55 protein-coding genes (2 of these 55 cut by a window edge) are annotated in these 57,343 nt (G+C 44.8%); 27 read left to right on the forward strand and 28 right to left on the reverse strand.

What is annotated here, in order from left to right; all coding sequences use genetic code 11:
• Positions 1-709: the 3' portion of a GGDEF domain-containing protein gene (locus R7P67_RS00300; RefSeq protein ID WP_053308037.1), read on the forward strand. It extends 440 nt beyond the left edge of the window; 709 of the gene's 1,149 nt are visible here — the last part of the coding sequence; its start codon lies off the left edge, out of view; its stop codon occupies positions 707-709.
• A 3-nt stretch (positions 710-712) separates the two neighbouring features.
• Here R7P67_RS00300 and R7P67_RS00305 read toward each other — a convergent pair whose 3' ends face one another.
• A complete protein-coding gene (locus tag R7P67_RS00305; protein WP_213873643.1) occupies positions 713-994 on the reverse strand; it encodes a hypothetical protein in 282 nt (93 codons plus the stop codon).
• Positions 995-1,126: 132 nt separating this feature from the next.
• A complete protein-coding gene (locus tag R7P67_RS00310; RefSeq protein WP_005383244.1) occupies positions 1,127-1,411 on the reverse strand; it encodes a pyrimidine/purine nucleoside phosphorylase in 285 nt (94 codons plus the stop codon).
• 328 nt (positions 1,412-1,739) lie between these two features.
• Between R7P67_RS00310 and R7P67_RS00315 the strand changes: the two genes are divergently transcribed.
• A complete protein-coding gene (locus R7P67_RS00315) occupies positions 1,740-2,243 on the forward strand; it encodes a DUF2850 domain-containing protein (RefSeq protein WP_318085845.1) in 504 nt (167 codons plus the stop codon).
• Between the two features lie 369 nt (positions 2,244-2,612).
• Complete coding sequence (locus tag R7P67_RS00320; RefSeq protein WP_262653102.1) at positions 2,613-5,159, forward strand: glycosyl hydrolase family 18 protein; 2,547 nt, start codon at positions 2,613-2,615, stop codon at positions 5,157-5,159.
• A 168-nt stretch (positions 5,160-5,327) separates the two neighbouring features.
• On the opposite strand, the gene R7P67_RS00325 is transcribed toward R7P67_RS00320, so the two are convergent.
• Positions 5,328-6,185: an alpha/beta hydrolase gene (locus R7P67_RS00325; RefSeq protein ID WP_017633823.1), complete on the reverse strand. Its 858-nt coding sequence runs from the start codon at positions 6,183-6,185 to the stop codon at positions 5,328-5,330.
• 127 nt (positions 6,186-6,312) lie between these two features.
• Positions 6,313-6,903: a TetR/AcrR family transcriptional regulator gene (locus tag R7P67_RS00330; protein WP_262653105.1), complete on the reverse strand. Its 591-nt coding sequence runs from the start codon at positions 6,901-6,903 to the stop codon at positions 6,313-6,315.
• Between the two features lie 250 nt (positions 6,904-7,153).
• Between R7P67_RS00330 and R7P67_RS00335 the strand changes: the two genes are divergently transcribed.
• A complete protein-coding gene (locus R7P67_RS00335; RefSeq protein ID WP_154204113.1) occupies positions 7,154-8,179 on the forward strand; it encodes an acyltransferase in 1,026 nt (341 codons plus the stop codon).
• Positions 8,180-8,599: 420 nt separating this feature from the next.
• Positions 8,600-10,030, forward strand: coding sequence for a sodium:proton antiporter NhaD (gene nhaD / locus R7P67_RS00340; RefSeq protein ID WP_017633821.1), 1,431 nt, complete (start codon positions 8,600-8,602; stop codon positions 10,028-10,030).
• Positions 10,031-10,067: 37 nt separating this feature from the next.
• Here nhaD and R7P67_RS00345 read toward each other — a convergent pair whose 3' ends face one another.
• The gene (locus tag R7P67_RS00345; RefSeq protein WP_053308033.1) at positions 10,068-10,463 is read right to left on the reverse strand and encodes a GFA family protein; all 396 of its coding nucleotides are present in this window, start codon (positions 10,461-10,463) and stop codon (positions 10,068-10,070) included.
• Positions 10,464-10,664: 201 nt separating this feature from the next.
• Between R7P67_RS00345 and R7P67_RS00350 the strand changes: the two genes are divergently transcribed.
• Positions 10,665-11,273 carry a YitT family protein gene (locus R7P67_RS00350; protein ID WP_262653107.1) on the forward strand — a complete coding sequence of 203 codons (609 nt, stop codon included), beginning with the start codon at positions 10,665-10,667 and terminating at the stop codon, positions 11,271-11,273.
• 72 nt (positions 11,274-11,345) lie between these two features.
• Here the strand turns inward: R7P67_RS00350 and R7P67_RS00355 are convergent, their stop codons facing one another.
• The 3 genes from R7P67_RS00355 to R7P67_RS00365 all read right to left on the reverse strand — a co-directional run bounded on the left by R7P67_RS00355 (position 11,346) and on the right by R7P67_RS00365 (position 14,111).
• Positions 11,346-12,164 (reverse strand): hypothetical protein, encoded by an 819-nt coding sequence (locus tag R7P67_RS00355; RefSeq protein ID WP_033907221.1) that lies wholly within the window; start codon positions 12,162-12,164, stop codon positions 11,346-11,348.
• Between the two features lie 100 nt (positions 12,165-12,264).
• Positions 12,265-12,747: a methylated-DNA--[protein]-cysteine S-methyltransferase gene (locus tag R7P67_RS00360; RefSeq protein ID WP_005374431.1), complete on the reverse strand. Its 483-nt coding sequence runs from the start codon at positions 12,745-12,747 to the stop codon at positions 12,265-12,267.
• Positions 12,744-14,111 (reverse strand): AlkA N-terminal domain-containing protein, encoded by a 1,368-nt coding sequence (locus R7P67_RS00365; RefSeq protein ID WP_262653110.1) that lies wholly within the window; start codon positions 14,109-14,111, stop codon positions 12,744-12,746. The genes R7P67_RS00360 and R7P67_RS00365 overlap by 4 nt, the downstream gene beginning before the upstream one ends.
• A gap of 194 nt (positions 14,112-14,305) precedes the next feature.
• Between R7P67_RS00365 and R7P67_RS00370 the strand changes: the two genes are divergently transcribed.
• From R7P67_RS00370 to R7P67_RS00380, 3 genes are all read left to right on the forward strand, one after another.
• On the forward strand, positions 14,306-14,509 hold the full coding sequence (locus R7P67_RS00370) for a hypothetical protein (RefSeq protein ID WP_017633816.1): 204 nt from the start codon (positions 14,306-14,308) through the stop codon (positions 14,507-14,509).
• A gap of 325 nt (positions 14,510-14,834) precedes the next feature.
• Complete coding sequence (locus R7P67_RS00375; RefSeq protein WP_054865890.1) at positions 14,835-15,278, forward strand: DoxX family protein; 444 nt, start codon at positions 14,835-14,837, stop codon at positions 15,276-15,278.
• A 9-nt stretch (positions 15,279-15,287) separates the two neighbouring features.
• Positions 15,288-15,983 carry a pirin family protein gene (locus R7P67_RS00380; protein ID WP_226082680.1) on the forward strand — a complete coding sequence of 232 codons (696 nt, stop codon included), beginning with the start codon at positions 15,288-15,290 and terminating at the stop codon, positions 15,981-15,983.
• Between the two features lie 81 nt (positions 15,984-16,064).
• Here the strand turns inward: R7P67_RS00380 and R7P67_RS00385 are convergent, their stop codons facing one another.
• Positions 16,065-16,958: a LysR family transcriptional regulator gene (locus R7P67_RS00385; protein ID WP_005374436.1), complete on the reverse strand. Its 894-nt coding sequence runs from the start codon at positions 16,956-16,958 to the stop codon at positions 16,065-16,067.
• A 149-nt stretch (positions 16,959-17,107) separates the two neighbouring features.
• Between R7P67_RS00385 and R7P67_RS00390 the strand changes: the two genes are divergently transcribed.
• Positions 17,108-17,461 carry a DUF413 domain-containing protein gene (locus R7P67_RS00390; protein WP_005374439.1) on the forward strand — a complete coding sequence of 118 codons (354 nt, stop codon included), beginning with the start codon at positions 17,108-17,110 and terminating at the stop codon, positions 17,459-17,461.
• Between the two features lie 147 nt (positions 17,462-17,608).
• Here the strand turns inward: R7P67_RS00390 and R7P67_RS00395 are convergent, their stop codons facing one another.
• Positions 17,609-17,860, reverse strand: a complete 252-nt coding sequence (locus R7P67_RS00395; protein ID WP_005374440.1) for a DUF3081 domain-containing protein — start codon at positions 17,858-17,860, stop codon at positions 17,609-17,611.
• Positions 17,861-18,234: 374 nt separating this feature from the next.
• Between R7P67_RS00395 and nagB the strand changes: the two genes are divergently transcribed.
• Positions 18,235-19,035, forward strand: a complete 801-nt coding sequence (nagB, locus tag R7P67_RS00400; RefSeq protein WP_005374441.1) for a glucosamine-6-phosphate deaminase — start codon at positions 18,235-18,237, stop codon at positions 19,033-19,035.
• A 90-nt stretch (positions 19,036-19,125) separates the two neighbouring features.
• On the opposite strand, the gene R7P67_RS00405 is transcribed toward nagB, so the two are convergent.
• Both R7P67_RS00405 and gltS (R7P67_RS00410) read right to left on the reverse strand, forming a co-directional pair.
• On the reverse strand, positions 19,126-19,992 hold the full coding sequence (locus R7P67_RS00405) for a glycerol kinase (RefSeq protein WP_213901560.1): 867 nt from the start codon (positions 19,990-19,992) through the stop codon (positions 19,126-19,128).
• Between the two features lie 154 nt (positions 19,993-20,146).
• Positions 20,147-21,373, reverse strand: coding sequence for a sodium/glutamate symporter (gene gltS, locus R7P67_RS00410; RefSeq protein ID WP_025768732.1), 1,227 nt, complete (start codon positions 21,371-21,373; stop codon positions 20,147-20,149).
• Positions 21,374-21,786: 413 nt separating this feature from the next.
• Here gltS (R7P67_RS00410) and R7P67_RS00415 point away from each other — a divergent pair, with 413 nt between their 5' ends.
• The 3 genes from R7P67_RS00415 to R7P67_RS00425 are packed head-to-tail and all read left to right on the forward strand — an operon-like array spanning position 21,787 to position 23,842.
• Complete coding sequence (locus R7P67_RS00415; RefSeq protein ID WP_005374444.1) at positions 21,787-22,158, forward strand: GntR family transcriptional regulator; 372 nt, start codon at positions 21,787-21,789, stop codon at positions 22,156-22,158.
• Entirely contained in the window at positions 22,155-23,012 is an 858-nt protein-coding gene (locus R7P67_RS00420; protein WP_005374445.1) for an ABC transporter ATP-binding protein, read from the forward strand. The genes R7P67_RS00415 and R7P67_RS00420 overlap by 4 nt, the downstream gene beginning before the upstream one ends.
• Positions 23,012-23,842, forward strand: coding sequence for a hypothetical protein (locus tag R7P67_RS00425; RefSeq protein ID WP_213962270.1), 831 nt, complete (start codon positions 23,012-23,014; stop codon positions 23,840-23,842). Before R7P67_RS00420 ends, R7P67_RS00425 begins: the two co-directional genes overlap by 1 nt.
• Before the next feature lie 101 nt (positions 23,843-23,943).
• Here R7P67_RS00425 and gltS (R7P67_RS00430) read toward each other — a convergent pair whose 3' ends face one another.
• Positions 23,944-25,179 (reverse strand): sodium/glutamate symporter, encoded by a 1,236-nt coding sequence (gene gltS / locus R7P67_RS00430; RefSeq protein ID WP_005374448.1) that lies wholly within the window; start codon positions 25,177-25,179, stop codon positions 23,944-23,946.
• 862 nt (positions 25,180-26,041) lie between these two features.
• Here gltS (R7P67_RS00430) and R7P67_RS00435 point away from each other — a divergent pair.
• From R7P67_RS00435 to R7P67_RS00450, 4 genes are all read left to right on the forward strand, one after another.
• Positions 26,042-26,836: a DUF4344 domain-containing metallopeptidase gene (locus tag R7P67_RS00435; protein WP_258660439.1), complete on the forward strand. Its 795-nt coding sequence runs from the start codon at positions 26,042-26,044 to the stop codon at positions 26,834-26,836.
• A 24-nt stretch (positions 26,837-26,860) separates the two neighbouring features.
• The gene (locus R7P67_RS00440; RefSeq protein WP_262653117.1) at positions 26,861-27,247 is read left to right on the forward strand and encodes a thiol-disulfide oxidoreductase DCC family protein; all 387 of its coding nucleotides are present in this window, start codon (positions 26,861-26,863) and stop codon (positions 27,245-27,247) included.
• 175 nt (positions 27,248-27,422) lie between these two features.
• Entirely contained in the window at positions 27,423-29,084 is a 1,662-nt protein-coding gene (locus tag R7P67_RS00445) for a methyl-accepting chemotaxis protein (RefSeq protein ID WP_213969215.1), read from the forward strand.
• Positions 29,085-29,205: 121 nt separating this feature from the next.
• A complete protein-coding gene (locus R7P67_RS00450) occupies positions 29,206-29,700 on the forward strand; it encodes a peptidylprolyl isomerase (RefSeq protein WP_206225789.1) in 495 nt (164 codons plus the stop codon).
• A gap of 397 nt (positions 29,701-30,097) precedes the next feature.
• Here the strand turns inward: R7P67_RS00450 and R7P67_RS00455 are convergent, their stop codons facing one another.
• From R7P67_RS00455 to R7P67_RS00490, 8 genes are all read right to left on the reverse strand, one after another.
• The gene (locus tag R7P67_RS00455) at positions 30,098-30,733 is read right to left on the reverse strand and encodes a DUF2268 domain-containing putative Zn-dependent protease (RefSeq protein WP_104976355.1); all 636 of its coding nucleotides are present in this window, start codon (positions 30,731-30,733) and stop codon (positions 30,098-30,100) included.
• A 68-nt stretch (positions 30,734-30,801) separates the two neighbouring features.
• Positions 30,802-31,593 carry a LytR/AlgR family response regulator transcription factor gene (locus R7P67_RS00460; protein ID WP_213915615.1) on the reverse strand — a complete coding sequence of 264 codons (792 nt, stop codon included), beginning with the start codon at positions 31,591-31,593 and terminating at the stop codon, positions 30,802-30,804.
• A gap of 15 nt (positions 31,594-31,608) precedes the next feature.
• Positions 31,609-32,631: a sensor histidine kinase gene (locus R7P67_RS00465; RefSeq protein ID WP_170889910.1), complete on the reverse strand. Its 1,023-nt coding sequence runs from the start codon at positions 32,629-32,631 to the stop codon at positions 31,609-31,611.
• Positions 32,632-33,978 (reverse strand): hypothetical protein, encoded by a 1,347-nt coding sequence (locus R7P67_RS00470; protein WP_258495477.1) that lies wholly within the window; start codon positions 33,976-33,978, stop codon positions 32,632-32,634. It abuts the gene before it with no gap.
• Between the two features lie 45 nt (positions 33,979-34,023).
• The gene (locus tag R7P67_RS00475; protein ID WP_054575276.1) at positions 34,024-34,809 is read right to left on the reverse strand and encodes an outer membrane lipoprotein-sorting protein; all 786 of its coding nucleotides are present in this window, start codon (positions 34,807-34,809) and stop codon (positions 34,024-34,026) included.
• Positions 34,802-36,070 carry an ABC transporter permease gene (locus R7P67_RS00480; RefSeq protein WP_262653124.1) on the reverse strand — a complete coding sequence of 423 codons (1,269 nt, stop codon included), beginning with the start codon at positions 36,068-36,070 and terminating at the stop codon, positions 34,802-34,804. Before R7P67_RS00480 ends, R7P67_RS00475 begins: the two co-directional genes overlap by 8 nt.
• Entirely contained in the window at positions 36,058-36,756 is a 699-nt protein-coding gene (locus tag R7P67_RS00485) for an ABC transporter ATP-binding protein (RefSeq protein WP_005383201.1), read from the reverse strand. The genes R7P67_RS00480 and R7P67_RS00485 overlap by 13 nt, the downstream gene beginning before the upstream one ends.
• Before the next feature lie 9 nt (positions 36,757-36,765).
• Positions 36,766-37,434 carry a hypothetical protein gene (locus R7P67_RS00490; RefSeq protein ID WP_005383200.1) on the reverse strand — a complete coding sequence of 223 codons (669 nt, stop codon included), beginning with the start codon at positions 37,432-37,434 and terminating at the stop codon, positions 36,766-36,768.
• 393 nt (positions 37,435-37,827) lie between these two features.
• Between R7P67_RS00490 and rodA the strand changes: the two genes are divergently transcribed.
• The gene (gene rodA / locus R7P67_RS00495; RefSeq protein WP_262653126.1) at positions 37,828-38,910 is read left to right on the forward strand and encodes a rod shape-determining protein RodA; all 1,083 of its coding nucleotides are present in this window, start codon (positions 37,828-37,830) and stop codon (positions 38,908-38,910) included.
• 70 nt (positions 38,911-38,980) lie between these two features.
• Here rodA and R7P67_RS00500 read toward each other — a convergent pair whose 3' ends face one another.
• The 3 genes from R7P67_RS00500 to R7P67_RS00510 form a co-directional block, all read right to left on the reverse strand.
• Entirely contained in the window at positions 38,981-39,697 is a 717-nt protein-coding gene (locus R7P67_RS00500) for a YebC/PmpR family DNA-binding transcriptional regulator (RefSeq protein ID WP_005374482.1), read from the reverse strand.
• Positions 39,698-39,832: 135 nt separating this feature from the next.
• The gene (locus R7P67_RS00505) at positions 39,833-40,042 is read right to left on the reverse strand and encodes a DUF3283 family protein (protein ID WP_005374484.1); all 210 of its coding nucleotides are present in this window, start codon (positions 40,040-40,042) and stop codon (positions 39,833-39,835) included.
• Between the two features lie 100 nt (positions 40,043-40,142).
• Positions 40,143-42,041: an ATP-binding protein gene (locus R7P67_RS00510; protein WP_262653128.1), complete on the reverse strand. Its 1,899-nt coding sequence runs from the start codon at positions 42,039-42,041 to the stop codon at positions 40,143-40,145.
• Positions 42,042-42,109: 68 nt separating this feature from the next.
• On the opposite strand from R7P67_RS00510, the gene R7P67_RS00515 reads away from it, so the two are divergent.
• Positions 42,110-42,865, forward strand: coding sequence for a substrate-binding periplasmic protein (locus R7P67_RS00515; protein WP_005374490.1), 756 nt, complete (start codon positions 42,110-42,112; stop codon positions 42,863-42,865).
• A 68-nt stretch (positions 42,866-42,933) separates the two neighbouring features.
• Here R7P67_RS00515 and ribA read toward each other — a convergent pair whose 3' ends face one another.
• Positions 42,934-43,995 (reverse strand): GTP cyclohydrolase II, encoded by a 1,062-nt coding sequence (ribA, locus tag R7P67_RS00520; protein WP_017635221.1) that lies wholly within the window; start codon positions 43,993-43,995, stop codon positions 42,934-42,936.
• 233 nt (positions 43,996-44,228) lie between these two features.
• Positions 44,229-44,426, reverse strand: coding sequence for a PA3496 family putative envelope integrity protein (locus tag R7P67_RS00525; protein WP_005374493.1), 198 nt, complete (start codon positions 44,424-44,426; stop codon positions 44,229-44,231).
• A gap of 361 nt (positions 44,427-44,787) precedes the next feature.
• Here R7P67_RS00525 and R7P67_RS00530 point away from each other — a divergent pair, with 361 nt between their 5' ends.
• The 3 genes from R7P67_RS00530 to R7P67_RS00540 are packed head-to-tail and all read left to right on the forward strand — an operon-like array spanning position 44,788 to position 47,038.
• On the forward strand, positions 44,788-45,636 hold the full coding sequence (locus tag R7P67_RS00530) for an ABC transporter ATP-binding protein (RefSeq protein ID WP_005374497.1): 849 nt from the start codon (positions 44,788-44,790) through the stop codon (positions 45,634-45,636).
• Positions 45,637-45,638: 2 nt separating this feature from the next.
• Entirely contained in the window at positions 45,639-46,571 is a 933-nt protein-coding gene (locus R7P67_RS00535) for an ATP-binding cassette domain-containing protein (protein WP_017821873.1), read from the forward strand.
• Positions 46,571-47,038, forward strand: coding sequence for a transcriptional regulator (locus R7P67_RS00540; protein WP_065275567.1), 468 nt, complete (start codon positions 46,571-46,573; stop codon positions 47,036-47,038). The genes R7P67_RS00535 and R7P67_RS00540 overlap by 1 nt, the downstream gene beginning before the upstream one ends.
• Before the next feature lie 289 nt (positions 47,039-47,327).
• Here the strand turns inward: R7P67_RS00540 and R7P67_RS00545 are convergent, their stop codons facing one another.
• Positions 47,328-49,298, reverse strand: a complete 1,971-nt coding sequence (locus tag R7P67_RS00545; protein WP_005374502.1) for a replication initiator protein RctB domain-containing protein — start codon at positions 49,296-49,298, stop codon at positions 47,328-47,330.
• Positions 49,299-50,536: 1,238 nt separating this feature from the next.
• Between R7P67_RS00545 and R7P67_RS00550 the strand changes: the two genes are divergently transcribed.
• The 4 genes from R7P67_RS00550 (at position 50,537) to R7P67_RS00565 (ending at position 56,800) form a co-directional block, all read left to right on the forward strand.
• Positions 50,537-51,754 (forward strand): AAA family ATPase, encoded by a 1,218-nt coding sequence (locus tag R7P67_RS00550; RefSeq protein ID WP_005374503.1) that lies wholly within the window; start codon positions 50,537-50,539, stop codon positions 51,752-51,754.
• Between the two features lie 7 nt (positions 51,755-51,761).
• Positions 51,762-52,736 carry a ParB/RepB/Spo0J family partition protein gene (locus R7P67_RS00555; protein WP_226082689.1) on the forward strand — a complete coding sequence of 325 codons (975 nt, stop codon included), beginning with the start codon at positions 51,762-51,764 and terminating at the stop codon, positions 52,734-52,736.
• Between the two features lie 105 nt (positions 52,737-52,841).
• Positions 52,842-54,869 carry a tRNA(Met) cytidine acetyltransferase TmcA gene (locus R7P67_RS00560; RefSeq protein ID WP_262653130.1) on the forward strand — a complete coding sequence of 676 codons (2,028 nt, stop codon included), beginning with the start codon at positions 52,842-52,844 and terminating at the stop codon, positions 54,867-54,869.
• A gap of 251 nt (positions 54,870-55,120) precedes the next feature.
• Positions 55,121-56,800 (forward strand): DUF342 domain-containing protein, encoded by a 1,680-nt coding sequence (locus tag R7P67_RS00565; RefSeq protein ID WP_262653132.1) that lies wholly within the window; start codon positions 55,121-55,123, stop codon positions 56,798-56,800.
• Positions 56,801-56,855: 55 nt separating this feature from the next.
• Here the strand turns inward: R7P67_RS00565 and catC are convergent, their stop codons facing one another.
• Positions 56,856-57,343: the 3' portion of a CatB-related O-acetyltransferase gene (catC, locus tag R7P67_RS00570; protein WP_213905571.1), read on the reverse strand. 172 nt of this gene lie beyond the right edge of the window; only the last 488 of its 660 coding nucleotides appear in the window; its start codon lies off the right edge, out of view; it ends in the stop codon at positions 56,856-56,858.

Raw genomic sequence — 57,343 nt, forward strand, 5'->3', positions numbered from 1 at the left:
AGAAATCATAGAGCGGAGATTGATGCTGACCCTGATAGCGACCGCGTTTGTGTGTCACACGTTCTCGTATTACTACACGAAAGTCCTCAATTACATTCAAACACTGTATCGTGAGGGGATTGAGGAGTTAGCATATTTTGACCAGCTCACTGGGCTTGCCAATCGCTGGAGCTTTGAGACTTGGGCGCGCGCAAAGCTCGATGAAATCAAGCACTCATCTGATGACAGCATCACCGCATTGGTCTTTCTCGATATCGATAACTTCAAGCACATCAACGACACCTACGGGCACGATATTGGTGACCAAGTACTTCAAGCCTTTGCAACTCGATTAAAAAATAACATTCGCAACAAAGACAGAAAAACCGATAAACACGACTACTCCATCGCTCGATTTGCTGGCGATGAGTTTGTAATCATGCTTTACGATGTAAAAAGTAAAGATGACCTCGACAGCATCCTAAAACGGATCGTGAATCTGTTTCCGACAGGTTACCGAAGCTACGATATGATTAACGAGTTAACGATGAGTGTAGGTGCTGCTATCTATAAGCAAGATGCAAAGGATTTGTCTGAATTGACTCGATGTGCAGATAAAGCAATGTACGCAGCTAAACATACTGGTAAAAACCAGTACGCCTTTTATGAGCACTGCAATACTGAAGAACAGTCAACATCTGATGCACCAGCGGTACCAGAAGCTTGCTAATGACTAAGCGAACACATGCATCACCCAAAGCCCCATAACGAGGAATACGATTAACCACACTACTTGCAACGTTCTGTTCGGCTTGTCTTGCTGACGAGTGGGGTGATCTTTAAACGCACGGCCCTTCATTTTGCCCATTAAGCTCTTTCCTAGAGCACGTCGATAAAATTCACGTCTCTTATGAGCGGCATTGGCAACTTCGGTAAAGCGCTGTCTTTGCTCATTGGTGAGATCTTTATCCTCGTAACGAGGAGGGAGATCAGAATGCTTGCGTTGTACTGCCATCACTTCCTCCCTGGTCGATGGGTACATTTTTATTAAGTATATACCCAAATAACCAAAAAGATGCGTTATAAGTGAAGCACATAGACGAAAAAACCACCCGAAGGTGGTTTTATGACGAGCAACAAATGAACGCTAGAAGTACTCACATAAATACGCAGTCGCTTCTTTCACTTGAAGCTCAAATGAAGAATTACCTTCCACTTCAAAAAACTCACCACTTTGATAAGTCGTCCAATCGCTCTCGCCAACACGCTTGACCACAAGCGCACCTTTTACAACCGTCATACGCTCTGGTGCTTGAGTACCAAACGTGTACTCACCAGGAAGCATCACACCAACGCTAACATCCTGATCTTTCTGGTTAAAGCCTAGTGATTTTACACTACCAGCAAAATAGCTATTTTCCTTAATATTCATTATTGGTTTCCTTATCAAAAGTCCGCTCTTTTTTACCTTGTTTCTTTCCGTTACTCAAGCTTTGAAAGCCATTAAACTCAACGTAATAACGCACATCCTTTGCTACTGAGCGAGAACCTCTTTTCACGAGGATTAATCAGGCGACCTAAACCGAGCAAGAAAAACTGCGAAGTAATGAATGTGAGCAAACAACAAAACCATCAATAAGATGTGTATCTGAATGTAAAAGTGGACATTAGATCATAGTTTCGTCGTCTCAATGGCGGGATTGTTTGTTTTTAAAAAGGAAGGTTTCCACCATGTTAAAAAAGTGGAGAAAATTAGATCTATGACGTACTCAACCCGCCGAAGGCGAAAAGCACGACAAGAACCAAAACTTTCATTTTTGGCTCGCCACCAATCCAAAATCCTCAAGAGTACATTTGTCTGCTTCGGGATGGGTCTGTTGACGCTTTTTGGCTATCAAATCCACCTCTCCTATCAAGACCACATTGATCCGGAAAAGGTGTACGGCGAATGGATTGAGATTGGCGCGCCACCCTACCAAACAGAACGTCTCGTTTTCACTGAAGATGGGGTATACCGAAACCATCGACTTATTACTACGGAATTTGAATTCGATGGCAAGGTCATCACGTTGAATACCGGATTAGGAAAGACCGCGTATCAGATCTCGGGCTCTCATCTTTCACCTCAAATACGCCGTATTGAGCCTCTTATTCCAGATCAGCGATTCATTCGTAAAGGATTTGAGCATACCGTTCAGGGCTCAGAAATCGGCGCAGCCTCTAAACGTCGCGCGGCGTTGAGTGAACACTTCAGCCGTGACTAATATGTCTTCACGGCTATTTTTCCTTTCAATTCTCTTTCTATATCAATGAAACAAAACCTTAATAAACAACAAAATAAGGCCTTCATCGCATTTAACTAACTCGTTACTGAGTAAACAATAATTTTAGTTTCTGCTGAGATTTTATAAATTATTGACTCAGTCTGACACTTTCTGTGTAACAGAGTGCGAGTTTTAGTTAAGTTCTCTCAAGTGCCTCGAAAACCGTCTTAATTTTTTTTGACGAAAAAAAACTCTCTGAAATGCTGAGTGTGATGCTTTTGCACGTGGAGTAAATCCAATCATCTTATCTGGTGCAAGAGCAGCCTATGTTCTAGGTAGAACATGAATCCAAGGATTGAGAGAGAAGTTATGATTCGATTTAACCTATGTGCAGCTGGAGTTGCTTTAGCGCTATCAGGTGCTGCAGTTGCGGCTCCAACCGCACCAAGTATCGATATGTACGGTTCCAACAACCTTCAGTTTTCTAAAATTGAACTCGCGATGGAAACCACGTCAGGCTACTACGACATGGTGAAATACCATGAGCAAGCGAAGATTACTGTTAAATTTAACCAGTGGAGTGGCACACCTGGTGACACTTACAACGTCTATTTTGATGGTGTAAAAGTAGCAAGCGGCCCTATCACTGGTAGCCAAACGACAGCTTCGTTTGAATACGGCCAAGGTGGCTTATACCAAATGGAAATCGAAGCATGTGATGCGACAGGTTGTGCGAAAAGCGCACCAGCTGAAATCACAATTGCAGATACCGATGGTTCTCACCTGAAGCCACTAACGATGAATGTTGATCCAAACAACAAAACCTACAATACCGATCCAAGCGTCGTGATGGGTACGTATTTTGTTGAATGGGGCATCTATGGCCGTGACTACACAGTCGATAATATGCCGGTCGACAACTTGACTCACATCCTTTACGGTTTTATCCCAATTTGTGGCCCAAATGAGTCTGTGAAGTCTGTTGGCGGCAACAGTTTCAACGCGCTACAAACTGCTTGTACAGGTGTGCCTGATTATGAAGTCGTTATCCATGACCCTTGGGCTGCTTATCAGAAGAGCTTCCCACAAGCTGGTCATGAATACAGCACGCCTATCAAGGGTAACTACGCAATGCTAATGGCATTGAAACAACGTAACCCTGATCTAAAAATCATCCCATCGATCGGTGGTTGGACACTGTCTGACCCATTCTTCGATTTCGTGGACAAGAAAAACCGTGACACATTCGTCGCATCAGTTAAGAAGTTCCTGAAAACTTGGAAATTCTACGACGGTGTTGATATCGACTGGGAATTCCCTGGCGGCGGCGGTGCAGCAGCCGATAAGGGCGACCCTGTAAACGATGGCCCAGCATACATCGCACTGATGCGTGAACTGCGCGTAATGCTTGATGAATTAGAAGCTGAGACAGGCCGTACTTACGAGCTAACGTCCGCTATCGGTGTCGGTTACGACAAGATTGAAGACGTAGACTACGCAGATGCAGTTCAGTACATGGATTACATCTTCGCAATGACTTACGACTTCTACGGTGGTTGGAATAACGTTCCTGGTCACCAAACTGCGCTTTACTGTGGTTCATTCATGCGTCCTGGTCAGTGTGACGGTAGTGGCGTTGATGAGAACGGCGAACCGTACAAAGGTCCTGCTTACACAGCAGATAACGGCATTCAACTTCTTCTTGCTCAAGGCGTTCCTGCAAACAAGCTAGTACTTGGTACAGCAATGTACGGTCGTGGCTGGGAAGGCGTAACTCCAGATACGCTAACCGATCCAAACGACCCAATGACAGGTACTGCTACAGGTAAACTGAAGGGCAGCACAGCGCAAGGTGTTTGGGAAGATGGCGTAATTGACTACAAAGGCATTAAGTCATTCATGCTAGGTGCAAACAACACTGGCATTAACGGCTTCGAGTACGGCTACGATGCACAAGCTGAAGCACCATGGGTATGGAACCGTACAACGGGTGAGTTGATCACATTTGATGACCATCGCTCAGTGCTAGCAAAAGGTAGCTACGCGAAATCTCTGGGTCTTGCGGGTCTATTCTCTTGGGAAATCGACGCGGATAACGGCGACATTCTCAACGCAATGCACGAAGGTATGGCTGGCGGTGTGGTTCCTCAACCAAACCGTAAACCAACAGCCGCAGCTGGCGCAGATCAATCAATAACAGGTCCTGCAAATGTGGTTCTAGATGGCAGCCTGTCAAAAGACTCTGACGGCACCATCGCAAGCTACGCTTGGGAACAAGTATCTGGCACAGCAGTGGTACTAACAGGTGCAAACTCAGCGAAAGCAAGCTTTGATGCAGCAGAAGTTACTGTTGAAGAGCAATTAACTTTCAAGCTGACGGTGTCTGATAACGAAGGTGCAACGGCATCTGACCTCGTTGTAGTAACAGTGAAACCAGCAGGTGTTGTTGACCCAGTGAACAGCGCACCAGTAGCACAAGTTGTTGCTCCAGCAACAGCAAACGCTGGTGACGTTGTGGTTGTAGATGCATCTGCGTCTAGCGATGCAGACAACGATACCCTGACATTCAACTGGACTCTACCTCAAGGTCTGAATGCAACGGTTGAAGGCTCTAAAGTCACGTTCACTGCTGAGGAATACCCGCAAGACACAAGCTTAAGCTTCACTGTAAGTGTGAGCGACGGTAAAGCGTCTTCATCGGCAAACGCGACAGTGGTTGTTGCACAGCACACAACCGATCCGAACCCTGGTACTTGTGACAACGCATGGGATGCGAGCGCAGTGTACACAGGTGGTAACCAAGTGACTCACGCAGGTAAAACGTGGGAAGCGAAATGGTGGACTCAGGGTGACGATCCTAGCCAATCTGGCGAATGGGGCGTTTGGAAAGAAGTTGGCGTAGCTAACTGTAACTAATTTCAGCCTTGCAGACTTTCTGCTAAATAAACAAAGGACAGCTTCGGCTGTCCTTTTTGGATTTAACCTCTTAACGAGAAGAGCAACACCAGAGACGAAAAAATCTGAGGTGTTACTTTCAAATCGAATTAGCGCAAAACGGAGCGAGTCAATCAGTAAAAGTAAGGGTTACCAAGCACTATCGAGCAAACGGTCAAAACTACTGAAGACTTGCTCACACTTCATCACTCGACCATGCCCCTGACCTTGTGTTGTCACTAACTCAACGTTTTTAATCTCTTCAGCCGCTTTTGCCGAGACACTGTATTTGGTGAACTTGTCTTGCTCATCATGAATAATAATGGTGTGAGACGGACGCTCAGACAAACGCTTCATCGGATCAATGGACTGTAACGGATAACCAAATTGGTCTTCAACTTCTGAAACCACAGCATTAAAAAGCTTCATCGAGTAACCGGAACGTGCAATGCTACCGAATAAGTTCTCTACGTAATTTAATACCGGAGCAATAAGCAGCAAAGGCTTGTTTTCTAATTTACTGTGCCTACACTCAAGAGCAGAAGCGGTGCCCATGCTGTGCCCAACTAGACCAACAATATCCTCGACCGTATCCAACACATCTTCTAATCCTCTGACAAACCCCGGAATGTGCCCATACTGCCCCTCACTCTCACCATGTGCCGGATGATCGTACGCCAAAGCAGTAAACCCTTTCGACGCAATATGTTCCATCAGTGGATAAAACTGACTTGCCGTTCCAGACCAACCATGAGTTAGCACCCAAATAGGTCCAGAGCCCAAAGTATAGGTTTTGATGATGCCTGCATGCCCTTTAATTTCACCTTTGATAAGCCCTTGAGGTTCAATATTTTTAGGTTGCGTACGAGCAGGTGTCAGAAGAAGTTTACGTGCGGTCTTCTTTGCATGTGACGGGGCCAGTGTATGGTGTAACCGAGTACTAATGTTCACCAAACTGCGCTTAATACTGAAACGTTGCGATGTATTAAAGTAAATTTTTTCACTCATAATCATGTCCTTAACTATCAGCTTTGCACAAAATAGAACGGTCGTGCTTTTTATGCTGATAAGAAAGAGCGAACTCAGCCGCTCTTGTGATTTTATGTCTACGAATCTGGGAAGCGATTAACCGATATTAGTCTTTCCAGCGAGAAAATAAGTTGTCGATCCCTTGCCAAAACAGACGCAAGCTTTCTTGCTCACCTTTAATTGAGTAAAAAACATGCGCACTCAAATAGAGACCGTACAAATCAAACGTTGCTTGGCGTGTATCTAAGTCTGCTGCAAATTCTTGCTTCTCTTTGCCTTTCGCTATTTGGATCTCCAAATAACTCAGCCAAGTGTCTATGGATTTACGCAGTCCGGCCTGAAGCGGGCAATCTTTATCTGTCGTATCATTCCAAGCGTCAAGAAACATACAACTTCCTTGGAATGCGTGATTCCAAGTCATCCAAGAGTCGAGCAACCCTCGAATTTTACGCTCGATATTGCCATCCCCGAGTTCTCGAGCAGGCTCAATAACCCGATCAGCGAACACTTTATTGGCGTGATCAAGCACCGATAGCTGTAAATTCAACTTCGAATTAAAGTGGGCAAACAGACCACTTTTCGACATACCGCATTGCTTGGCTAACTCTCCAATCGTAAGACTTTCTAATCCGTCTTCGCTGGCGATCTCGAAAGCCCGCTGCAGAATAAACTCTTTTGTCACTTTTCCTTTTTGCATAATCTTATTTTTAGCACGATCGTTCTTTTTTGCAATCTCGAGTTAACTGGTCTAACCATTATTCAGTGCTATTTTCGACTCACGAATCAGGTATTGATTGCGTTAATAGGTTAATAATTAAGAAGTTTGAAGTAAGTCTTAATTTTCAAAACAGCTTCAATGTAAGCGCAAGTCTGTCGACTTTTTCACGTATTACTTCAGTAACAACCTGCTATTTTCACCTAAGTTTTTTATTTAGGTAAACAATGTAATGGCAAAGAAACAAAAAATAGCCAGCTTAGAGTTTGCACGTATCATTGCGATGCTTGCGATTGTGGGTTTGCATTGCCAGATGGCACTGACGTACTGGCAGTGGAATGGGATACCATGGGTTGGCTATATGCTCAACCAACTGGCTCGTTTTGCTGTTCCGCTGTTCTTTCTCATCTCGGGTTATCTAATCCAGCCGAAGTTGAGTCACTCACCTATCGATACTCTTAAGAACTACGCCAAACCGTTAATGAAGGTTTGGCTCATTTGGAGCATGATCTGTTTACTGATGCCATTCCAATGGCAGACGGTCGCTGAGGCAGGATATCTCGCCGAAAGGCAAGGTTATTGGGGGTACTTAATGTCAACCCCGATCAATTCACTCATCGAAGGCGGACTCGTTCATCTGTGGTTTATTCCGGCTCTGGTCATTGCCGTAGCGTTAATTGCCTTTCTCGTGCATATCAATATGGCGCAACTGATACTGCCAACCGCAGTATTGCTATACATATACGGGGTCTTTGCTGGCAGTTACGCGACCATTACCGACCTGCCAGCGCCTTTCTTTACTCGTAACGGGCCTTTTTTCAGCACGTTGCTAGTTGCTCTAGGTTATTTCGCACGAGAAGCGCAGTGGCGGTGGTCGAGAAACAATACGGTTCGATGCATTATTCTTGGCATGGCACTGCATTTTGGTGAAGCTTACTGGCTGATGCAACATGACATCGCTTTCAACTCGCACGACTTCCTATTCGGTACCGTTATCTGGGCTGTAGGTGTCTTTATGTGGCTTTTGGCTCACCCTCATTTTGGCGACATGCCTTGGGTCTTCAAACTATCTCCTAGCGTGTTAGGGATATATGTTAGCCATCTGCTTATCATAATTGTCATGATGAATGTCGCTGGATTTATCGGGCTGCAACACCTCGCGAAAGATGTGTTTATTTATCCTGCAACGATTGTTGCAACCATACTGCTTGTGAAAGCAATCGACGCTTCACCGTTGAAAAAATGGCTCCTACGCTAAATGCATTCAGCTCTAGATATAGCTAGCTTTAACTCAAAAGGGTTAGAGCTAGCCAGTTAAAAATGAGATTTCTCTCTCACTGACCAATTTTTGACTTTCTAATCCTTCAGAATTTGCTTTCACTCACAAAAAACATTGTTCATTTCCTTTAAATTGGCTCGACTATTACAACATTGCTCATTAAACGGAGGCTGTATGTGGGCAGGTCAAGGACTCGTTCCTTTTTTAGAGATTAGTCACTGGTTAACTTACGGTTTATATGCCGCTGCGGTTTTATTCGGCGCAGCAAGCATTGCGTCACTCAGAAAATAGTGGCGCACACTATCATTTCCTAACTCCTACTGTTAATTCGAGCTCTCTCACAACTAACTCATTCATTTGTGGCTAATATTTCTCCAACCAGACAAAGGAGAAATGTCTATGCCAATCTATCCAATTGTGGCTTTCTGCTGTTTGTTGTTCTCTAGCGCCACCTTTGCTGCATCAACCAATGAACTGAATCTTGTTAATTCTGGTGTCGGTTACGCGGCTCTGATTATCTTTTCGATCGCTTACATACTGGTTATGTTGGAAGAGTATCTGAAAATGAGAAAATCCAAGCCAGTGCTGCTCGCTGCAGGGTTAATTTGGATTCTGATTGGCTACACCTTTGCTCAGCACAACCAGCCTGAAATCGCCAAATCCGCACTAGAACACAACTTGTTGGAATACGCCGAGTTGCTGCTGTTTTTGCTCGTGGCGATGACTTACATCAACGCAATGGAAGAACGCAAACTCTTCGATGCCTTACAGGCGTGGATGGTTGGTAAAGGTTTTGGATTCAAAAAGTTGTTCTGGCTGACGGGGTTTCTCGCTTTTGTCATTTCACCGATTGCCGATAACTTAACTACGGCCCTTTTGATGTGCGCTGTAGTGATGAAAGTCTCTGGTGATAATCCTAAGTTCGTCAATCTTGCTTGTATCAACATTGTTATCGCAGCCAACGCTGGCGGTGCATTCAGCCCATTTGGGGATATTACAACCCTGATGGTGTGGCAAGCTGGTCATGTCAGCTTTGCTGAGTTCATTCCGTTGTTTGTACCGTCATTGGTGAACTACTTGGTTCCCGCGTTTTTGATGTCACTGTTTGTTCCAAACACAAAACCGAATACGATTCACCAACACGTTGAGCTAAAACGCGGGGCAAGGCGTATTGTCGCATTATTCATTCTGACTATTGCCACTGCGGTCTCTTTCCACGCCTTGCTGCACTTCCCACCCGTTATGGGCATGATGATGGGCTTGGCGTACTTACAGTTTTTCGGATATTTTTTGCGTCAAACTCTTAAACACTCACTCGCAAAAAAAGCAGCTATGGCAATTGCCAATGGCGATGATCAGGCATTGAAGCGCTTAGGCTCAGTGGTTCCGTTTGATGTGTTTCATCGTGTGTCTCGAGCCGAATGGGACACCTTGTTGTTCTTCTACGGTGTTGTAATGTGTGTTGGCGGTTTAAGTTTACTTGGCTACCTCGAACTGGTTTCAAACGTCATGTACACGCAATGGAACCCAGTCTGGGCAAACGTAATGGTTGGTGTCCTATCTGCAATCGTCGATAACATTCCGGTTATGTTTGCTGTACTGACCATGGAACCAAGCATGTCGATGGGCAACTGGCTACTGGTCACATTAACCGCAGGTGTCGGTGGCAGTTTGCTTTCCATTGGCTCCGCGGCAGGCGTCGCTTTAATGGGAGCCGCGCGTGGACAATACACCTTCTTTGGCCACCTAAAGTGGGCTCCCGTCATCGCCTTGGGTTATGCCGCCAGTATTGCGGTACACTTGTGGATGAATAGCGGTTTATTTACTTAAAAGCACCGACAATCAGGTGCTTAACTTGCAACACAACCTAGCGGTCGGATGGATGGTTAACGCCATCCATCACTTCAATCGCTCCCAACTCATATGGGTTGACGCCCTCTAAGCAGCCGACATTATAGCCATACTCACTCGGGTCAGAACGACGCTGATGGTGCGTATAAATACCGCACTCGCCACAGAAAAAGTGCTTCGCAGTGTGTGTATTAAATTGATACTGCTTCAAGACGTCTTCACCTTGCATAATACGAATACCGTTCAAAGGTACAGATGCGACAATCGCGCCACGACGTCGACACATAGAACAGTCACACCGTCTCGGTTTCTCAATACCATTGGGTAACGCCAGTTCCAGCTCAACTTTTCCACAGTGGCAACTCAGTCGATGTAATGTGTTGATTTGGGTGTTGCCAACTTTCTTAATCATAACTTTTCCTTGTTGTTTTTCTATCTGTGTACATTATGTTAAACAGGTTAATATCATCATAATCTCGTCCAAAAACTCGACATCCATCACTTTTCGCGACATTTTATTGGCCGATTTGTTAGTTGCTATTTTGGCGACTGTCTATCGCGTCCGTGAGACGTGTTATCTCCGGCGCGGTTTTTAAACCAAGGAAATTAATTTATGGACAAAGATCATAGCCTAAGAGAGAACCTCTTGGCTCTGACGCTCGGCAGTGCGTTAGTGTCACTTGGGGTGATATTTTTTAGCAAAGTAGGATTGCTCACTGGCGGTACGGCTGGCTTGGCGATCTTCCTAACCAAAGTGAGTGACTTCAGTTTTGGTCAGATATTTTTCGCTCTTAACCTCCCTTTTTATATTTTATCTGTGATGTGCATGGGTTGGCGCTTCACTATCAATACCTTTATTGCGGTTTCGATTGTCTCTTTTGCGGTCGATCATCTGCATCATGTGATTGAGATTTCACGAATCGAACCTTTCTATGCGGCACTTTTGGGTGGTGGACTGATTGGAATCGGTATGTTGGTAATTTTCCGTCACAAAATGAGTTTGGGTGGCTTTAACATTCTAGCGTTGTACCTTCAGGAACGTTTTGGAGTTCGAGCGGGTAAAGTTCAAATGGCGTTAGATTGTGCCATCGTGGTGATGTCACTGTTCATTGTAGATGTGCACCTTATCGCTCTATCTGTTCTAGGTGCCATCGCAACGAACTTGATTTTGGCGATGAACCATAAACCAGGACGATACCAAGCAAAAGCGCAAGCAGCATAATCATCGCTGCATAGTCAACAACCCTAAAGCCCCCAGCCAGTCGCTCGGGGCTTTTTTCATTCAACGCTAAGATCACGTCAACGAACTCGTTTTGCAGTGCTGCTGCATCTCTTCATCCAATTTAGCTTTATATTTCTGACTAAGATGGAAGTGTACTTGCATCAACAAGTCATGTGCGTGGAACAGCTCAAACGCGTCGCTACCATTTTGCTGACAAATAACCTCACAGCGCTCAGCATGCACTTTGGCTTCTTGCGGTTTATCTGCTTTAAGCAAGCTCATCGCTAAGCGATACTCTGCGCGCTCTTCTTGCATCCAACCCCCTGCCACTTTCCAATAGTCTAGCGCGAGTGTCGCTGCTTCTAGCATCTTCGATTTTTCCATGCACGTGCGCTCAGCCAGCGCTTCGTACTGACATGCTAAGTTGTTCGCAGTGATCGCGATAGCGCGCGCTAATGGCCCTTCTGCATCGTTCGGCGTCATTCCTAACGCTGCCTTCACCAACCATTGACTCGCCAGTTCAAGCTGAACAAGTGCAGAAAGTTCATTCGAAATCAAAGCGTAAACTCGGCGTTGTTCTTGCTCTTCCAATAATTCCATATTGTCAGTGCCATCTACGAAATAGCGCGCAACGGCAATACTGCGTTGAAATGCCAAACTCTCGGCAACCTTGCGTTCATCAAAGTGCTCTAAACAAGTAAGAAACTGTTCTGGGCACTGGAGATGCCCAATAGCGGTATGCAGCATCAATGCGAATATTCGCTCGATTTGGGTAACGTCTTCCACCTCGCTCAGAGCCGTTTCTAGCTTAGCATAAACTTGTTCGGGATTTTCCTCGTGATGCTGCCAACACTCACTCATGAAGGCATCAAAATCCGTTTTGAAAGGCATGTCCTTATTGTCCTTCTTCTATTCGTATAACGATTATGAAACTCTACACTATCGTTACCCCTGTGTAGCACGCTTAATCCCAATACGAGAATCGCCTCACTTAAAGCGGTGTACCTTGCTCCAGCGCGAGCAAACGTTGCTTGCGCTCCACTCCACCTGCATACCCAGTCAGTTTTCCGCTTTTGCCAATAACGCGATGACAAGGTACCACGATAGAAATCGGATTCTTCCCGTTTGCTAACCCAACAGCACGCACAGCTTTAGGGTTACCTATCGCATTCGCGAGATCTTGATAGCTCCACGTTTCCCCATATGGAATGGTCGTTAGTGCCTGCCAAACTTGATTTTGAAAATCAGTGCCTGTCGCTGCAAGGGGCAAGTCGAATTCGTTGCGCAGACCAGCAAAGTATTCATCCAGTTGGGTGACAGCTTGGCGCAAGACCGGATGCTGCTCGTCTCGCACCCCCAGCTCACTCGGCTTAGTGGTGCATGTTTCAAACCAAATGCCAAGTAAGCCCTCAGCGTTCGATTGGATAGTCACCGTTCCTAGTGGACTCGGCATTTCGGTATAAAATGTTTTCATGATTGATTCCATAAGTGAAACGTCGCGTAGCTTCCCCAAGGGGTCGCAGTGTGCGTATTCAGTGATGGGTAACGCTGCATCGCCTTTTTCACCACTAAGTCTTTATCTAGAAAGCAATCGGGTTGAGATTGCCCTCGCAGTTGAGCATAACTGACGGTCCAAGGTCCAATGCCTTTCAAAGCTAGCCACTGCTGGGGGTCAGCTTCTGAGTTGTCCTGCATAAACTGGGCGAAGCGCACTAGCGTCTCTTTACGGCTTTGCGGCATGCGCAAAAAGCTCACGTCGGCGTTCGCAATATCACAGGGAGTCGGGAAAAAACGTTTTTCTGACTCACCACTAAGTGTGGCCACCAATAAGTTAAGTTGACTAATCGCAGCTTTAACCGACACTTGCTGGCCTAAAATAGCTCTAACCCCTGCTTCCCATGCATTCCATACACCTGGAATACGAATACCTTTACTCGACACGAGCCCAGGCGCGACATACTCCAAATGCTGCTCAACAGTACAAATATCAGCGTCAAGATCGAACATACGACGAATGTCAGACACCAAGTTTTGCAGCTTCGTTACGTCTTCAATTTCAAACGCCAGTTCTAAGTATCCTTCACCTTTTGTCGCTTTAAACCAGGCTTTGCTGTTATCCAAAAAAACGTTGCGCTGATAACTCTCATCCCTCACCAGCTCAACCCCCTCAACCGCTCGCAAACGATAGAAGTCCAACATGTGCGACCAATTCAACTCACCTCGATAAGGTAAGGCAATTCGATTGCAACCCGCACCATCAAACTCTTTACGGCGTACTTGAGAAGGCGTTAGTTTGAGAAACTTTTGAAAAGCATCGTTAAAGCGGCGCGTACTGTTAAAACCTGACGCAAACCCCACGTCGGTGACCGACATAGAGCTGGAGTGAAGCAACTGTTTGGCGAACATTAGTTGCTGATATTGCGCATACTGCTTGGGTGACATTCCTAGATACTGCTCAAATAACATACGTAAGTAACGGTCAGAAATCCCAACACGCTCAGCCAACTCAGACACCGAATGGTGATGCAACTCCCCTCTATCAATTAACGAAATCGCTCGTTGAAAGGTCGTCTCGACACCTTTCCATGCCCAAGATCCAGGAGCGCTATCAGGTCGACAGCGTAAACACGGACGGTACCCTGCTTGAAGGGCTTGCGTCTTATCAGCGAAATACTCAACATTTTCTTCTTTAGGCAAATTTGCCGGGCAAATCGGACGACAAAAGATTCCCGTTGTTTTTACCGCCACATAAAATCGCCCATCAAAACGACTGTCTCGCGCGACTCGCGCCTTGTGACACTGCTCAAAGGTCAGTGAGGTATGGGGGTGAATAAACATAGTGCTTTCCTTGCTCATGCCTTTTGTCATTTATTGTTCATAGGCATCGTTCAATATAGTGTTATTGTAGCTTGCTTAAGCGCCCACAATTAGCCATTTTCGGAACTCAATATTGAGATTTATTGGCATTAGCGCTTTTGTACACTAAAGTTAGATCCAGAACATCACAACAACGTCGGCTAAAGGGAATTGGCATGGACTTACATACTTGCGTAATTGTATTAAGAAACCAAAAGGTTATTACCAGTAAATCCGTAGATCATTCTATTGGAATTATCGAACGAGACTCAGATAACGAGATCTCAGAAATTCAGATTAATGCGACGGATGGACGTAATATTCGAACTTATCACTACAACAATGTAGAGGAGTCATTAGAGAGCTTAATGAACCTCTGACGGTTTTCTTTAAGGCACCTTTCTCCCTTGTTAAAAGCGAAAGCAATAGAGCACAGTACATGTGCTCTTTTTTTGTTTAACAGCAAAAATGTTTATCGAAAATAATGACAGACCTTGATTTAAAACAGACAGTAATCGGCAAATAAACACTCGAATATAAAAATCAAGACATTGATTTAAATAAATAAAAACCAACTATTCAATTTTTTAGAACGAGTTTATCAAAATCCTCCCGTTATTTTTATGTTCGCCTCTACCTAAACTGTTCTCAACAGCACGGGAGCACACGCTTCCCACTCATTGAAAAGAGTCAGAGGACAGAATCATGAAAGCACTATTACAGAAAATTACCACATCAAACGCAGGTTACAGCGCACTATCACTTCGCGTTCCAATCGGCATTATCTTTATGGCGCACGGCGCACAAAAACTATTTGGCTGGTTTGGTGGCTACGGGCTAGAAGGCACAGGTCAGTGGATGGCATCTATCGGTTTAGGTCCTGGCGTGCTCATGGCGTTACTTGCGGGCAGCGCAGAGTTCTTTGGCGGCTTGTTCATTTTACTTGGTCTGCTAACTCGACCAGCAGCGGTTGCTTTGGCGTTCACGATGGTGGTAGCGATATTCTCTGTCCACTTTGAAAATGGCCTGTTCATGGCAAACAACGGTTACGAGTTTGGCTTAGCATTACTGGCAGCAAGCGTTTCTCTGTCGTTCTCTGGCGCAGGTAAAGCAGCGTTAGATAACTTTTTAAACAAAAAGCTCTCTTAAGGAGGCCTTATGATTACGGTAAGACATGCAGCAGACCGAGGTCGAGCAAACTTTGGCTGGCTTGATAGCAAACATACGTTTTCTTTTGGTAGCTACTACGATCCTCAACATATGGGCTTTTCTGAGCTGAGAGTCATTAATGACGATGTAGTCAAGCCTGGCGCGGGTTTTGATACACATGGCCACCGTGATATGGAGATCATCAGCTATGTGTTGGAAGGTGTTATCGCACACAAAGACAGTGAAGGTAACGTCAAAACACTACCTGCAGGTGAATTCCAACTCATGTCGGCAGGGAAAGGGATTTACCACAGTGAGTACAATGCGTCGAACCAAGATACGCTGCGGTTTCTACAGATTTGGATTCAACCAAACGCATTTGGAACCAAACCAGGTTATCAGCAAAAAGATTTTGGGCGCAATCCTGGGTTAACGGCTATCGCAACTCCAACTGGAGAAAACGGCACGCTACTTATTAAGCAAGATGCGACTTTGCATCAGTTAATTCTTGAGCCAAGTAGCGAACTAAACTTTGAGATTGAGTCGGGCCGAAATCTATTCATCCATCAAGTGACAGGCAGCCTTAGTGTCGACAATACCACTTTGACGGCTGGCGACGGCGCGAAGATTGAACACCAAAGTAAGGTTGTTTTGCGCAATACATCAAACGAAAGCACAACAGCCCTGTTGTTTGACTTACCATAACTATCGATTCATCGAGATAAAAACAAAGCCGCCTTGATTTCTCAAGGCGGCTTTTTCGTTTTTCTGACTTTTCATTCAACGCTATTCGTCGGAAGTGCCAGAACCAATTTGCTGAAAACTGTAAGCGGTCAGTGGATCGATCTCTTTGACAATTTCTTCCACTTGCTTAATCGCGTCTACAGACGAGCTAGCTTTACGATAGCTCAAATAGATAGGGCGACACCAATCTTCTACTCCAGACACCTTGTGAAGCTGCCCATTAGCGATAAATGGCTCCACGAGAGAGATTGGTAAGTACGCGGCTCCACCCTTCTCTAAAATAAAGTCCAATGCGATACGCGCTGTTGAAGTGCGTAAATATGGAGCCGGAATCTTAGGGTGACGTTCAGAATGCTCTGAGGAGAAACGCGTCCCCCAGTCAACGTACACATATTTGTTTTCGAAAACGGTGTCTAAAGAATCTTTCTCAGTTGATACCAGAACGAGAACAACATCTGCCACTTTTTTACAGTTAAGCTCATCAGCTTTGATCTGATCGAACGCAAATGCCATATCTAACGTGCGCTCTAGCAAGCTACGACTGAGCATCTCACGTCCCATCACTTCTGCCATGAAGCCATAACCACCAAACGAATCTGTGACGACACTTAAACAATTCTGTAAATAAGCGTCCCAAATGTTTGGCGTGCCACCTAACGTTAGTTGCAGCGCTTTGCCATCTTCAAGCGATAATTCTAGCTTCGCTTGTTGCAATGTAGTGACCATTACCTCGGCATAGCTGATTAAGCGCTCACCTGCAGAGGTCAACTTTATGTTATTTCGATCACGAATAAACAATTGCGTATCGAAGTAACTTTCCAATTGTTTGATACGTGCGCTCACAGCGGCTTGGGTAATATAAAGGTTCTCAGCAGCACGTCCGAAGTGACGAACTCTTGCCAGCTCTAAAAATGTTCGAAAGACTTTTACATCCATAAACCATCTCCTGGTTAATATAAAACCAGATTAACAACTAATTAAAATCATGACGACAAAAAAGTTTTGTTTTTCTTTTGTTAGATTTAAGCCTAATTTTCGCCGTAAGTTCACTACATTCATCAATAACGGTTACAGAGGCTGTTGACATGTCTGACACTGAATTCCGTCATGGCAAAAAACGTTTTTACGATAACGTAAAATTCCCACGCGGCTTTGCAAAGTCTGGCGATTTTACTCTTTCAGAAGAGGAAATCCTAACAATTTATGGGGATACAATGCTTGGCTTAGAGTCAGGCGAATTAACACCTGAAAACAGCGAAGAGAAACACTTCATCAAGGTGTTAGAAAACCCGGGCAAAGCAAAAACAAAACTTGAGCGTACGTGGCTAAAGTACACCCAACTTGCTCGTGGTCGCAAGCGCTTCCATACGCTAAATGGTCGTAACAAGCCTGACGCCACAGAAGAATACATTGAAGAGAGTTTGGTTGAAGACGATTAATAACCAATAACCTAGTTCTCGCCTTTTTCTAGTAGTAGGCGAAAGCTCGTTTGACTTTACTGAGCGAGCAAGACAAGCTCATTTCTTCTCCTAAAGCCCAAGGGGGCGTTCTCCCAAGGGCTTTTTTAATATTTGGGTGATGACCGTTTACTTGGCGAGCGTCGCAATCTTTTTCAGAAAGCTCTCTTTCAAATGCTCTTGGTCATATTCCAAGTGATAGGTGTTGTGGAAGCCAATTTTTAGCTCAACACCATTCCCTCTCAAGAAAACGTTGTACCCATCGTAGTCAGAAAACGCTTCTACACCTTCATACATTTTACCAAATTCGGTTGGCGTACCGTTGTTCATCACACATTCGTAAGCCTGTAGTACTTTGCTCGGATCTAACTCATTTTTCATACCGAATTCCTCACTGGTTTACACATTTCAATTATGGTTAAAGAATGAGCGCCATGCCATATCTAACCCATAATATTTGAAGTTCGTGTGCGATTTCGCACTCTGTAGGTTGTTAAAAAACAAGGTTAAGTGCGAAGGCAGAACTTAATTTAGATCATAAATTTTATCTATTGATTCGTCAGTTTCATAATGCAATTTCTTTGTAAAAAATCGTCTTATAAAAGCATTTAGATATAAAAATCGTCGACAAAACCAACATTGGTTAAAGAAAAAGCAAAATTTTGACCTAAAACAATAGCAGTTCGCCATTACTTATTTTATAATGCGAATTAATGTTTCAGTACATCGTCAATTCCAATAACTAGGGGCACAAAATGAGACTTATCCCGTTAACTCGAGCAGCACAAGTAGGTAAGTGGGCAGCTGCGCATATCGCTAAGCGTATCAACGACTTTAAACCTACTGCTGAGCGTCCGTTCGTTCTGGGTCTACCAACTGGTGGCACTCCTCTAGCAACCTACAAAGCCCTAATCGAGCTTTACCAAGCCGGCGAAGTCAGCTTCAAAAACGTCGTGACTTTTAACATGGATGAGTACATTGGCATCCCTGCGGATCACCCAGAATCTTACCGCTCGTTCATGTACAACAACTTCTTTAATCACATTGATATTCAAGAAGAAAATATCAACCTACTGAACGGTAACACAGACGATCACGACGCAGAATGTAAGCGTTACGAAGACAAAATTAAGTCTTACGGCAAGATCAACCTGTTCATGGGCGGCGTGGGTAACGACGGTCACATCGCGTTCAACGAGCCAGCGTCATCTCTTTCTTCTCGTACTCGCATCAAGACCCTCACTGAAGACACTCGCATTGCGAACTCTCGCTTCTTTGACGGCGATATCAACCAAGTGCCTAAATACGCGCTGACTATCGGTGTTGGTACGCTTCTAGACTCAGAAGAAGTGATGATCTTGGTCACTGGTCATAACAAAGCTCAGGCACTTGAAGCAGCCGTGGAAGGTTGTGTAAACCACCTATGGACAGTTTCTGCACTTCAACTTCACCCTAAAGCGGTGATCGTATGCGACGAACCAGCTCAACAAGAACTGAAAGTGAAGACAGTGAAGTACTTCTCTGAGCTAGAAGCAGAAAACATCAAAGGCTTTTAACCCATAGGATGGCAGCCTAGAAACACACTAAAAATACAAAACCCGTGTTGAACACGGGTTTTTTCTTATCTGAACAGCGGGCTTAAGTCGTCAATAAGCTTTAATACCAAACTGACGAAGACGCTTAGGAAGCACTTCATCCAACTTGTCTAGTTCACTCGGTTCGACTTCGATAAGATTGAAATGATGCTGCTCATAAACAGTACGAATGGTATCACGGTCGGCCTGAGCCATCTCCCCATCGTCACTTCCCCAAAATTGCAAATAGACTTTACCGCCTGGTAAGTAAAAATCGCTAGTGACATCTTGGTCAATCGGCAGCTGACGCTCATAAGCGTGCACTACACCAGCCAAGTACAGCCAGTTGTCAATGAGCAACTCACCCTTAGAGCGTACGTAATGCCCATCTAATGTTCGGTGCTTGGCTTCAAATTTTTGGCGAAAGCTTGAGTACGATTTATCCGTAGAATGTGACTCCGCGTCTTGCCCTAAAAACTCAATGACAGACTGCTTAAGACGCTTGTTACGCAGCACCACATCGTGCCATACGACAAAGGTATTTTGTGTTTCTTTATCGGTTCTTTGCTGCCCACCAGCGCGCACACCAGCTTCTGTGACACTCCATCCCTCTTCGGATTTGGTCAACCAACCCAGTTCACTCAAAAGCTGGTTCATGCGCTTCGCATTCAATTTCAGCTTTTCACCCAGTTGTGTCGCGCTCAATGTTTTCCCTGAGCTGGGAGTCAGCTCAATATGTAAGTTGGTCGGCCAGACGATGAACTGGCCAAATTTAGGGTGATCCACATACTCACCGCCAAACTTTGCCCCTTCTTCGGTCAAAATCCACTTTTCATCTTGGCGAACGATGTAGCCTGCACGTTTGAGATCGGCAAACAGCAGCTTAGCTTCTACCTTGCGCATTTTCGCTAATGCCGACGTCGATATTTTTTCAGACATGTGGGTACCTCATGCTGCTGCAAAATTGAACACTATGTCGTCATAGTAACGCATTGATTTCACGGCTTGAAGTCAGGCAAACAAGATTTCGTGTTACAAATAGCAAAGCCAGCGTATAGGTGCTGGCTTTGTTATTTCGGTAAAAAAGCGAATGTTATTTAATAAAAGCGATGCATCCTTGCAAAATCACTAAATTCACAATGTCGATGAAGAATGCACCGACAATTGGAACCACCATAAATGCTTGTGGTGATGGACCATATCGACTCACGATGGAGCCCATATTCATGACCGCAGTCGGTGTAGCACCTAACCCAAAACCGCAGTGTCCGCTAGCGATCACCGCCGCATCGTAGTTGCCTCCCATCATGCGGAATGTTACGTAGTAAGTGAACATCGCCAACACTGCCGACTGAATAGCAAGAATAATAAGGAATGGGATCGCAAGATCGAAAATATTCCACAATTTCAAACTCATCAAGGCCATGGCAAGAAATAGAGATAGTGCAACCGTGCCAAGAATATCAACGGTTTCTAAATCAACCTTGCGCGCCTTCGTCACTTCCATGATGTTAGTGATAACAACACCAATAAACAGCGCATAAACAAAATCGGGAATCATTAACCACTTGATGTCAAAACTGCTTACCCAACTCTCCAGATACTTCGCGCCTGTCACGCAAAGTAGAATGATGGACAAGCTTTCAACGACTCTTTTCGCTGTGACACGATCTTCCTCATGTTCGTTGTACGTCACCAGTTCAGGGAAACTCTGATGACTTTGATTGGTGCGTCCGTATTCCGATTCCAAGTTGTGTTTGTTTAGTAGCTTTTGTGCAACAGGGCTGCCAATAATCCCGCCCATCACCAAGCCAAATGTAGCAGAAGCCATTGCCACCTCTAGAACATTATGCAAACCATACATTTCTTGAAAAGTTTGCGACCACGCAGCTCCAGTTCCATGTCCGCCAGAAAGCGTAATGGATCCGGCGATCAACCCCATGAGTGGATCTAACCCCAACGCTGTTGCTAAGGACACGCCGACCGCGTTTTGGATAAGAATGTAGACCGATGCCACAACTAGGAAGATGAAAACCTTCGCACCGCCTTTAATCAGTTGGGTGTAATTTGCCGCTAAGCCAACGGTTGCAAAAAACATCAGCATAAAGACGTTTTGCAGTGGTAAATCAAAGGAGACATCCACACCGTTTAAGTGCATCGTCGTGATGACGCAAGCGACCACTAGACCACCAACAATTGGCTCTGGAATATTAAATTTTTTTAAGGTTGGTAACTTGGTATTGATGAACTGCCCTAAAAACAACACGCAAATTGCGACGAGGAACGACTCCTGTGGGCCGATAGATATTACCTGATTCATGAGACCTCTTTACTCTACTCTTTCTCATTCATTGAGCACGCGCTCAACGTGAGATAGGTGCCTAAGCCAGTCAGATTGCCTCTCGAAACTTTTGTTTTCTAGGCCTCTTTGACCATTGATTCTCATCAAGTAAGAAATAGGCAGACCTAAAATTATGCTAATTATCATTCAGTGAGAATATTGATTTAGAACAGGCGATAAGTGTATTGATGGGAAGAGAAAAACAACACTTCTCAACTTATGAGAAGCAATTAATTTCCATATAAAACAAAACCTCAAAACAACGACCACATAGGTGGATATTTAGAGCGAATGAGACAAGCGGATACACTAGGTTTTAAATTATTACTTTCTCTCTAACGCACTAGGTGTTATACATATATATAACACCATCTCAACCAAGAGATTCACTCATGACTAATTGGCATGATCGCCAACCGATATTTCGACAGTTGGCAGACCAGATCACGCAGCAAATACTGCAAGGTGTCTGGCAAGAAGGCGATGCTCTGCCCTCCGTCCGTAGCATCTCTGCAGATATGAAAATTAACCACCTCACCGTTATGAAAGGCTATCAATTGCTTGTTGATGACGGGCTAGTGGAGAAAAAACGCGGTCAAGGTATGTTTGTCGCTTCAGGAGCAAAGCTCAAATTACTCGCAGACGAGAAGGCACGTTTTCTTCAGCAACAAATTCCGCAGATAGCCGACACAATACAGCGTCTGGATATGTCACTCGACGAATTCATTCAACAACTAAAACCACACTTGAAAGGTGACCAATGAGCGCATTAGTCAGTGTAAACAACGTATCCAAGCAATATCAGCAACAAGGAGAAGCACTGCATGAAGTGAGTTTCGACCTACATGCAGGACAAGTACTTGGCTTACTCGGCCATAATGGCGCAGGTAAATCAACGCTTATTAATGCCCTACTCGGTGCACATGAATATCAGGGCACTATTCGTATCAACGGATTTGAACCCATTATGCAACGCGACAAGATAATGCAGAGCTTATCCTACATCTCGGATGTCAACGTTCTGCCAGATTGGATGACCGTTGCTCAACTGCTTCACTATACCGAGGGCGTGCATCCAGGGTTCAATCGCGCCCAAGCAGATACGCTACTTCGTCAAACGGACATCAAACCTCGTGCACGTATCAAATCTTTATCCAAAGGGATGAAGGTGCAATTACACCTCGCGATTGTGATCGCGACCAACACCCAAATCCTCATATTGGATGAACCGACACTCGGGTTAGATCTCGTGTATCGCGAGACGTTTTATCGTCACTTATTGGAATGGTTTCACGACGGCGAGCGCGTGTTGATCATCGCCAGTCATGAAGTATCAGAGATTGAGCACTTGCTGACAGATGTTCTGATTCTTAAGCATGGTCGCCCCGTTCTGCAAACCTCGATGGACAGTATCAGTGAAGACTATTTCATTCTTGAAGCCAACGACGAGCACCGCACACAAATTGAAGCGATGAACCCACTCTCGTCACAAAAAGGCCTCGGTTCAACGAAATGGTTACTCAAAGCCCAGTATGCCCAACAAGCAGAAACAATGGGCTCCATCCATGGGGTGAAGTTAGCGGATTTATTTTTAGCATTGCAGAAGGAGGCAGCGTAATGCGTTCAGTTGTCGCGATGTTGCAAAAAGAGTGGTTAGAAAACCCTCTTGTTTTACGTATTCCACTGTTTGTGTTGGCGTGTGGAGTTATTCTCTTTGTGAGTTTAATGAGTAACGACACTCTACAACACAATATGTTTTTCCAAATGAGCTTTGGTGGCGATGTCAGTGACATTCACAAAGAGCTTGGTGATGATGTCAATACGTTGATTACCGGAGGAGCAGGGCTGCTGTCTATCTTGTTAGCCGTTCAGTACTTCCCAAGAACGCTACGCAAAGAACGGGCGGAAGGCAGCATTATGTTTTGGCGCAGTATGCCTGTCAGTGACATAAAAACCCATTTAGTGAAGCTAGGATTTGGCTTATTGGTGATTCCGCTCGTCTGCTCGGTGCTCGTACTCGCTGTAAATTTAATGTTGTGGTTGCTGAACATCTCTACTGATCACCAATTGGCTTTATTGTACCGCCAAGCCTCGTTAGGTTACGTGCTGCTGCATTGGGGAGAGTTTTTAATCAGAATGTTTTTCGCCGGTATTCTGCTGTTACCGCTGGCATTAACTGCGATGGCTATTTCACAAAAAGTGAACTCACCACTGGTCATTTTGTTTATCGCCATTTATGCGCTGCGTTGGATGCCTATCGCACTTTTTGGTTTCTACGGGCTAGATCAGTTTTTCTCCAAAGTGCTTTACCTTCCGCTGCACGCCATTATTACACCAAACCCATTCAATGCCATTCCTCAAGCGGGTTGGTTAAACGTTGGCATTTACGCCTTCATTGGTATTCTTGGTTGGACAGCTAGCCTCAAGTTCAGCCGAACTATCCAATAATTCTTCGTTCAATAAACGACCAAACCAAGTCATAAAAAAAACGGTCACAACCAGTGTTGTGACCGTTTTTATTTCGCCTCTAGGAGCTCATCCACTTAACTTTAACCAAGGAATGAAATGTAGCCTTGCAAGATAATTAAGTTGACGATGTCGATAAAGAAAGCGCCCACAATTGGCACCACCATAAATGCTTGTGGCGACGGGCCAAATCGGTTAACGATCGAACCCATATTCATTACGGCTGTTGGGGTTGCACCCAAGCCAAAACCGCAGTGCCCCCCTGCAATAACAGCAGCATCGTAGTTGCTTCCCATCACTTTGAACGTAACATAGTACGTAAAGATTGCTAAGACGACAGACTGCACAGCTAAAATAACCAAGAATGGAATCGCTAGATCGAAGATATTCCATAACTTTAAGCTCATCAGAGCCATCGCTAAGAACAGAGATAGCGATACCGTACCTAACATATCGACCGTTTCGGCATCTAACTTACGAATCTTGGTCACTTCCAAGAAATTCGTAATGATCACACCAATGAATAGCGCATATACGAAGTCTGGAATCATCAGCCATGAGATTTCATACGTGCTTACCCATTGCTCGACATACTTGGCCCCAGTAACACAGATCAGTAGGAAGAAGAGTTTCTCCACCACTTTTTTCGCCGTTACTTTATCTTCTTCGTATTCATTGTAAGTCACCAACTCCGGGAATTTCTCGTGAGTTTTGGCATCTCGACCACCACGACCATACTCAGACTCTATGCTGTTCTTTTCGACTAGGCGCTGCGCTACAGGGCTACCAATGATACCGCCGATGATCAAACCAAAAGTCGCTGATGCCATTGCAATTTCTAAGACGTTATCCAATCCATACACGTCTTGAAAGGTTTGTGACCACGCAGCACCTGTACCATGACCACCAGACAGAGTAATCGAGCCAGCAATTAACCCCATCAAAGGATCTAAACCGAGCGCCGCCGCAAGTGAAACGCCAACGCCGTTTTGTATGATGATGTAAAACGATGCAACAGCTAAGAAGATAAAAACCTTCGCACCTCCTTTCATCAACTGAGTGTAATTTGCGGCCAAACCAACTGTCGCAAAAAACATTAACATAAACGTATTTTGTAATGGCAAGTCGAACTCTAAATCGATGCCGTTGAAATGAAGAGCAGTAATCATGCAGGCTACAATAAGACCACCTACAATCGGCTCAGGTATGTTGAATTTCTTTAAAATCGGTAGCTTAGCATTAATAAAATGCCCCAGGAAAAGCACACTGATTGCGACCAAGAAGGACTCCAGTGCACCTACAGATATTAAATGATTCATATCGCCTCTTATTATTGTTCTCTTCATTCTCCGTAATGAATGAGTGTTAGTTTAACCTTCGTTCAATAGCAAATTTTCTCGCTTTATTGTTTCGAAAATACTCAAAAAGTTGGTGTAGATGCGCCTTAGGCTAGTTTAAGGGGCGCTCCTTAAGCGATGTGTCAGTTTTTACGCTGTTAGCAAGCCCTTAAATGTGAAAGGAGCTGATACAGCTCCTTCAAATGGCCCCTCGCAATACCTGTGCGTTATCGCTTGGGCTGTCGTGTTGTGAGTAAATTCTGGGTGACACTTTCTGAACCACTTCGGGCTCCCTTACTTAAACAGAATGTGTCAATTACTATCAAACAAAGTTCCTTCCCGTTGTAACCGCTAAACGCCGAGAGCGCGTTCAAAACAATTGGGTTTGCCTGTTCCTGTCGTAGCTTTTCAACTCTGGCTCATGGTGTATAAACGAGCCGAATCCAAGGAAACTCTCAGGCTGCAACAAACGTTTTCGTCACAACGGAGCAGGATTATAACATATCGCTGATAATTTTCTTCAATTCAGTGACATTCACCAACCCCATGGTTAAACCTTGCAATGATTAACTGCCTATTATCATTTTCACAGATAAAGATCGAAGCACAGTTACTCAGTAAGCTTCTTAGAAAACGATGCATAGCCAATAACTTCACCGCCGTTCTTATCCAAGAGGTCTTGATAAACGCCCTAGAAAACCAAGCCGCCGAAATATGCGATGTTATCATGATTGCTTTTCGAGACCGATGCCCCGACTTTGGCTAATGAGTACAACCCCAACTATGCATCAGACAAAAACATGTATAATTTTTTATACAAGTTATTCAATAACAAGAGTCCCACATGAACATTCATTCTCTTTGCCCTGCGCTATTACTCAGCGTCGTCTCATCAGCTACAGCAGCTGAAAGTATTCGTATTCAATATTCTCCCGTAGAGACAACTCATGAAAAAATAGCCCAACAATCTATTCAAAGCAGCGATGTAAACACCATCTTTGCTGAGCTATCTCAGGCCTACTTTCCATTTGATAAAGCTCTCACGCTGGTTTACGGCGGAGAAGATGGTCCAATGTATGATCCTGATACACACACAATATACGTTCCTTACACTTTTTATTTGGAGTCGCTCAATTACTTCTCCAATAATCAGTATGAAGAACGCTTCGGAAAATCCCCAAAAACAGGGGCGCTAGATACGTTATTGCACACTTTACTTCATGAAGCTGGACATGCTTACATCGAAGATCAAAGCATCCCTGTTCTCGGAAAAGAAGAAGATGCGGTCGATAATTTTGCCACTATTTTAATGATTGACTTCCTAGAAGATGGCGCAGATATGGCCATTAGCGCCGCCGACATGTTCGCATTCGAATCCGACGACAGACCGGACTACTACGATTTTGGCGAGTACATTGACGAACACAGCTTTGATTTGCAGCGTTACTTTTCAACGTTATGTCTGGTGTACGGTAGTGATCCTGAGCAATACAAAGCCTTACTCGATGAAGTAGAAAAAGACTACCTGCGTGATCGCAAAGAGTTCTGCCAATTCAATTACGGCAACATTCGCGACAATTGGCTGCATTACTTGCAAAACAATGAACCAAAAGAAAATTCGCCACGTAAAAGCGATTAGAAAATCTCAAATAAGAAGACCGCAATGACAAACCTCACCATATTTTATGACGGAACCTGCCCGCTTTGTGCCAAAGAGATGAAGGCGCTAAAACAACGCGATTCCAAGCAGCACATCAAAACCGTCGATATCTATAGTGATGCATTCGCAGATTATCCGCAGATCGATCCTGAACAAGCCAACACCATTTTGCACGCCCTCAACGAAAAGGGGGAGCTTCTGCTTGGGTTGGACGTGACTCATCGTGCGTGGCAATTAGTTGGTCGCGATTGGCTCTACGCTCCACTGCGTTGGCGCCTCGTTAAACCTGTTGCTGACTGGCTTTACCTCAAATTCGCAAAGAATAGGTATCGCGTCTCATATTGGTTAACAGGGACTTCTCGTTGCAATAGTGGGTCGTGTTCACGTTAATTGTGATCCCGCTTAAAAATGCTACGACCTTCGTCTAGATTTACAAATTTCCAGTACTTCTGATTGATTAACTCGGTTAATCTCTAAGCATTACAACAATAAGTATTAACACTTTTATCAGGCAAGCTTATTCAGCTTGTCACTTGTAACGCTGCGCCGAGAGAAGGACGTCTCTATGAATCTGACGATCAGAAAACGACTATATATCCTTTCAATAATTCCAATTCTAACTATGGCAATAGGCATGATGTGGTTCACCTACGTACAAACCACGGCCTACAACGAGCACGAGATTGAGCAAACTCGAAGTCGAATGATGGAGATGAAAAAAGCCGAACTCAAAAGTTACGTACAAATGGCGCGTTCCGCTGTCGAACCGCTACTCGCACAAAATGCCCCACTGGAAGAGGCTCTGCCTATCTTGAAACAACTAGAGTTTGGTCAATCCGGCTACATCTTTGGTTATGATTCAAAAGGCGTTCGCGTCGTGGTGGGTAAAAACACCAAAGGCATCGGGGAAAACTTCTATAACTTGCAGGACAAGAAAGGCAATTACCTGATTCAGGATTTGCTAAAAAATGCCAAAACTGGTGAGTTCACGACTTATTACTTCCCGAAACTCGGTCAGAGTGAAGCACTACCGAAACTCAGCTACTCAGTCTTTATTCCTGAATGGAACTTGATGTTAGGAACGGGTTTCTACACGGACGATATCGACGCCATTGTGGCAGACATGGAAAAAGCCGCACACGAAGATCTCAACACCACACTAACTGCGATAGCCCTGTTTTGTGCCTCGATTACAGCGATAGTTGCAGTCTTTGCCGTGTTTGTTAACCGCAGCATCATGAAGCCTATTGAGCAGTTTGATGCTTCAATTCACTCTTTCGCGCAAGGCGATGCAGATTTAACCGCGCGCATGGAAGAATCGAGCGTGCCGGAGTTCACCCAACTTAGCCGTAACTTCAATATCTTCGTTGAAAGCCTGCAAGGCATCATCAAGAGTGTTAGCCATGTCGGACAAGAAGTGGTTTCAGAGACCAACGAGATGTCACAGCGTGCATCGCAAGTGGACGAGTTAGCTTCAGGTCAACGTGAAGAAACCGAACAGGTCGCTGCGGCAATGACTGAGATGACAGCAACGGCGCACGAGATTTCAAACAACGCTAACCAAGCAGCGCAATCAGCCAGAGACGCCGATGAAAACTCACAACAAGCAAAACACATTGTTGATTCGGCAGCGAACTCTGTCGAAGCGCTCGCGCTAGAGGTGTCGGAAGCCAGCACGGTAATTTCTCGTTTAGAGAGCGACGTACAAAACATTTCTTCTTCGCTAGAAGTGATTCAAGACATTGCCGAGCAAACCAACCTATTGGCACTAAACGCAGCCATTGAAGCAGCCCGTGCAGGCGAACAAGGTCGAGGCTTCGCAGTCGTTGCCGATGAGGTTCGTAAACTGGCAAGTCGCACTCAAGACAGCACAGGCGAAATTCACCAAATGATTGAGCAGTTGAAGTCTGGCTCGGATGCAGCAGTGAAAGCCATGGGCTCAAGCCAAGCGCGTGGTGAAGCAACGGTTGAGGAAGCACGAGCTGCCTCTGCCGCACTGCAAGAAATCCAAGCCGCAATTGCTAACATCATGGACATGAACACCCTGATCGCAACAGCAACCGAAGAGCAAAGCCAAGTTGGCCAAGAGATTTCACAACGCATCGAAGTCATCTCTCAACAAAGCAGCCAATCGGCACACCTTGCGAATCAAAACCGCGCAGGTAGTGGCAACCTAAACCACAAAGCTAATGAGCTGTACGACTTGGTCGGTCGCTTTACGGTTTAACGCTTTCCTCACCCATTCTCCATGCAAACAGCGACGCCAAAACGTCGCTGTTTTTATTTCTGCTATCCTCATACGACTTAGCTATAATGCCGCCAACTTAGCACCCATAAGGGCAAACCAGATGATTATTATGACCACCAATTTCGGTGATATCGAGATTGAACTGAACCTAGAACGAGCGCCAGTTAGCTCAAAGAACTTCAAAAAATACTGTGAAGATGGCTTCTACAACGGCACCATTTTCCACCGCGTTATCGATGGCTTTATGATTCAAGGTGGCGGTCACACCGAAGACATGGCAGAAAAGCCAACACGCGCACCGATCGCGAACGAAGCAAACCGTGGTCTAAAGAACCTTGTTGGTACTATCGCAATGGCGCGTACCGATGCACCGCACTCTGCAACAGCACAATTCTTCATTAACTTAGAAGACAATGATTTCCTAGACCACTCCGCAACCACCAACCTAGGCTGGGGCTACGCCGTGTTTGGTAAAGTGACTGCGGGTATGGATGTCGTAAACCGCATCGCGAAAGTGAAAACTACCTCTAAGTTTGGCCACGATGATGTGCCATGCGATCCAATCATTATCGAGAAAGTGACAGTCAACGAATAAGCCCATTCGCCTCTGCGGAGAAATCGTCGTTATAAAACGAAGAAAGCGCCTAACGTCTTATGATCTAGGCGCTTTTTGTTTTTATGACTCAGCCGATTATACCCAAGTGACTTCAAGATGCAGGATTCAGAGCGTTGTCATTGATTCGAGGTCAAGGAAAACAACGCAGCGTAATAGCCAGCTCTTTCCAAGTTGTTTGACACAGAAGTCGAGCCAATGACACGCTCCCAAAGGGCCCTCTTTACAAATAGTAAGGGTCTTGGATTGTATACTTTGTTGTCGATTCTCGAATTGGGCCCACCAAACCTTTAAATCGCCGCCGCGTCTACAAACCAAGTCATTCTCGCTGAACCTAGCATCTCGAGGTTACTTGGGTATAGTTTGGCTTGTGCCGAAGTTATTGATAGAAAAGCTCAGCTTTGGCTCCAACCAAATCCAGTTCAGAGCCTTGAAAATCAGCCAGATATTCAGCAACAAGGTTGTACCCAACCCAATACCCCATGTATTTCGGCCAGCGGCTTTCATCGCTGCCAAGAAAGTAAGCGTCGAAGTTGTAATCTAAGCTGGTCAACTTGCCTTTCATCTCAGCGTAGAAAGGGCGCCAATCTTGATCTTTGATTTGCTCAAACAAGCTCGGAGTGACGCCGCCATTCACCTTACGTTCGAAGTGACAAGCTAACCCTTCCATAATTAGTACATCACCAAGTGCAACGCCACTTTCTCCCGCTCGCATACGGAACAGGTGATGCAACTCATGCGCTAACACCGCAGCTATTTCTTTCTCAATAACGTTTTTAATATCAGTACGTTGAGTATCAAGCAGAACCTCTACACGATAGGCACTTAAGCAATAGCCACCAATCCCCGTCTGCGGTACGTCATTGCGATCAAACGGGCTAACGGTTAGGTCGACGTTACTTAAATCAAAGTAACTAGAAAGCTGTGAGCTCAGGTCATCAAGTTTCTGATGTAAATACTCAGCGAGTGGAGACAACTCTCCCGTTGCATTTAAGAGGGTTACGCGATAACTCATTTATCTTCCTTGATAATGTGGGTTAAGAGCAGCGAGTTTACAGTGTAAAGAGTGAGCAGTTCTAGCGATTACATCCCTTTGAACAAATTTTGAGATGCACGACTCACCGGAAGCTTAGTTTCTCCAACGTGAACAAACATTCTGCCAGCAAAGTCTTTGTTTACTTTGCTAATTTTGCACACTTGCACCACGCTTGAACGGTGCACTTGCCAGAACTGTTCTGGGTTAAGCTGCCCTATCAACTCTTTCAAAGATGTACGAATCAAATACTCCTGCACTTTGCCTTGTCCTTGTTGGGCATACACAGAAACGTATTTTTCTTCCGCTTTGAAATACAACACATCAGACGTGGCGATCAGATGAATGTCTTCCCCTTGCGTCGCTTTGATCCACTGAAGATATTGCGGTGTTTGTGGCGCGGATAATTGCTGCAACTGTTCTAACAGGCTGCTCATCTGCACATTACTGCTTTCTTGCTCTCGCTTAGCAAGGCGTGCTTTCACTCTTTCACACGTCGTCAGGAGGCGCTCATCCGAGATAGGCTTGAGCAAATAATCGGCGGCATTTTGCTCAAAGGCTTTTATGGCGTAATCATCGTACGCGGTAACAAATACAATCAAAGGCGGGTTGGCAAGTTGATTGAGTTTTTGCGCTAATGTCATGCCATCCAAAACTGGCATACGAATATCGAGAAACGCAATGTCAGGTTGACTTTGCTCAATGGCTTGCAACGCTTGTTCACCATCGGCGACTTTGGCTATCACCTCTAACTCTGGCCACACTTCAGCTAGGCTTTTATCAAGATGACGCCTCAATAGCGGTTCATCATCAGCAATAATGGCAGTAAACCCTGTATTCATTCCTTTCTTCCTTGATTACGATTCCATTGGCCAACTCAGGCGAACACAAACGCCACCCTGAACAGACTCACTGATAGAGACCTCTCCTTGCCCTGCGAACAAAGCTTCAACTCGCTGCTTGAGATTACTTAGACCCACACCAGAGCCCATGTGACCACTCACGTGATTCAAGCCAACACCCGTGTCTCTGACTTCAATCTTCAAGTTCTGTTGTTCGCGCTTGATGAGCAAGCTGACTTCACCACCCTCTCGCTTCGGCTCAATACCATGGATGATGGCGTTTTCGATTAAGGGTTGAAGCATCATCGGCGGTAATTCGGTTCTGCCTAGCCCTTCTTCCACCTCAATCTTGTAACTGAGTCGATCACCCAAACGAGTTTGTTGGATGCCTAAGTAAGCCTCAAGTAACGCCGTTTCATTGTCTATGGTGGTGTGTTCTTCGCGTGAGCTTTTGAGCGTTGCACGCAGCAGCGCGGTTAACTGTTCTAGCATCAGCTTGGCTTTATCAACATCTTGCGACATGAGCGCACTGATATTCGCCAAGGTATTGAATAGGAAATGCGGTTCAATCTGGCTTTGCATCTGCTTAAGCTGACTTAGCAACAGCGCACGATCTTGCTCTGCTTTCTCGCGCTTGATGGCTTCCAACTCTCGTTGAGCAACCGCCTCTTTCTCACGCGAGTAAAAATAGAAATAACACATACCGCTAAACAGTAATCCCATTAAGCCAACAGGGATCATATCGGAGATACCAAAATACTCTCCGAGCCAAAATTGCGCATTAATCACCCCAAACAATAAACAGGCAACAAGCGAACACACCACTTCTATCATACGTGGGATGGTTGGAAATAAACGGTCAATCAACCATGAGAAGAAGATAGCCGAATAGCCAAATCCAAAGCTAACCGCCACATGAATGTAAAATGGACCGCCCCAAACCGAGAGCGTCATTGCTGCGATAAAGAGACAAAATGCCGTGGTCACTAATAAGCTACGCGGCCATCCACTTTTCACCACTGATTTTGCTGAACACATTTAGAGTTTCCCTTTGATGTTAAATACAATCATATGCTTATCATTGATTTGTGCGTAAGCAGATTGGTCGTCTCCGGTTAAAAAGCGTGCGGCAACTTCCACTTCTACACTTTGATCGCCGGTATCAATCCACTGGTAGTTAAGCCACTGCGTGACAATCACACCACCATCTTGTGGCGACAGCATCACATCCAACGTGGGGGTTACATCACTTAGCCAGCCCATATCCGCTTCGCCGTTCCATGCAGCCCATGCTTCTACATCCCAACTCCAGTGCAGCATTAGGCTATGCTGAACGATATTGGCATGCTGAAACCCTTGGGCGTAGCTTGTCGCAAGTAGAGCGCTGCTAGCCAACAGAGAGTTGTTAGGATCAGGGATCCGAGAGAGAAATTCTCCACGCTCTATTGCTTGTTGCCATTCGTTTTTCGACCATGCTCGGCTGTCGTACCAATATTCAGCAATCACGTTGTGTCCGGCTTGGTTTGCCCAGTTCAATCCAACTAAGGCTTGGAATGCGCTGCCCTGCTCCTCAACTGAAACGGGTTGGTAAAGGTCATCTTGCTGAAACTGATAGCCGACACTTTGCTTTTGCCACAGCATGGAACCGTGCATGGCGATGGATTCATCCCACACAGCAATGGCACTGGCGCCAAGTAAACCTCGGCGCACATCATCGTAATAACCAATAAGTTGATACTCGGTATCACCCACCAGCGCATAACGACGAATACCAACACCATGCTGCTCTGCGGCTTGATCCAGTGCACTTTGGTCTTGTTGCCCCCAGCTTGAGTCCGTCGCAATCACCGTCCACTCGCCTGCCATATCGTAGTGTGAGAGTGAAAACACACCCGCACCTTCTTCTGCTACTAAGCCAACAGGATTTTGTCGATAAGGCTTAAACAGGTCCAAAGGTCGGTAGCCATAACCCACGCCCCAATCCACGCGCAACTTACCCAAACTCACATCAAGTGTAGTGTCACCGACTTGCCACTCCCCTAGCCAAGCCAACTCTCGAATCAACAGTTGGTGATCAGCTTCACTCCACCAATCACTCTCTCCTTGTTGGTTGAGATACAACCCTTGGCTGTACAGAGCAAACAAGCCACTGAAGTTTTGATAATTCATCTGCACATCCAAGAGTGCATTAAGTGAATCGCGAGAACTGCCCTGCGCCTGCATAAATGCGCTGTCACGCTGCTTGGCAGTTTCGTAACTGACAGCCCAATCCCACTCAAAACTCAGCTCATCATTGGCAAAAACTGGGGCTGCTGCGCCCACACACAACGACGCAGCAATCAACAAACTGGTGCTTTTGTTAAGGTTAGGCTGGTGCGATTTCATGTGACTTCCTTGCTCGTTTTCATGGTTCTATTTAAGGAGTTCAGGCTAAAGCTGAGTCGTATTGGCTTTCGGCAAATAGCTTGGGTTGTAGAACTTGTTGTCCAGTTGCCAAGGCACGATTTCTTGATACTCGATAACGGTCTTTTTGCTCGGCTGAATGCTATCAAGCAAGGTCATCTCACTGACATAGTCTTCGCCATTGTCGCTTGCACGTCCGTATTGCGCTTGCTTGGCGAGTTTGCCAGAGCGTAAGTAGAGATCAGCTTTAATTGGAAACGCATCTTGCTCAGACAACCATAAGTCGATCTTCTGATAACTCGCCCCTTTGGTTTTCGCGGTTAAAGCAAGATGATAAGCTGCGACACTTTCCCCGTTCACCGAAACGGTTTCTGTCGCTTTCCATTCACCTTGATAATCTTGGCTCCACGTCAGGGTTGAGATGTCGCCGATAGACGCTTCCCCAAGCAACTTCTGCATTGGCGTAATGCGAATCGGGCGGCGGCTCTTTGGCATTTGCAGCCAGTAGTTATCGCCCATCATCAACATCTTTTGCCCTGCTTCAACCGCCGATTTGAATACCACCAGCGATTCACGATTTGGACGCGTGTACACGTGGTAAAGGCGAGTTTTATCTAACTCTTGGTCTTGATATAAGCGCACCAGAGACACCACTTTGGAGGAATCATCTTGCAAGCGGTAGCTGTCGGCTTTTTCAATCAATTGCGCAACTTGCTGTGCATCTAGTGCTGTTTCATTCGCACTGACATTCATGCTTGCAACGCCATTTACCGTTAGCAATGCAATTGGTAATAGTGATTTGAAATTAAACATAAATCAGTGCCTCCGTAATTGGCTTGTTCACCCCTTTGCGTGCCGAGAAAAACGCCGCAACCAAACAAATCATCAATACTGCGAGTCCAGCTATAGCCACCAGCTCCCAAGAGAAGTAAATCATTAATGGGTAACCTTCTGTTCGTCCTGGCGGTGGCGGCATTTGCACATCCACGACCATCAGTAAGACGGTGACTAGCGCCGTAAACAAAGCACCGATTAAGCTGCCAATCACGGCAAGTAACCCTGCTTCGCGCAAGAACCCAGCAATAATTTCGCGAGGGTAGCTCCCAAGTGCCGACAAGGTGCCGATTTCACGAGTACGCTCGGTGACCGACATGGTCATGGTGTTGAACAGCGCGACAAAGACCACCAACGCCATTACTGCGCCCATGATGCCGAAGATGCGGTCGTACAAATCTTTCACTTTGAGATAGAAGAACGCACGTTCTTGCCAAGGCGTGATCTCAATATCTTGATCACCAAAGTTCTGCTTTTGCTTACTCAGAACCGAAGCCACTTGTTGCTCGACTTGGTTAGTTAAACTGGTGTCGAACAGGAAGACAGATAACGCACTGACTTTGTCTGAACCGAGCAGCGATTGCGCGCTGTTGATGTGCACGTAAAGCTGGCGTTTATCAAGCTCTGGCACGCCAGTTGAGTAGATGCCACGAACTTTGAAGTCATACGCGTTCAATGCACCGTCGGTTGTGGTCGCCAGCAAGGTAATCCAATCGCCAACGTGTACGCTTAAGTTGTTCGCCAAATCAACGCCGAGCATCACTTCTGGCTCTGCAGGGTCATAACGCGATGCATGAATGTTTGACAGCGTCTGCCCTTCACGCACATCCAAAAACGGCCCTTTCATATCGAATTCGCGCTCGTTCACGCCAATGCCGATAAAGATCGATGACTTGTTGCCGTTGGAAATCAAACCACTGAATTCAACTCGTGGCTGCACGCCTCGCACTTCATTCAACCCAATCAATTGCTTGGTAATGTCGTCTGCATGAGTTAAACCGTTACTCAGTGGCATCTCTTCTTCTTTGGCGAAATAACCCGGCGTGGTTAACGTCAGATGCCCCGTGTCACGCGCTGTCGACTCTTTCAAACTGTCGTAGGTGTACAGACCAAAACCGCCCGCACAGGTTAAGGCAAACACAGCAATGGCGATAATCAGCATCGACAATAAACTGCGGCGGCGATTGCGTTGCAGATTCAACCAAGCAAGGCGAACCGAAACAGGAATTAGCTTGCCCATGAAACCTCCTCCACACTTGCGTGCGTTTGGGTAATCTTGCCGTCCACCAACTCAATGGTGCGGTCACAACGGGATGCCATGCGAGGGTCGTGAGTGGCGACGATAAAAGTAGTACCAAGCTCGTGTCCGAGCCCTTTCATAATATCGATGACCTTGTTGGCAGTTTGGCTATCAAGACTTGCGGTTGGCTCATCAGCAATCACCAACGCCGGTTTGTGCACTAAAGCGCGCGCAATTGCCACTCGCTGTTGCTGACCGCCTGATAGGTTGTCTGGCATGTGATGAATAAACTCGCCTAAGCCAACGTGCTCTAGCATTTGTGTGGCGAGCTCGGTTTGTTCCGCTTTTGAAAAACCGTTGAGATGCAGCGGATACGCCACGTTCTCTAGTGCCGTCATCACGGGGACAAGATTGAATTTTTGGAACACAAAACCAAGCTTTTCACGGCGCATTTTCGCCGCCTGCATTTGTCCGGTTGGGTATGGGCTGCCTGCAAATGTCACCTGACCTTGGTATTGAGTATCCAGCATGCCAAGCACGTTAAGTAAGGTGCTTTTGCCTGAGCCAGACGGTCCGCACAATGCCACCATTTCGCCGGAAAACACTTCACCAGAAACGTCTCGTAATGCACGCACCGTTTGGCTGCCAAGGGCGTAATCGCGGCTAAGTTGATTAAAAACAATCATGACGCCTCCCTAATATTTCGCTAGCAGCGCTTTCGCGGTTTGCGTTTCTAGATTGCTGTCGCCCAATTGCTCCATTTGCGCTAACCATATTTTGGCTTGTTGAACATCTTCAGCGCGCAGTGCCGCTTCAATGGCATAACGGTAAATCCACGAAGTAGCCGCGAAAGGTTGTTGGCTAAAACTCGGTTCATCGAGCAGAGAAAGGTACAGCTCGTAGCCACGCTCAAAGTGATTGAACATGTCTGGCAGAGAGGTAAACGTAGTGGCTGCCATGGCGGTGGCTAATTGGTATTCCGGCAAGCCTTGTAAGCGCTGTTGCTCTTGCAGTGGAACTGGCTGATTCGCCATTAAATCCAAACCTTTTTGGATAGTGGCAAGACCGCGCTCGGTGAACTTCATCTTGTTCCAAGGCATAAACGCCTCACGACCTTGCAACGTCTCCGCACTGCCCAAGTAAACCAAGGTCACCGGCGTTGCGCCTTGCTCTTCGAGTTGTTTGGATAATTCGCCGTAAACGGTATCAACTAAGCCAGAGTCACCTTGCGCTGCTTGGTTGAATTGACTGAGTGTGCGCTCACTTGGATTAGCCAGAGCCAGATTGCTGCTAAGTGCAAATGCGGCGATAAACGTACTTGCCAGTTTAAGAGCTTTGATTGAGCGAGATTGAGAAACCATCATGTACTGTCCTTAGTTGAACGTGATTTGATGGTTTCAGATTAAGGGAGAAGGTCGCACGCTGCTTTTGCATGCGACCAATGGCAGTTATGCAGAGTGAATGGTATTGAGAGAGGATGAATGACATTCACTTAAACAGAAAATACAATTCCGCTCATTCGTAACGCTACATTTTTACGGCAGTAACAATAAAAACACTGGCTTAAAATCTGAGGCTAGTGTATTTATCCATCCCACAGCTACCCATAACAGACAGTGTCGCACTCTCCTTTCTTACACACCTTTGCATGGTGTCTGTTGTTTCCAAATCGAGATTCTTAGCATCGGAATAGTTTGAACTCTTCGAGTTTTAGTTGTTTTCGCACTCAAAATAGGTGCGTTATTAGGTCGTTGAAAATGAATAAGCGTTATTTCCCAAGAGTTGATTTGCCACTACTCATGGCGATCATTCCGATCATGCTGTTAAGTTCGCTCACTCTCTGGAGTGCCAGTAGCTTTAATGAGGCGATGCTCTTCAAACATTTGGCGCGCTGCGGACTGACATTAGTTTGTATCTTGGTCATGTCCTCGATTCCAGCGTCCAGCTATCAGCGCTCAGCTCCATATCTCTACATTATTGCGGTTGCGCTACTACTTGCTGTCGCTTTATTTGGTGATAGCACCAATGGCTCTCAACGTTGGCTCGATATCGGCTTCTTCCGCTTTCAACCGTCCGAACTAATCAAACTTTCCATTCCAATCATGATCGCCTGGATGCTTCATATTGAAGGAGGTCGACCAGACAGTCGGAAAATTGCGTTTTGCTTACTTATTACAATGATTCCTGCCGGGTTAATCGCGCTACAACCGGATTTAGACGGTGCAGTTTTTACCATCATTTATGCATTGTTCGTTTTGTTTTTGGCTGGCATGAGCTGGAAAATAATCTGCGGGTTTATTGCGAGCATTTTAACGTTAGCACCTATTTTATGGTTCTTCGTTATGGAAACCTATCAAAAGAGCCGTGTAACACAGTTCTTGCACCCTGAGTCCGATCCACTGGGTTCGGGCTACCAAATCATCCAATCTTTGATTGCGATTGGCTCAGGCGGTATGAAAGGCAAAGGTTGGATGAATGCAACGCAGGGAACACTTGGGTTTATTCCAGAAAGTCATACGGACTTTATTTTTTCGACCTATGCAGAAGAATGGGGCTTTGTTGGCAGTTTAGTCTTACTCGCATTGTACTTGTTTATCACTGCACGCGTTATGTTGCTTGCATGTCAGTCTGACCACTTTTTTAGTCGGCTGGTAAGTGGCGCATTAGCGATGAGCTTTTTTCTGTATGCTTTTATCAATACGGGCATGGTTAGCGGCTTGTTGCCAGTAATGGGTAGCCCACTTCCCTTCTTTAGCTATGGCGGCACGGCGATGCTAACTCAAGGTATCTGTTTTGGTGTAATCATGTCGCTGTGTAATTCCAAATATCGTAACGCATAGCTCTGCTTGAGAAAGCAAGCAAAAAAGGCTTCCCTAAGGAAGCCTTTTTACAACGATATGAGCGAATTAATTACAGCTCTGCGTTGTGGTAAACCTGCTGAACATCATCACAGTCATCTAGAAGATCTAGGAATTTCTGGAACTTCTCAGCATCTTCGCCCGATACAGGCGTATGAGTTTGAGGAACGAATGTGATTTCTTCAACATCGATCGTTAGATCTGGAAATGCACCGTTAAGCGCAGTTTTTGTTTTGAAGAATTCTGTGTGAGGTGCGAATACAGTGATAACACCGTCTTCTAGCTCAACGTCAGTAACGTCTACGTCTTCCATCATTAGCGTTTCTAGGATGATTTCATCATCGTCGCCTTTGAACTGGAATACCGCTTGGTGATCGAACATGTGAGAAACCGAGCCCTCAACACCAATTTTCGCACCGACTTTCACAAAGCATTGGCGTACATCTTGGAAAGTACGGTTGCCGTTGTCTGTTAGACAGTCAACGATAACGCTAGTACCGCCAGGGCCGAAGCCTTCGTAACGTGCTGGAGTGTAGTCTTCACCACCGCCACCGTTCGCTTTGTCGATCGCTTTATCGATAACGTGCGCAGGAACTTGGTCTTTTTTCGCTTTTGCGATCAGGTGTTTCAAAGACAAGTTCATGTCTGGATCACCACCACCGTTTTTCGCGCACATGTAAATTTCTTTACCGTATTTGGAATAAACTTTAATTTTCGCGCCTGCAGTTTTCGCCATAGAGGCTTTGCGCACTTCAAAACTTCTTCCCATCGGGATGTCTCTCTAAATTCAAATTTAATGCGAAGGATTTTAGCAAAAAGCGAAACCTTTTCAATTTCGCTTAGCAAAGGAATAGGGAGGTTACCTCATTCGTCGCATTGGATTGAACCATTGCCACGGTTCGCGTTAAGCGACACCCATTACTCGTTTGTACTTTTCGACCGATTGCTGGAAAAACGCCTTTTCATCAGCATCGTTAATCTTGGACAACTGTTCTTCTATTGCTTCAGGACCAGATTTGGCCTCTCTGAGCTTCCAAACCAAAAACGACGCCTGCTTATCCAGTTCGATTTTGTTTTTTTCGTCAGGCGGCAATAGGGATAGATTAAACGACATTCACAGCCTCAAGGTACTTTAAATACTAGCCGGGCACTATATCACACAGAGTTACAATTACAGAATAGAAACGCACTTAACTTGATCGATTTCAAGTTAACTATTTAGGCACAGCGCTGATTTTCAGTGCTTTTGGTAAATGCTGTTCGAACATTTGTTGTAATCGAGTCTTGGTAACGGGTTTAGCCACGAACTCGTTCATCCCGACATCGAAGCAATGTTGCTGATCCTCTTTAATGACATTGGCACTTAGCGCAATAATTGGAACGTGTTTCCCCCACTCTCCCATTTTTCGAATTCGCTCCGTAGCAATAAACCCATCCATCACAGGCATTTGGCAGTCCATAAAAATCAAATCGAAAGGCTGCTGATCACACAGCTGCAATGCTTCTTCGCCATGGTTGGCGACACTCACTCGCACACCCAGTTTTTCTAACATGATGCGAACTACCTTCTGATTGACGATGGTATCTTCAACAACCAATACCCAAGGTTTATCATTATCTTGAGGGCTGATTTCGTTGTCTTCCGCTTTCCGGAAATCTAATACATTAAGTTGGTCGGTATAGGTCGATTGCGCATTTATTACAGCAACAGGAATCGAAAATTCAAAACAGCTTCCCAGCCCAAGCTCACTTGTTAGTTGTATTTCCCCTCCCATCAAGTTAACCAACTGTGCAGCTATCGCCAAACCAAGCCCTGTCCCACCATACTTTCTGGTGGTACTACCATCAGCTTGTTGGAAGCGTTCGAAGATTGCTTGTTGGTGCTCTTTCGCAATACCAATACCAGAATCCACAACTCGAAACCGGATATGAGCGGTCTCTCCATCAAGTCGAGATAACGCTACAAGAAGCTTCACATGGCCGCGCTCGGTAAACTTAATCGCGTTGCTCAACAAATTGTTCAGAACTTGTTTCAATCGTGTGGCATCACCTTGCACTTCCGTTGGCAAGTGAGGATCAATATCGCTGAGCAGCTGTAAGTTTTTCTGCTTGGCTTTGACACTATGTAAACTGATGACATCGTCAAGTAGCTCGCGAAGATCATAGCTCGTGTATTCTAGCTCTACTTTGCCAGCTTCAACTTTAGAGAAGTCCAAAATGTCGTCGATGATCGTCATTAGTGAGTGAGAAGAACTGTCAATGATCTCTACAAACTCTTTTTGCTGGGGATCGAGGTCGGTGTCATTGAGCAACGACGACACACCAATAATGCCATTCATCGGTGTGCGGATCTCATGACTCATAGTGGCAAGAAACTCACTTTTCTTACGATTAGCGACTTCTGCCCTATCGCGTTCAGCCTCTAACTCAGTCTGGTGCTCTTTCACTTTCTCAACACTTCGGTTGTATTTCTCTGCCAAAACACTCACTTCATCAAAGCACCATCGTTTAGGGAGAGTCACTTTACTCGGCACTGTACCGCCACGAAAATCGCTCACCGCACCAGACAGCAATTGTAACGGATTGACCAACAAGCGAAACGCCACCCAAAGAACACCAATGATGAGGACAAGAATTTTGATCGCTTCTGTCGTAAGTAGAAAAAAGAACTGCTGCCAAAGATCTTCATATATCGCGCTAAGATCCGATTGAACCGTTAATATCGCGAGATCATACGTTTTATCGCCGACCCGATACTGCATCGGCCAGCTTCTCTCGACAACATCCTCAGAAAGCGCCGAACCTAATTCAATGATAACTTCGTCTTCACTAGCAATACGTAAGTAGTCCACCGAGGGCATACGCATTGCACCTTGAGCTTGTGTCAGCAACAGCTCCCTATCCTCTACCCACAAACTCGCAGAAAAACTCGATAAATAGCTAGACTCAACCTGCTTTAATTCAACATCTAAATGGGCTAAATCTTCGTGAAAAACTCGATATAAGCTCACTGTAGAAATGATGACCGTAAAGATTAAACTCAACGTTAATACCGCCAACATAAGTTGGTTGCCGATACTAAAACGACGTTGAGATCGCTCTTTTTCATCCATATGAAACCGCTCCGATAAACTTGCGCTACTCTAAATATAGCTACGCACAAATAATAATCGAGGATACGATGAAAAGACTTCTACTTAGATTGGCTTTTAGCTTAATTGTTGTAAGTTCTCATGTGACCGCAAATCAAGTGAACTATTACGTCATTGCTGAACAAGCTCGACCATTTCAAATTGAACAACAGGGACAAATGCACTCCGGAATTGTGACCGATATCGTCAGCGCTATCTTCGCGGAGTCGGATTACCAAGTGAATTATCATACTTATCCATTTAAACGTATGATTTCCATATTGGAAGAAGGCGCTGAGCCAAACTGGTTAACTTATGGCAGCCCGAACTGGGGCAAGGTGCAATCGGAAAATTTATCTGAGGAGCCCATTTACACTGTAAAACATGTACTGGTGTCGAGTAGCGAGAAGCCTTTAGAATTCAAAAATATGGATACGATGCATGGTCGTTCTATTGTATTACTGCTGGGGTTTGATTATCCAAATTTAACACCGTTCTTTGAAAATGGCAGTGTCAATGAAATGCGCGTGAAAGACTACAACGCCGCATACCGAGTGATAAGCCGAACCCCTGGAGATACAGCTTTTGTCGAGATGGAATCCCGAGTCCTTTACAACTTAAAGCGACTCAATTTGCCGTTAGAGAATTTTCAGATACAGCCTTTCAGCTCGGTTATTCCTGACTACTCAATCTACCTGGCTTTTTCACCTCAAATGCAACCAGAAACTCAAAATTACATCAATACACGACTCGTTGAATTAAAAGCCTCAGGGGAAATTGATGAAATCATTCAAAAGTATCAATGAATCAACTCATTAACAAAAACGCCAACGATGATACGTTGGCGTTTTTGTTTCTGTAAAATCTGTAGCACTTACTTAGTGTGGTTAACAAACTTAGGATCAAACATGTGCCCCAATTTACTCGCCTTGGTTTGCAGGTAATGTTGATTACTTGGGTTATTCCCTTCTTGTAATGGCACTCGTTCAATGACGTTAATATCAACCGCTTTTAAGGCGGCGAGCTTGCGTGGGTTATTCGTCATTAGACGCACAGCGTCAATCCCCAAATGCTCTAGCATTCCTTTACAGAACGCGTAATCACGCATATCAGCGGCAAAACCTAAACGTTCATTTGCTTCCACGGTATCTGCGCCATCATCTTGTAAGTGATAGGCACGAATTTTATTAATCAAGCCGATTCCACGTCCTTCTTGACGTAAATAAAGCAGCACGCCACATCCCTCTTTGACGATGTTTTGTAGCGCTCTATTAAGCTGAAAACCACAGTCACAACGCGTGCTAAATAGAGCATCTCCGGTAAGACACTCCGAATGCAACCGAATAAGTGGTGCTGCACTTTTTGTTGGCTCGCCATAGACCAGAGCAAGATGCTCTTTATTTGTCGCGGCTTCAATAAAGCCGTACATCATAAATGTGCCCCACTGGGTGGGCAATTTGGCTTTATCGATAAACTTCACGAGATTGTAAGGCTCAACATGTCTCAGCTCTGCCCGCACATTCATCAGAATCTCTCCTAGATGATTTTCTCCTTTACCATCTCCCCCGTCTCCCCAAAAGGCATCTTTATGAGAATGCTCTGTTAGGCAAGCGTTACCCGTTCTCATTAATTGCTGCGCTAATGGTGGATTTTGTAGAAACTTTTCCCTAACGATGAAAGCCATAACAGCCAACTTTATATCGTCCCAATCGCTTCTGACAAAGTGTTCGTATTTACGGCTTAAAGCAAACGCTTCATCAGGGGTGCTTGCGTGCTGAATTTTACTTTGCAACTGAGCATCGAGAAACTTTTGGGCTTGGTAATAATGTTCGCTGGTGGGCCAAGTTTGGGAGGAGATATTGACTGGGGCATGGCAAAAATTTGAGAGAAAGCCGTGGGGCTCATCGGGCTCATAAAAAAGGATTTGATCAACCATACTTGCGCTCCTTGCTTTGTGGTTGCGATAATCAACAAAAAGCATATCGCTACTGATATATCTAGTAACACAAGGTCAGATTGTCAAACTTCTTCGGGACGTGAGTGTGAAACTCGTGCTTTTGAGGCGCAAGACAGATAAATGGAGGTTTTGAATAAGAGAGTAATAGAGTGAAAAAATAAAAAGGGCAGTCCGTCGACTACCCTATGGGTTGCTAAACCAACCTGAGGCGATCAGTGTATCAAGCCAAGCTCCCTTGCTTCTTCAATGGTCAACCCACTTTCACGGATCTCACGTAACGCTTCAATGCGTCTTCTAGCTTCTGCTGATTTCACTGTTTTCTCTGGCTTCACAACGGTTTCCTCATCAGGTAATTCCCATTTGTGAGCGATGTTGGTCATCTCGTCATGGTCGATAGAATTAATGGACATATTTCCTCCGAACACACCATGTTTTCGATGCGTAATCTATAGCAAAACCGGAACAAGGTGGTAAGAAAAACTGTAGGGAAATGTGACCCCTCCCGCCCTTTCGTTAACTCCTTAATAGATTCATCATTTAAGTTTTGCCAAGGGACAAATTTACGATTAAATTTGAGTAATTCCCCCTACGAAAAGTGTGCTGATCTAGCTCTCAATTCTGCTCTTCTTTAGTTTTATCAACGACGCATTACACCACTTCCTGTTTAACCTAACTTTCGAGTCACTTCACTGATTCATAGCTTGATACTTTCTAAAAACCGCCACACCTGATAATGATAATAATTATCTTTTAGATTGATAAGGTGTTTATATGGATGGTATTAACTTAAGTCATGCATACCACAATGACCCGGTCATCCAGATCCGAGATTTGTGCGTCGATTACATCACTGATAATGGTGATTTTAATGCGGTAAAGTCCGTCAGCTTTGATATCGGCAAAGGCGAAGTATTTGGTCTTGCCGGTGAATCTGGATGTGGTAAAAGCACAATCGCATTCTCAATAAATCGTCTTCATAAGCCGCCAGCGTTCATTTCTGGCGGTAAAATATGGTTTGATGGCAAAGATATCCTTAGTATCTCAGACTCTGAACTGACCGCTCTAAGGTGGAGTGAAATCGCCATGGTGTTCCAGAGCGCGATGAACTCACTCAACCCTGTCTTAACGATACAAGAGCAATTTGCAGATGTGTTACGACACCATCAAGGCCTCACTAACGCTCAAGCAAAAGATAGAGCAGAAAAGTTGTTGGACTTGGTCAATATTCCTCGAGAACGCTTAGCAGAATATCCTCATCAATTTTCAGGAGGAATGCGTCAGCGCTTGGTGATAGCCATTGCTTTGTCTCTAAATCCAAAACTGATCATTATGGATGAACCCACAACAGCATTAGATGTAGTGGTACAGAGAGAAATTTTACAGCAAATTTATCAGCTTAGAGATGAGTTCGGTTTTTCAGTCCTCTTTATCACTCATGACCTGGCACTCATGAGCCAACTATGTGATCGAATTGCAATCATGCGTCACGGAGAAATCGTCGAAGTCAATCGAGCATACGATATACGCAATCATCCTCAACACCCCTACACGCAAAAGCTATGGGCTTCTTTCCCAAACATCCATGACGTCCACAAACAACCAGAGTTACAAGGAGCGTAACCATGAGCCAGCCTATCATCCAAATGAAAAATGTGATTAAAGAATTCAAAGTGGGCGGTGGTTTAGCGAAAGAGGAAACCTTTCGTGCGCTTCAAGGAGTGACTTTTGATCTGTACGCAGGAAAAACCTTGGCTTTGGTTGGAGAGTCAGGCTGCGGTAAGAGTACTTGCGCTCGTTTAATAACCAAAGTCTATCCTGCAACGGAAGGCGAGATCCTTTTCAATGGCACTGACATAAATGAGATCACGTCACGATCGGCTCTACAAGAATATCGCAGTAAAGTACAAATGGTGTTTCAAGATCCGTTTGGCTCTCTCAATCCAACTCATACCATTCGCCATCACCTAACACGTCCTTTAAAAATTCATAAACAAGTCAAAAACGAGCGTGACATCCCAGCCCGCTTGGAAGAGCTCCTAAAGCTGGTGGAACTACCTGAAGAGACATTGAATAAGTTCCCTCACGAACTCAGTGGTGGGCAACGTCAGCGAGTAAACTTAGCAAGGGCTTTAGCGGTAGGTTCGCAAATCATTCTTGCGGATGAGCCTACGTCTATGCTGGATGTTTCTATTCGCTTGGGAGTGTTGAATTTAATGCAACGAATGAAGCAAGAACTGGGAATTGGTTTTTTATACATCACTCATGATCTGGCGACTGCGCACTACATCGCGGAAGAAACCGCAGTAATGTACAAAGGGCAAATCGTTGAATGGGGCGACACTCATTCAATACTTAAGAATCCGCAGCATCCTTATACTAAGCTGTTGATTTCTGCCGTTCCTGATCCTGACTTACCTTTTGGTAACTTAGTGAAAAATGAGCCAAACTATTCGATAGATGCCGATGAAATTCGTCAACGTAGCAGCATAATTGTCGACGAATTTGATCAAATAGGGCCAAATCACTATGTAAAACAATGGACTGAGGCAGCGTAATGGATTTGAGTACTTGGCAAGATCAAATCGCCATGTGGTACGAACAGCGGAAACATGATCAAGTAGAAAAATTGGAAACGATCTTATATCAGGTGCCTGATGACGTGTTTGGACCCGAATTGAGTGATCTTCAAAGTAAAGCGATTGCTTGCTGGTTGGATGGATGTTTACGCGTGTTTCAACATGCAAGGTACCAAGACCCTCAGAAAGCATATCAAACCTTGCTTTATACGAGTGCAAAGCTTGAACAAGCAGCATGCCAAGTCTCGACTGATATTCTGATCAAAGATTGGTGTTTGAGACGACTTCAGCATCTCACCGTTGTGGCGTTAGAGTTTTGTAATCAGCAGTGTGATCAAAACAAGTGGCAGGAACAAGCCCATAGCTTAATCGAATCACATGTTGCGTTGATGCGTTCATTACACTGGAATGAATCCAAGAAGCATGATCAAGGTTTACCTCATTAGTCCGGAAAAATGATCAAGGCTTAATTAGCGGAATTTTAGGCAAAAAAAAGCGAGTTTCCTGAGGAGAAACTCGCGAAGTCTATTCAGAATGAATGTAACAATATGAGCCAATCTATTAATCATCAGAAAGGACAAAAGGTTGTCTATTCGGGATAAATAGTAGTATTAGGCTTGGCTTCTAATGTCAGTGGTTTGTAAGAGTTAAGTCTGTTTTTTATCATCGAAAGACATTGTTACATTTCAAACCGATACATCACACCTATAGCTTGATACACATCAAGCGACACTTTTAAATCGCCATTTCATCCAAGGCACGAAATACCATTTCATCCATGTGACCATCGAAGATTTGACGACAAACTTTCCGACGCACCGCTAACCCCGCAATCAAGCGCTCGATGGTAAGATGCTTGACATCGTTCTGGGTGTTAAACAGCTCGACGGTTTTACTTAATGTCTCATAAGGAATCGGCTCATCCCCTACCCTTAGCCAATCGAGCTTCTCTATGTAATCTGAGCACTCTTCTTTGATTGAGGCATACGAGTGCCCTGTCATCGCAGATAAAGCCGTTATACTGCGTTCTAGAGCCTCTGGTGAGGTATATTTAGATAGAGTAATGGTGATCTCATCAGCATTGATCTCTACCAAATGTTTTCTTTGCTTCACGCGTCGCCCTAAATTTCCTCTTGGAGACGGTGCTTTGCGTTGAATGGGCTCAAATTCGCCGTCTATGATGCCTGAGAGCTCCTCAAGCTGCTGTCGGGTTACCATCTCATTACGAAGCGGGTTTGGCAGCGTAGGCGCCATGTTGCGCTTGCCTGCGTTGGTTGTACGAGCACGTGAGTAACGCAGCACCTCTTCGACGTCACATTTGATGTCGATCTGGTAATCCATCACTTTATCATTCTCGATCATAGTTTCGATCGTTAAGTGATAGCCCCATAAGTTCACCACAAAAAGATCGTCTGTCCCTTTGCCGTCTGACAAGCGTTTCAGCTCACGGATCAGATCCATTGAGAACCGACGCCATTCAATGTTACGTGCAAGCTTCTGATTTAACTCGCTCAACAGCATGCAATCTGTGTGTCGGCGCACCATACGGCTACGGAAAAACGAATACAGCTGGAACACCAACGTATGCTGTTTCAGGATTTCTGGTGGGAACAAGAAGAAATAATCGCGCGTTAACAGCTCTTCATAAAACGAAGGCTCCCAAACTAAAATATATAAGTTTGGCTTGATACGAATTTCACCATCGCTTCCCTCCACTGGTGCCTCTTCAGAGGCTGTGATGGTTCGAGCAAGAAAACGAAAACGATCACTTTTGAAGCCCTCTGGCATGTTTTCACTTAGCCAACGTCCAGTAAGTTCATGGAGCTGAAAATCAGTGAATTCAATGCGATCAATGCTATCGCGAATGGAATCACGAGCTGGGCCACTGTCTTTTTTGCCTCTGAGCGACAAAATATCAGTGATGTATAGCGGCGTTTTGTTTGGTACGTGAGCAGCATCAAGCTGATACTGATCTTTGTGATGATCATGATACTGAACCGTTAACGTGAAGAGAGCGAACAGGGTCATGAGATCATCCACAGTCATGATATTTTTGGATGATCGCGTCTCAATAACGGCTTTTGTGCCAGAGATCGACACCATGGATTTCTGATAACTTTTTCGAGTTCTTGGTGGCGCAAGTGCTTGGTCAATGATCCCAGCCCAATTTGTTGGAGATACAACAAATTGATCGGCTTCATCTTTCATCGTGGGAGGTGTGTTTAACCCGTGCTCATTCAACAAACGTTTGTTTACTTGAGTCTGAGCCAATGCTTTCGAACGTTTTTGTTTTTCGTTCTGGCGAACTTTGTCGGTAACAAGACTTGTTGCTCCCAACACAGATATAAGCTGATTGGGATTCACAAATTTATGTAGCATCGTTTTACCAGCAAGTCCCTCTTCAAAGCGCACTGGAGTTTGAGTAAATAAACCAATATTTACTGCCGCGCGCAAACGTTGTTGCAAGGCTGCACGTGTGAGTTGCCCATCTGTTGCTTCCACAATCTCTGTGGTTGAAACCAAACCATCCTTGCTGCTGAAGCCTCGTAATGAGATCAGATTAAGCAACTCTAAGATGCTTTTGGTCACCCCTTTGAAATGTTGGTACTGCTCTACCCAATCCGCAGAGGATTCATGTACCTCAAAAAGATGGCCATCTTTGTGGCTTCTCGGTGCTTTAATCAGAATTTTTTCATCAGCCGTCATTTTAGATCCAGATCACACTAGCCGTAGTTGTGCTATGGTTCCGAAGAATAAAGAAAAACAGATCATAAATAAAGAAAAAAGATTGTTTTTTAAATAACTGATCTTTTTGATTAATCTGATCTTAATTGATTATATGATCTAATGATCTGGCTTGAAATTTTTCGCTAAGCTTTTGTTCTATAAGACTATTATTTCCATGTATTTCGGAACTATGATCATAAGAAGTCTGAAAGTATGATCAACAATAACCTGAAAGCATGATCATATTTATTCGTAAGCATGATCATTAAGGTTATGAAAAGATGATCAAAAGAGTCTTGAAACGATGATCATGATGTTTTTACAGGTTATCCACAGATGCAGTATTTAATAATGATCTTCACGATGATTATATTGTGCATTGGTGATGTTATTTATACTCGGATCGATGATCAAGAGCCAATATATCTATCGTTCTGGCGTCCATATTGATGAGATATCACTCATCTGATTAAAATACATTCAAGTCGCTCATATTTAGAAGTAAATCCTAGTCTCTGCTTATTTACAGGAAGCATGATCATGAGAGTGTGATTTATCATAGCAACTTGAGCAATTTCATTGTTCCGGCTTCTATACCGTCAATTTCTGCTCAATCCCCCATTCTGTCTGCACTCAACCGTAAATCAGAGAAGAAAACTCATGCTTCCGAGAGATTCTAAGGCTTGATCATATTTCCGACTAATGGATCTTATTTTATTTGCGTGTTTACACCGTACTCTGCTCAATTTTTCCATGATCATGCTTTCGGATTTGTTTATTAACACGGAAGCATGATCATAAGTATACCTTGATCATACTTCCATAGATGTTTCGCTGGAACTGCCCTATTTTGCTCGGAGACATGATCAAGGTGTTCAGGTCTTTATTGTTCCGATATTACTTACTATTTTTCGTTTAAATTAGGTTGGTCTAACATAATCCGTAATTTAGCTTAAGATTATAATCGTTCCGGTAGAAAATTGATTTACATTGTAAATAAGTGACGCTGTAACACTTTTTATTTTTAAGTTTAGGTGTCCACTTATGAGAAGATTATTTGATTAAAAATAGTTATCTTTTTGACCATAAATCATAAAAGCGTCGATTTGGGTGTTTTTTTATGTGATGGTTATTCAAAATGTTCGTGCACCTTTTTGTTGTTTTTGGTCTTTACTGCTGTACAATTGCAATTATAAATCCTTCCAACGGAATTTGGCATGAAAAGAGAAAAAACGATTGAAAACCTTCTTGAGTTAGCGGAGCTGACTCAGCAGGTTCAAGCTGACCGTATTGAAATTGTTTTAGAAGAGCGAAGCGATAACTACTTCCCACCAATGTCGAAAGCGATGATGGAAACCCGTTCTGGTTTAACTCGCCGTAAGCTCGACGACGCGATTGGTAAAATGGAAGCCGCTGGGCATCAATTTACCAAAAACAACGCGAATCATTATTCAATTACGTTAGAAGAAGCACACATGCTCATGGATGCGGCTGAAGTGCCTAAATTTCATGAGCGTAAAAAGAATTCAGGTAACAAACCTTGGATTATTAATGTGCAGAACCAAAAGGGCGGTACAGGTAAATCAATGACCGCGGTTCATTTAGCGGCATGTTTAGCGCTAAATTTGGATAAACGATACCGTATTTGTTTAATCGACTTAGACCCACAAGGCTCGCTACGTTTATTCCTCAACCCGCAAATCAGCATGGCAGAGCATGATAATATCTATTCTGCGGTAGACATTATGTTGGGTAACGTGCCTGATGGTGTGGAAATTGACAGTGAATTTTTACGTAAAAACGTATTGCTGCCAACGCAATATCCGAACTTAAAGTCGATTTCAGCGTTTCCAGAAGACGCGATGTTTAATGCGGAAGCATGGCAAACGCTATCTGAAGACCCATCACTCGATATCGTCCGTCTGCTGAAAGAGCAACTGATTGATAAAATTGCTGATGACTTCGATATCATTATGATTGATACCGGTCCACACGTTGACCCATTAGTATGGAATGCGATGTATGCATCAAATGCCTTGCTAATTCCTTGTGCGGCTAAGCGTCTGGACTGGGCTTCAACAGTAAACTTCTTCCAGCATTTGCCTACGGTATATGAAATGTTCCCGGAGGACTGGAATGGTCTTGAGTTTGTTCGCTTGATGCCAACCATGTTTGAGGACGACAATAAGAAGCAAGTTTCTGTTTTAACTGAAATGAACTATCTTCTAGGTGACCAAGTTATGATGGCTACTATTCCTCGTAGCCGTGCGTTTGAAACCTGTGCCGATACCTACAGCACAGTATTTGATCTGACAGTAAGCGATTTTGAAGGCGGTAAGAAGACACTAGCTACCGCGCAGGACGCTGTTCATAAAAGCGCACTGGAATTAGAGCGTGTGCTGCACTCTAATTGGCCGTCATTGAATCAGGGGTAATAAGTAAATGGCTTTGAAAACGTCTGAATTAAACGCGAAATTATTTGGCAAAACGAATAAGCGTCGTGTTGTGACTCCGCAAGAGGCGCAAACTGCGGCAAAAGAGAAAGCTCAAACGATTGAACTAGCAGTTGCAGGTGAAAATATTGTTCAGTTTGAACTTGTGCGTATTCCTGCAAATAAAGTTGCGACAGAAACAACAGTATTTGTTGATAACGCTCGTGAGCAATCGTTCTTAAACGAACATGCTTTATCTGATGTTTTAGTCACACTCAAAGAGCGTGGCCAACAATATCCAGCTGTGGGTCGTAGAACTAAAGATGGCAAGATTGAAGTTTTAGATGGTAGCCGTCGTCGCATGTCTTGTATCCTCGCTGAACAAGATTTTTTGGTTTATGTTGCTGACAACATCAATACTGACCATGCTAAGTTTTTGTCTGATGTGGCAAATGCTCACAAGCCGCTCTCTTTATATGAAAAAGGGAAAGAGATGCAGGCTAAGCTTGATAGTGGTGAAGCTGAGGATCAGAAAGCATTGGCAAAAATGTTCCAGTGCAGTGAAGCGTTGGTAAGTGGTGCTTTAAAAGCCGCAGCATTACCGTTAGAACTGCTTCAAGCGTATCCGAATGTTGGCGATCTCGGTCGTCCAACTATCGTGAAACTGCACAAACAGTTTTCAACGCTAACGCCGGAGCAGCAGCAAGAGCTGTTAGATAAGTGTCGCTCTAGCGAAGGCTTTTTATGGCAGCGAAGCACAGCTCAAGGCGTTGCTCGTCTGACAAAAGAAGTCACGGAAAGCATCGAAAACTGGATTGCTGAGCTTGCACCAGCAAAACCTGGCAAGAAGACCGAAAAAGTCGACTTAGTAAAAGGTCGAGCAAGCTATAGCCGAAAAGGTAGCAGCCTGGCGTTGAACTTGAAGAAAGTTGACGACAGCTTAATGGAAGAGATTCTTGCGTTTGTACAAACCAAACTGCAATAACAAATGATGATTGAATCAACCGCCTCCGGGCGGTTTTTTTATATCTGAGAAGCGTCAAATTAAAGATGTGATACCATTACGTCAGTTCAACGTTGGATAGACAAAATGCAGACACAATCTGATTTCCTTTCATCACTTCAACATCAAGCTCACCAATCTTTCCAAAGGATTGGTGTTGTCATTCAAGGCGAGGCTTCTTGGCAAAATGCGTTGATGTCAGAGTTCCATAAAACGCAGCGCCATCAACGTTGGTTTTCTGTTGGTGATTTTGGTTTGAAAAACGTATCCAGCGTTTCGTCTAAACAAGGGCACATGTTGCTAGGCAGAGAGTGTGACGTTCTATTGTTTGATGCTCGAAATGGCTTTGACGCAAATAGTTTTACCGCCGCGCTTGGCTCATTGGTTGGCGGCGGTTTTCTTATTGTCATTACTGAGCTGCGACAAAATGCGAATTTTGCTCAGCAATGGATGCATAAACAATGGGAGAAGCTCGTTGTTATTGAGCAAGACAAACCATTGCCAACGGCTCCAGACATCAAGCAGGCAGAAAAAGAAAGCCACTACACGGAACAAGAACATGCCATTTCTCTAATTGAAAAGGTGGTAACTGGACATCGAAAGCGACCGTTAGTTTTGACCGCTGATCGTGGGCGCGGAAAAACAAGTGCCCTCGGCATTGCGTGTGCGAGCTTATTACAGCAGAAGCCAGTTAGAATCTTAATTACGGCACCATCTATAAAAGCCGTTGAGCCTGTTTACCAACATGCTTTGCGGCTACTTCCTAATGCGCAGCGTATTAGGAAGGACAGATTAGAATCAGGGCAGGGAGCCATTCAATTCATTGCTCCTGACGAACTTCTATCGAGCAGACCTGAATGTGATTTGTTACTTGTCGATGAAGCGGCTGCAATTCCAGTTCCTATGCTCAAAAGCATTACCGAACATTATCATCGACTCGTTTTTTCTACGACTGTTCATGGTTATGAAGGTTGTGGCCGGGGCTTTACGATTAAATTTGTTGATTGGCTTCAGAAACAGCGTTCGGGAATGAAAACATGGCACATGACACAGCCCATCCGCTGGAGCATGAATGATGCACTTGAATCATGGCTCTATGACGCGTTTTTGTTGGATGCGGAGTTAACGCACCATCAACTTAAACAGGTCGACTCAATTTCCCTTTCTAAAGCCGATAAGAACAATTTGATATCGCAGCCTAGTTTGCTGCGTGAGTGCTTCGCTCTTTTGGTGAATGCTCATTATCAGACCTCGCCGAATGATTTGATTCACCTTTTGCAAGACGACAACAGTCAGCTCTATTTTGCTAAGCAAGATAATGCGGTTGTGGGGGTGATATTAGCGGTCGAAGAGGGGGGCCTTGACGATGAATTGATTGAAGAAATCCAGCTTGGTAAGCGTCGTCCTAAAGGACACTTAGCCCCCATTACGATTGCAAACCACCTAGGATTCCCGAATGTCGCGAATCTATCGACGCTGCGAGTCATGAGAATTGCGGTTCATCCAGCATTGCAAGGCCAAGGCATTGGTCAAAAAATTCTGCAGCAACTTGAGCAAATGGCTGCTAAACACATTGCCTACTTATCCACGAGTTTTGGTGCGACGGAAGAGTTGCTCTATTTCTGGCGACAATCGAACTTTCGTACAATTCGCTTAGGGTCAATGCGCGATGCTGCTAGCGGTTGTTATTCAGTCTTGATGGTCAAACCTTGTGATTCCCAACAGACGGCTTGGGTCGACCAATCTCAGGCGCTATTTGAAGAAATGTTGTCTAACAATGTGGCTGACGTCTATCCAAAATTAGAAGCCCCTATTTTTCGAGCTCTATTGCCGCAACCTTTGGGAATGAGTCCACTTCATCCCGCTAAGTTATTACTAATTGAATGTTATGCTGATGGTGGTAACAGTTATGAGTCTGTGTCTGTGTGGCTTCAACAGTGGTTACTTAATTTAGGTTTGAACTCTGCTTCCGACTTGATGATTAGTAAGCTTTTTCTTAACCGTAGTTGGACTGAATGTGCTCAGCAATTTGGTTTACCTGGAAGAAGGCAAGTTGAGCAGCAGTTAAGGGACGAAGTAAGACACATTTGGAGCGATTTACACTGTAAACAATAAAGGGAAATTTACACTGTAAATGAAATTATTGGGAGCTGATTTTACACTGTAAATCCAGCTCCTTTTTGTTTCAGCGTGTATTTTGATTGAGCCTTAGGCTAAATCGAGTTTTCTCTTAATATCCTGTTTAACCGTTATTGATGGATTACTTTCTTTAGTGACGTGAGCCCTATAATAAGAAATGCGAGGTTTGTTCAGAAAACGGATTTGGTTAGACTGAAAGTGTTGATGGGAAGCAAAGTGGTAAGGGTATGTGGAAGCTGTGTCTTGAGTTATCTGAAGATAAGATAAAGGTGATAGCCCGTCTTCCGGGTGAAGTGGATCTCGGTGGTGAGCTAAATCAAAATGAATTAAACGAGCAGCTCGTCGCAATGAACGCTGAAAAGATGTTTATTGTAGAGGGGGAAGTCGTTAGGTTCATTAACTGCGCCAAAGAACGTAAAGCTGAAGCTTACGAAGGCATCGTCATTGCAGAAAAACGCAACGCACAAGTTGAGGTCGAATTGTCGAATAATGACATGCTCGCCAGTATGAACGTTGTCGGTGCGTACGGAGGCCGAGGTTTACGTGGCCCCGAGATTGTTCAAGCTCTTGCTCAAGCGCGAGTTTCGAAAGGCATCAACAAACTGGCTTTGAAGAAAGTGTTGGTTGTCAGCACTCAGCTCAAACCTGGCGAAACTTTTTCTCAACCTGTAGCGGTTGGTAAGCAACCTATCAAAGGCAAAGACGCTCTTTTTACTCCTCTTGTTAAAGACATCACCAAACGCATCCTCAAACCCAAAGACGGCCAATCTGCTAGCGACAAAATTGATTTACGTAACCTCGGTGAAACTATCGCGGTTGACGTAGGCGATGAGGTGATGCGCCGCACGCCTGCGACCAAAGGCACGCCTGGCTTTACTGTTCAAGGGCGAGTGATTCCTCCGCAAGCCGGAAAAGACAGCCCAATGAAGCCGGGCAAAGGCACTGAGATAAGCAAGCAAGACCCAAACCTATTGATTGCATCGGTATCCGGTACGCCTCTGATTAAAGACAAAACCATCGAAGTTGATAACGCACTCTGCCTCAATAGCGTTGGCGTGAATACAGGCCACGTGAAATTCAAAGGGAATGTGATTATCGGTGGCAACATCGAATCCGGAATGATTGTTAAAGCGACGGGCTCTATTACTGTAGGCGGCTTCATTGAATCGGCTGAAGTACAAGCGCAAGACGACATTCAAGTTGGTAAAGGGATCATTGGCCACACCGTGAGTGATGGCCAGCCAAAGAGTTGTCACGTCAAAGCCAAAGGTTCGATTCGTGCCAGCTACGCCCAATATTGTGATTTGCAAGCCGGCGAAGATATTGAGTTGGCGGTGCACAGCATGAATAACGATATTGTTTGTGGGCGCAATCTGACGGTGCTGGATGCGAACGGTAGGAACGGTACGCTCAGCGGCGGAGATGCAAAAGTCGGTGACAAGGTGGTGTGCTTACAATTGGGCGTAGAAGGCGACACCGCCACTAAGGTAGAAGCGTTCGCGCGCTATTCTGCATTTAAGGAGCGATTAGCAGAGCTCAAAGATCAATACAAACGCGCTCAAGAAGGAACGATGGATGTGATTCGTAAAGAGCTCGAATTTAAGAAACGTCCTAAAGCCGAACGTACCGACGAAGAACAAGCTCAGATTGACGTGATGAAAACACAAAACAACGAGCAGCTTGAAGCGATAAAGCAAAAGCTAGAACAAACGGAACATGACTTTGAAGTCGCGTTAGAAGAAAATATTGTCGAAGCCAAAGAGCGTGTCTTCACACGCGTGACGGTGCAGTTTGGCGACGAACAAGTAACGACAAAGCGCACTCATGGCGGTTGTTCGTTCCGTTTCAATCAATACGAAATTAAAGTCTCGGCGAACTTGGAAGAAGAGGACGTCGCTGCGGTTTAAGCTTTCTTACTCACTGAGCCCACACGTCGCAACAAGATGTGTGGGCTTTTTTTATCTACAAATCGACAATGTGCTCTTGATAGTAGTCCGCAAGCGCACCCACTTGGCTGCTACACATTACTTTCATTGCTTGTTTAATGTGTTCTATTGGCCAGTTCCACCATTGGATATTGAGTAGAGTTTCAATCTCTTTATCGCTGAATCGTTGACGTACGACTTGGTTGTTTCCAACCACTACCGAATAAGGTTGCACGTCTTTCGTCACTACGGTGCGTGCTCCGATGACGGCTCCATCACCGATGTTTACTCCGGGCATGATCATCGCCTCACTGCCAATCCAAACATCATTTCCCACCACTGTGTCTCCGGCACGCTCGAAACCGTCTTGTACGCCTTCTCCAAATTCTTCAGGAGAGAAGGGGAAGGTCGAAATCCAGTCAATGCGATGACCTTGGTTTCCTGCCATCATGAAAGTGGCTCCAGAAGCGATGGAACAAAACTTGCCAACGATTAATTTGTCGATGCTATCGGGTTCTCTACTTT

It is taken from the genome of Vibrio sp. Vb0937, assembly GCF_033338855.1.

What these genes read in the sequence shown, in the direction of transcription:
- R7P67_RS00325 (WP_017633823.1), bottom strand. Translation starts at nt 6,185, where the DNA reads ATGAGTGAAAAAATTTACTTTAATACATCGCAACGTTTCAGTATTAAG.
- R7P67_RS00480 (WP_262653124.1), bottom strand. Translation starts at nt 36,070, where the DNA reads ATGGGCAAGCTAATTCCTGTTTCGGTTCGCCTTGCTTGGTTGAATCTG.
- R7P67_RS00485 (WP_005383201.1), bottom strand. Translation starts at nt 36,756, where the DNA reads ATGATTGTTTTTAATCAACTTAGCCGCGATTACGCCCTTGGCAGCCAA.
- R7P67_RS00350 (WP_262653107.1), top strand. Translation starts at nt 10,665, where the DNA reads ATGGACAAAGATCATAGCCTAAGAGAGAACCTCTTGGCTCTGACGCTC.
- R7P67_RS00545 (WP_005374502.1), bottom strand. Translation starts at nt 49,298, where the DNA reads ATGACGGCTGATGAAAAAATTCTGATTAAAGCACCGAGAAGCCACAAA.
- R7P67_RS00425 (WP_213962270.1), top strand. Translation starts at nt 23,012, where the DNA reads ATGCGTTCAGTTGTCGCGATGTTGCAAAAAGAGTGGTTAGAAAACCCT.
- R7P67_RS00315 (WP_318085845.1), top strand. Translation starts at nt 1,740, where the DNA reads ATGACGTACTCAACCCGCCGAAGGCGAAAAGCACGACAAGAACCAAAA.
- R7P67_RS00380 (WP_226082680.1), top strand. Translation starts at nt 15,288, where the DNA reads ATGATTACGGTAAGACATGCAGCAGACCGAGGTCGAGCAAACTTTGGC.
- R7P67_RS00440 (WP_262653117.1), top strand. Translation starts at nt 26,861, where the DNA reads ATGACAAACCTCACCATATTTTATGACGGAACCTGCCCGCTTTGTGCC.
- nhaD (WP_017633821.1), top strand. Translation starts at nt 8,600, where the DNA reads ATGCCAATCTATCCAATTGTGGCTTTCTGCTGTTTGTTGTTCTCTAGC.
- R7P67_RS00550 (WP_005374503.1), top strand. Translation starts at nt 50,537, where the DNA reads ATGAAAAGAGAAAAAACGATTGAAAACCTTCTTGAGTTAGCGGAGCTG.
- R7P67_RS00375 (WP_054865890.1), top strand. Translation starts at nt 14,835, where the DNA reads ATGAAAGCACTATTACAGAAAATTACCACATCAAACGCAGGTTACAGC.
- R7P67_RS00385 (WP_005374436.1), bottom strand. Translation starts at nt 16,958, where the DNA reads ATGGATGTAAAAGTCTTTCGAACATTTTTAGAGCTGGCAAGAGTTCGT.
- R7P67_RS00455 (WP_104976355.1), bottom strand. Translation starts at nt 30,733, where the DNA reads ATGAGTTATCGCGTAACCCTCTTAAATGCAACGGGAGAGTTGTCTCCA.
- nagB (WP_005374441.1), top strand. Translation starts at nt 18,235, where the DNA reads ATGAGACTTATCCCGTTAACTCGAGCAGCACAAGTAGGTAAGTGGGCA.
- R7P67_RS00450 (WP_206225789.1), top strand. Translation starts at nt 29,206, where the DNA reads ATGATTATTATGACCACCAATTTCGGTGATATCGAGATTGAACTGAAC.
- R7P67_RS00445 (WP_213969215.1), top strand. Translation starts at nt 27,423, where the DNA reads ATGAATCTGACGATCAGAAAACGACTATATATCCTTTCAATAATTCCA.
- R7P67_RS00560 (WP_262653130.1), top strand. Translation starts at nt 52,842, where the DNA reads ATGCAGACACAATCTGATTTCCTTTCATCACTTCAACATCAAGCTCAC.
- gltS (WP_005374448.1), bottom strand. Translation starts at nt 25,179, where the DNA reads ATGAATCATTTAATATCTGTAGGTGCACTGGAGTCCTTCTTGGTCGCA.
- R7P67_RS00525 (WP_005374493.1), bottom strand. Translation starts at nt 44,426, where the DNA reads ATGTCCATTAATTCTATCGACCATGACGAGATGACCAACATCGCTCAC.
- R7P67_RS00530 (WP_005374497.1), top strand. Translation starts at nt 44,788, where the DNA reads ATGGATGGTATTAACTTAAGTCATGCATACCACAATGACCCGGTCATC.
- R7P67_RS00335 (WP_154204113.1), top strand. Translation starts at nt 7,154, where the DNA reads ATGGCAAAGAAACAAAAAATAGCCAGCTTAGAGTTTGCACGTATCATT.
- R7P67_RS00395 (WP_005374440.1), bottom strand. Translation starts at nt 17,860, where the DNA reads ATGAAAAATGAGTTAGATCCGAGCAAAGTACTACAGGCTTACGAATGT.
- R7P67_RS00565 (WP_262653132.1), top strand. Translation starts at nt 55,121, where the DNA reads ATGTGGAAGCTGTGTCTTGAGTTATCTGAAGATAAGATAAAGGTGATA.
- R7P67_RS00475 (WP_054575276.1), bottom strand. Translation starts at nt 34,809, where the DNA reads ATGTTTAATTTCAAATCACTATTACCAATTGCATTGCTAACGGTAAAT.
- R7P67_RS00405 (WP_213901560.1), bottom strand. Translation starts at nt 19,992, where the DNA reads ATGTCTGAAAAAATATCGACGTCGGCATTAGCGAAAATGCGCAAGGTA.
- R7P67_RS00320 (WP_262653102.1), top strand. Translation starts at nt 2,613, where the DNA reads ATGATTCGATTTAACCTATGTGCAGCTGGAGTTGCTTTAGCGCTATCA.
- R7P67_RS00345 (WP_053308033.1), bottom strand. Translation starts at nt 10,463, where the DNA reads ATGATTAAGAAAGTTGGCAACACCCAAATCAACACATTACATCGACTG.
- ribA (WP_017635221.1), bottom strand. Translation starts at nt 43,995, where the DNA reads ATGGTTGATCAAATCCTTTTTTATGAGCCCGATGAGCCCCACGGCTTT.
- R7P67_RS00465 (WP_170889910.1), bottom strand. Translation starts at nt 32,631, where the DNA reads ATGTGTTCAGCAAAATCAGTGGTGAAAAGTGGATGGCCGCGTAGCTTA.
- R7P67_RS00305 (WP_213873643.1), bottom strand. Translation starts at nt 994, where the DNA reads ATGGCAGTACAACGCAAGCATTCTGATCTCCCTCCTCGTTACGAGGAT.
- R7P67_RS00470 (WP_258495477.1), bottom strand. Translation starts at nt 33,978, where the DNA reads ATGAAATCGCACCAGCCTAACCTTAACAAAAGCACCAGTTTGTTGATT.
- R7P67_RS00370 (WP_017633816.1), top strand. Translation starts at nt 14,306, where the DNA reads ATGGACTTACATACTTGCGTAATTGTATTAAGAAACCAAAAGGTTATT.
- R7P67_RS00360 (WP_005374431.1), bottom strand. Translation starts at nt 12,747, where the DNA reads ATGAAAACATTTTATACCGAAATGCCGAGTCCACTAGGAACGGTGACT.
- R7P67_RS00540 (WP_065275567.1), top strand. Translation starts at nt 46,571, where the DNA reads ATGGATTTGAGTACTTGGCAAGATCAAATCGCCATGTGGTACGAACAG.
- R7P67_RS00490 (WP_005383200.1), bottom strand. Translation starts at nt 37,434, where the DNA reads ATGATGGTTTCTCAATCTCGCTCAATCAAAGCTCTTAAACTGGCAAGT.
- R7P67_RS00535 (WP_017821873.1), top strand. Translation starts at nt 45,639, where the DNA reads ATGAGCCAGCCTATCATCCAAATGAAAAATGTGATTAAAGAATTCAAA.
- R7P67_RS00390 (WP_005374439.1), top strand. Translation starts at nt 17,108, where the DNA reads ATGTCTGACACTGAATTCCGTCATGGCAAAAAACGTTTTTACGATAAC.
- R7P67_RS00515 (WP_005374490.1), top strand. Translation starts at nt 42,110, where the DNA reads ATGAAAAGACTTCTACTTAGATTGGCTTTTAGCTTAATTGTTGTAAGT.
- R7P67_RS00500 (WP_005374482.1), bottom strand. Translation starts at nt 39,697, where the DNA reads ATGGGAAGAAGTTTTGAAGTGCGCAAAGCCTCTATGGCGAAAACTGCA.
- R7P67_RS00310 (WP_005383244.1), bottom strand. Translation starts at nt 1,411, where the DNA reads ATGAATATTAAGGAAAATAGCTATTTTGCTGGTAGTGTAAAATCACTA.
- R7P67_RS00505 (WP_005374484.1), bottom strand. Translation starts at nt 40,042, where the DNA reads ATGTCGTTTAATCTATCCCTATTGCCGCCTGACGAAAAAAACAAAATC.
- rodA (WP_262653126.1), top strand. Translation starts at nt 37,828, where the DNA reads ATGAATAAGCGTTATTTCCCAAGAGTTGATTTGCCACTACTCATGGCG.
- R7P67_RS00365 (WP_262653110.1), bottom strand. Translation starts at nt 14,111, where the DNA reads ATGTTTATTCACCCCCATACCTCACTGACCTTTGAGCAGTGTCACAAG.
- R7P67_RS00415 (WP_005374444.1), top strand. Translation starts at nt 21,787, where the DNA reads ATGACTAATTGGCATGATCGCCAACCGATATTTCGACAGTTGGCAGAC.
- R7P67_RS00355 (WP_033907221.1), bottom strand. Translation starts at nt 12,164, where the DNA reads ATGCCTTTCAAAACGGATTTTGATGCCTTCATGAGTGAGTGTTGGCAG.
- R7P67_RS00510 (WP_262653128.1), bottom strand. Translation starts at nt 42,041, where the DNA reads ATGGATGAAAAAGAGCGATCTCAACGTCGTTTTAGTATCGGCAACCAA.
- R7P67_RS00420 (WP_005374445.1), top strand. Translation starts at nt 22,155, where the DNA reads ATGAGCGCATTAGTCAGTGTAAACAACGTATCCAAGCAATATCAGCAA.
- R7P67_RS00435 (WP_258660439.1), top strand. Translation starts at nt 26,042, where the DNA reads ATGAACATTCATTCTCTTTGCCCTGCGCTATTACTCAGCGTCGTCTCA.
- R7P67_RS00330 (WP_262653105.1), bottom strand. Translation starts at nt 6,903, where the DNA reads ATGCAAAAAGGAAAAGTGACAAAAGAGTTTATTCTGCAGCGGGCTTTC.
- gltS (WP_025768732.1), bottom strand. Translation starts at nt 21,373, where the DNA reads ATGAATCAGGTAATATCTATCGGCCCACAGGAGTCGTTCCTCGTCGCA.
- R7P67_RS00460 (WP_213915615.1), bottom strand. Translation starts at nt 31,593, where the DNA reads ATGAATACAGGGTTTACTGCCATTATTGCTGATGATGAACCGCTATTG.
- R7P67_RS00555 (WP_226082689.1), top strand. Translation starts at nt 51,762, where the DNA reads ATGGCTTTGAAAACGTCTGAATTAAACGCGAAATTATTTGGCAAAACG.